Here is a 56,906-nt window from a genome sequence, read left to right as displayed (position 1 = left end):
GGGTGCTCGCGCCTGCAACACCACTGCTCGATGCCGGCCCCCACGCCGACCGCCACCCGTTGTACGTACCGCTCGAACCCGAGTCCGACGGTTGCGTCGACCAGCATTTGTTCTGTCATCGAACCTCACTCCTCGCCATCGTGTTTGGAATGTGCCCACCGCTGACCACGTCGAAACCCGGTTCAGATCACGGACTCCGGGTATCCCCAGACGAACCGATCAAGTGGAGAGGGGACCCGATGAAGTACTCGCCCGCTATGGCTCCCGGACGAATGCTGAAGATCTCCATGGTGTCGGTGAACGCCGATCCACTCGCACCGGTGGGCTGCTCGGCAGCCGGTGCACAGAACCTGCACGTCGACGAACTGTCCGCGGCCCTGGTGCGAGCCGGACACGACGTCACCGTCTTCACCAGACGGGCACACGTCGGAGGGCCGGACCGCGTTCGCGCCCGCGCCGGGTACTCGGTCGACTACCTCGAGGCCGGCCCGACGCAGGCGCTCCCGGACGCCGACATCCTCCCCCACCTGGGAACCTTCGCCAGCATTCTGCGCGCTCAGTGGAGTACCGACCGGCCCGATGTAGTGCACTCGCACTTCTGGATGTCAGGTGTGGCAACGGAACTCGCGACGCGCTCGCTCGGCATCCCCGTACTGCAGACTTTCCATTCCCTGGGGTCTGCGGCGCATCGCCATCTCGGCGCAGCCGACGACAGCCCCTCGGAACGGACTCACCTGGAACCGTTGATCGCCAGGGGCGCAACCCATGTCATCGCGACGAGTTCCGACGAAATCTTCGATCTGGTCCGGCAGGGCTCACCGCGATCGCGGACCACGATGGTGCCGTCGGGCGTCGACACCGACGCGTTCACCCCGGAGGGCCCCGCCGCGAAGAAGAACGCACCGCATCGATTGATCTGCGTCGGAAGGCTGGTGGAGCAGAAGGGCTTCGATGTTGCCGTCGCCGCGCTGGCTTCGCTGCCGGATACGGAGTTGGTGGTGATCGGCGGGCCACCCGTCGCACAACTGAGCACCGACGAGGTGGCGATCCGCTTGGTCAAGCTCGCCGAGCGACTCGGCGTCGCAGATCGAGTCCAATTACTGGGACGGGTGCCGCACCGCCAATTACCCAAACTGATGCGATCGGCCGACGCCCTCGTGTGCACCCCCCGATACGAACCGTTCGGAATCGCGGCTCTGGAAGCGATGGCATGTGGCGTTCCGGTTGTCGCGACTCCTGTTGGCGGACTGCGGGATACCGTGATCGACGGACTCACGGGGCGCCGGGTCCCGGTCAACAATCCGGTGGAAACCGCGCGTGCAGTCCGTCATCTTCTCGACGACGAGGACGAAGGCGCAGCGTTTGCGCGGCAGAGCCGGGCTCGCGCCTGCGAATCGTATTCGTGGGATCACGTCGCCACCGAAGTGGTCCGCACCTACGGCCGTTGCGTCACAGCACCGCCGAGAGCCCGCCAGCACAAGGGCACTCACCGAAGTGAAGTGCACTGACACTGACGGGCTCTACGAAACCGAATTCACGAAGCTGATTTCACGAAGCTGTGGGTGAACCGCGGGTTCAAGCCGGGAAACGTCGAGTCTCTTCCAGACCGATCGCGTGATCCAAAGACTCGTAGCAGGCAAACATCGACTCCTGACCAGCTGCTTTGAGCAACCTTTGCACCGGGCGGGCGCAGACGAGCGCCAGTGTGCCGCCAACGTCGCGCGATCGCGTCGACAGGACCGACAGCACGGACAAGCCGCATGTCCCCATGAATTCGAGTTCGGAGAGATCGACCACCAGCGTCCGGTCCGCGGCCACGTGGTACGTCAAGAAGTCACGAAAAGCATTGGCGCTCATCAGATCGATCTCGCCACGAACTTGGATCACAGCGGTGTGTGCACTGATACGGTGCGCGTGAAACGATGCGGTCGCTGTCCCGGTCGCGGGAGGTCCGTAATCTACCGATCCCTTCGCCGCGTTCGTAAAGCCTGAAATTGATGATCCTGGAACAACAGTCATGGTTCTCCCATCCCGCAACGGTTTACACTCTGCAAAAGAGAAGGGACCTCCGAAGGAGACGCACGATGAACGGGTCTCCAGAAATACGGATAAATCCCTCATCGGCTGTGTGCTCAACCTCGGTTTGAAACAGTACGCCAGCATGACGGACGTCACAAGTGCGTTGCGACCATTCGTTTCGGTGTTCCGAACAAAAATGTGGTTTGGTCTGCGGTTCCGCGAGGTAATCCGATGTTGCGATCGCCAACGGTCGTGAGCAGAACTGTGTCGTTTACCCCGGCACCACCATCGACGAAATTTCGTGTTCGGGGGTCACTGTGAAGGTCGGGATGGGTATCGTTCTCGGCACCAGACTTCACGGGGACCCCTGGTACGACGATCCGGAGAACTTATGGCACACCTCAGCGCACTCGAGCCCGATCAAGATCAGACTCAGCCCGTCGTGGAGTTGAGGATTCAAGCGACTCTCGATCAGCTGTCGATTTTGCGTGCACTGGCCGCCACCGTTGCCATTCAGGAAAACTTCGACCTCGACGCCATCGCCGACATCAAACTGGCCATGGACGAAATCTGTACGCATCTGATCGTTCGTGCTGCGCCTGATTCGGTTCTGGTGTGTCGGTTCGTCTTCACTCCCCCGCAATTGCACGTGTCCGTGTCGACGACCACCACGGAGTACGAGGACAGCAGTCAGCGTTCGTTCGGGTGGCACATCCTCACCGAACTCACCGATTCGATTTCGCTCGATCAGGAAGAGAACCTCGGCGGCGTCGGCTACATCACGACCATGAAGTTCACCAAGGCCCTCAGCGGGCGCCTGTGACCGCTTCCGCAGACGGCCCGTCACGCCCGCGTCGGCGGTCCACCGACGAATATCGGGACGTCATACCAGTTTTCGAGGAAATGCGGACCCTCGAGCCACACAGCCCCGAGTACGAACGAGTGCGCACCGCACTCATCACCAGGTGCCTACCGTTGGCCGAACACATCGCCAGACGATTCGACGGGCGCGGCGAGGCGCACGACGATCTGGTTCAAGTGGCGCGGCTCGGTCTGGTCAATGCCGTCGACCGTTTCGATTCCACCCGCGGATCCGATTTCGTCTCGTTCGCGGTGCCCACCGTGATGGGCGAGGTTCGACGACACTTCCGCGACACCGGTTGGGCATTGCGGGTTCCGCGTCGGATGAAGGAATTGCACTTCCAACTCGGGCAAGCCATCAGCGAGCTGTCACAACAACTCGGTCACGCGCCGACCGTCGACGAGTTGGCCGAGACCTTGGGGATCGAACTCGAAGAAGTTGCCCAGGCGCTGATCGCCGGCAACGCGTACCAGACCGTCTCGGTCGACGGCGCCGCGTCCAATCACACCGACGATCTGCCGCTGGTGGAAACACTCGGTGACTACGACGCAGCCCTCGAGAACGTCGAGAATCACGAGGCTTTGCGTCCGCTTCTCGACAAGCTGCCCGAACGAGAGCGGACGGTGTTGATGCTCAGATTCTTCGGAAATCTGACGCAAACACAGATTGCCGAGAAAGTCGGTGTGTCCCAGATGCACGTGTCGAGGTTGCTCGCGAAGACACTGAATAATCTTCGCGAGCAACTCGACTGAGCTCCGCGAACAATTCGACTGAGCTCCGCGAACAATTCGACTGAGCTCCGCGAACAATTCGACTGAGCAGGACCGAGCGGGTCAGATTGTTGCGGTGTCGATCACGAATCGGTAGCGAACGTCGCTCTTGATCACGCGCTCGTAAGCGTCGTTGATGTCGCTCGCCGGGATCAGTTCGATTTCTGCACCGATACCGTGCTCGGCGCAGAAGTCGAGCATCTCCTGTGTCTGCGGAATACCGCCCACCATGGAGCCGGCGAGGCTACGACGGTTTGCGGCGAGGGAGAATGCGCGAACTTCGATCGGCTTCTCCGGCAGGCCCAGTTCGACGAGCGTGCCGTTGATGGCGAGCAAGGACATGTAGGCGTCGATGTCGAGATTGACCGAGACCGTGTTGAGGATCAGGTCGAACTCGCCTCGAAGTGCCTTGAACGTCTCGCGGTCGTTGGTCGCGTAGTAGTGGTCGGCACCGAGACGAAGCCCGTCTTCCTTCTTGCCGAGTGTCTGGCTCAGGACGGTGACTTCCGCGCCGAGTGCCTTGGCGATCTTCACGCCGACGTGACCGAGGCCGCCGAAACCGATGATGGCGACCTTCTTGCCGGGTCCGGCGTTCCAGTGCCGCAACGGTGAGTACAAGGTGATGCCTGCGCACAGCAGCGGCGCGGCGACGTCGAGCTCGATGCCTTCGGGGATCGAGAGAACGAAGTGCTCGGTGACGACGATGTGCGTCGAGTAGCCACCCTGAGTGCGTTCGCCGTCGCGTCCGGTGGCGTTGTACGTACCGGTCACACCCTTGCGGCAGTACTGCTCTTCGCCGGCCAGGCAGGCGTCGCACTCCCCACACGAGTCGACGAAGCAGCCGACGCCGACGCGGTCGCCGACCTTGTGCTTGGTGACGTCCGAACCCACGGCGGCGACGACGCCGGCGATTTCGTGTCCGGGAACGATCGGGTACTTGGCTCCGCCCCACTCGTTGCGAGCGGTGTGGATGTCGGAATGGCAGATGCCGGCAAATTTGATGTCGATGAGAATGTCCAGTGGACCGAGCTCGCGGCGTTCGACGGTGGTCTTCTCGAGGGGACCGTCAGCGGACGTCGCGGCATAAGCAGCAGCAGTAACCATGCACACATGCCTACCCGTGCATGGAGGGACCTGCAAATCGCAGGCCCCTCCATGACTTGTTCTTTACGCGACTTACCCGGCGTCGCGCTCGGCTTGCTCGGCCCGACGACGCAGGCGCCTCGCAGCCGCGACCATGTTGCGCAGCGAAGGCTCGAGCTGCCAGGGATGGCGGGTTTTGAGGCCGCCGTCCGGGTTGGCCCACAAACGATCGAGTGAGATCGATTCGCTTGCCTCCGTGAGCAATTCGTCGAGCTCGTCGATGTCGGGGATCCGAGCCGAACGAGATTCGTAGACACCGGGGCCGACGCCGTGTGTGAGCGCGCCTTCCTTGAGCGCTTCGAGAACCCACGTGATGGAGCGGGTCGCGACGATAGCCGTCACATCGGCGTCCAACCGTTCGATGGCGTCGACCACCGACGACCGAGCGGAGTACGTCAGATGTGTGTGGATCTGTGTTTCCGGCTTCGCTCCACCTGTTGCCAGACGGAACGCGTCGACGGCCCACTCCAGGTAGGCCTCCCGGCCGTCCTCACGCAGTGGCAGCAGTTCACGAATTGCCGGCTCGTCCACCTGGATGATGGCGATTCCGGCGGCTTCGAGATCCGCGATTTCGTCTCGAATGACAAGTGCCAGTTGCTCTGCCGTTTCGTAAAGCGGCTGATCCTGACGAACGAACGAACGAGCGATCATGGTGACCGGACCCGTCAGCATGCCCTTGACCGGCTTGTCGGTCAGCGACTGCGCGTACGCGATCCACTCGACCGTCATCGGCTTCGGACGTGCGATGTCGCCGTAGAGAATCGGCGGACGCGTGCAACGAGATCCGTAGGCCTGAACCCAACCGTTGTGCGTGAAGGCATAGCCCTCGAGCAGTTCGGCGAAGTACTGGACCATGTCGTTGCGCTCGTGCTCGCCGTGCACGAAAACATCGAGACCGATGTCCTCTTGCAGACGGATTGTGCGCTCGATCTCTTCCTGGATGCGCTTGTAGTAGTCGTCCCACTCCAAACGGCCCTGGCCGAGTTCGTAACGAGCCTGGCGAATCGCGTCGGTCTGCGGGAACGAACCCAGTGTCTGGGCCGGAACCAAAGGCAGGTTCAACCGTTCCTGCTGAGCTTTACGCCGCTCCTCGTACGGTGCGCGCACACGATCTTCGGGCTTGATCGCGTTGACCCGAGCACGGACAGCGTGCTTGAGCTTGAAGTGCACCTTCGTCGGACGCTTACGCCACTTGTCCGAAGGACCTTCGGTGAGCGCCTTCGCCAGTGAGACGACCTCGCCGACCTTCTGCTTCGCAAAAGCCAGACGGTCTGCAACGTCTCCCGGAATGTCGTACTCGGAGAGCACGTCGTACGGCACGTGTAGCAGCGACGACGACGTGGAGACGACGAGGTCGGGTACAACGTCCTTGAGTTCGTTCAGGTACGTCAAGGTGTTGAACCGGTCGACGCGCCAAACATTGCGACCGTCGACGACGCCCGCGTAGATGCGCTTGCGCTTGATATTCGGCACCGCGGCCAGTTCCTCGGCCGTGATCTTGCCGTGCACCAGGTCCAGACCGAAGGCCTCGATCTTGGTGGGCGCCAAGATATTGAGGGCTTCGCCGAACTTGCCGTACGGACCGGTCACCAACAGACGCGGGCGCAGCGGAGCCGTCGACAGCTTCTCGTATGCACGTCCCAGAGCGGCGAGCTCCTCGGCGGTGCGGTCCTCGGTCACCGAAGGCTCGTCCAACTGAACACAGGTGGCACCGGCCTTGGCGAGCTGCTCGAAGAGCTTCTCGTACTCGGGCAGAAGCGAGTCCAACAGGTCGAGTGGGGTGAAGTTCGGATCGGACTTCTCGGTGGCCGGCCCGACCTTCGAGAGCAGGAGCAGCGAAACCGGTCCCATGATGACGGGGCGCAATTCGATGCCGCGCGCCTTCGCACGATCGAACTCGTCGAGAAGTGCCTCCGAGTTGAGCGAGAACACGGTGTTCGCGTCGATCTCGGGCTGACGGTAGTAGTAGTTCGTGCCGAAGAAGCGCACCAGCTCGAGAGGCGGGAAGTCCGGACGACCGCGTGCCATCGTGAAGTAGAAATCGAGCGGATCGAGGGCGCCCTCGAGCGGCTTGAACCGCTCCGGCACGGCGCCGAAGAGCAGCGCGTTGTCGAGCACGTGATCGTAGAAGGAGAAAGTGTTGCCCGGAACCTGGCTCAATCCCGTCGCAGCCAATTCACTCCAGGTCGATTCCTGGAGTTCCTTGGCGACCGCGAGAAGTGCGTCCTTGTCCGAAGTGCCGTGCCAGTAGGACTCGAGGGCGCGCTTGAGCTCACGGCGCGGCCCGATGCGCGGATACCCCAGGACGCTGGAGCCGAATGCTGCAGTGCTGCTGGACATGCGGTCGACCTTTCTAACCGAGGGGCGCGAGCGCCCTGTGCGCGCTTATGGAGTCTCTACACTCCACAAACGCGCACAGGGGGCTGTGGGCCTTAGCTTGCCTGCTTGGTGGAGCGACCGTTGTCGGCGTATTCGTAGAAGCCCGCGCCGGACTTCTTGCCGGTCAATCCGGCTTCGACCATACGCAGGAGCAGCGGCGGAGCGGAGTACAGCGGCTCCTTGAACTCTTCGTACATTGAGTCGGCGATGGACTTGACGGTGTCGAGTCCGACCAGGTCGGTCAGAGCCAGCGGGCCCATGGGGTGCGCGAGGCCGAGAACGGTTGCCTTGTCGATGTCTTCCTTGGTCGCGAATCCCGACTCGACCATGCGGATCGCCGAGAGCAGGTACGGCACCAGGAGTGCATTGACGACGAAGCCGGAGCGGTCGGCACTGCGGACGACCTGCTTGCCGAGGATGTCGCTGGCGAAAGCCTCGGCGCGCTGCGAGACGGAGGCACTGGTCTTGAGCGTCGTCACCAATTCGACGAGCGGCAGAACCGGAACCGGGTTGAAGAAGTGCATACCGATGACTCGCTCGGGACGCTTGGTCGAGATGCCGAGCTTCATGATCGGGATCGACGACGTGTTGGACGCGAGAACCGCATCCGGGTCCGTCACGACCGCGTCGAGCTCGGCGAAGATTTCGCTCTTGATCTTCTCGTCTTCGACGACGGCCTCCACGACGAGCTGGCGGTCCGCGAAATCTCCCAGATCGGAGGTGAAACGCAGACGCCATGCGGCCTGCTCACGCTCACGTTCTGTGATCTTTCCGCTGCTCACGCCGCGGTCGAGCGAACGCAGGATGCGTGAACGCCCGGCTGCTGCAAGCTCGCGAGTCTGCTCGAAGACCAGAACATCGACATGTGCGCGGGCGCACACCTCGGCGATTCCGGCACCCATGATTCCGGCGCCGATAACGCCGACGCGCTGAATTTTTTCGCTGGTCACGTCAGCTCCTTGTTTGTCTCGTGGAGTTTGTCTGGTGAAGGTGTTGCAAGAGAAGCACTTCGAACTGCGTCGACGCTGGTGGCCGACGCAATCGGAACTGCCCTGAAGACGAGAGAAGTAGTGCGGTGATACAAGCAGGGGAGAGACCCGAAGCCGAGCCTCTCCCCCACCCGAAGTCAGTTCTTAGTGGAACTGTCCCTCTTCGGTGGAGCCCTTGAGAGCTGCCGTCGAGGTGTTGGGGTCAACGGTGGTGGCGATGGTGTCGAAGTAGCCGGCGCCAACCTCACGCTGGTGCTTGATGGCGGTGAAGCCACGCTCTTCGGCAGCCTTGAACTCGCGCTCCTGCAGGTCGACGAATGCCGTCATGCCTTCGCGGGCGTAGCCGTAGGCCAGGTCGAACATGCCGTAGTTGAGCGAGTGGAAGCCGGCCAGCGTGATGAACTGGAACTTGAAGCCCATTGCGCCGAGCTCCTTCTGGAACTTCGCGATGGTCGCGTCGTCCAGGTGCGCCTTCCAGTTGAAGGAAGGGGAGCAGTTGTAGGCCAGGAGCTGGTCCGGGAATTCGCTGCGAACGGACTCGGCGAACTTCTTTGCAACCTCGAGATCCGGCACGCCGGTCTCCATCCAGATGAGGTCTGCGTACGGTGCGTAAGCCTTGGCGCGAGCGATGCAGGGCTCGATGCCGTTCTTGACGCCGTAGAAGCCTTCAGCCGTGCGGGTGCCGTCGAGGAACGGGCGGTCACGCTCGTCCACGTCGGAGGTGATGAGGGTTGCAGCCTCAGCGTCGGTGCGGGCGATGATGACGGACGGAACGTCCGCAACGTCGGAAGCCAGGCGAGCCGAGGTCAGGGTGCGGATGTGCTGCTGCGTGGGGATGAGCACCTTGCCGCCGAGGTGGCCGCACTTCTTCTCCGAAGCGAGCTGATCCTCCCAGTGGACACCGGCAGCGCCGGCGCCGATCATGGCCTTCTGGAGCTCGTAAGCGTTGAGAGCGCCACCGAAGCCGGCTTCGGCGTCGGCAACGATCGGAGCGAGCCAGTTGCTGACGGAGGTGTCACCCTCGGTCTTGGCGATCTCGTCGGCGCGCAGCAGTGCGTTGTTGATGCGACGAACGACGGTCGGAACCGAGTTGGCCGGGTAGAGGCTCTGGTCCGGGTACGTGTGGCCCGAGAGGTTAGCGTCGCCGGCAACCTGCCAACCGGAGAGGTAGATGGCCTTCAGGCCGGCGCGAACCTGCTGCACAGCCATGTTGCCGGTAAGTGCACCGAGGGAGTTGATGTAGTCCTCGTTGTTCACGAGATCCCACAGGATCTCGGATCCGCGACGAGCGAGGGTCTGCTCCTCGACGACGGTGCCCTGGAGCTTGACGACCTGATCGGCCGTGTAGTTACGAGTAACGCCCTTCCAGCGAGGGTTGGTGTCCCAATCCTGCTGGAGCTCAGCTGCGGTCTTCGGGGTGCCGGTGGTCGACATCAAGACTCCATCTCTTTGATCTGCTGGTCCGGCCTGTTGTGAGCAGTACGTGCGTACTACTTCACATACTTGCCAGGCCCTTCTTGTGTACTTACCGAGAATGGCACATCGAAAAAGTGCCGTCTACCTGTTGCTAATGCCAATCTTCGCTACCTTTTCAACACACTTTGCTAAGTCTGTGAAGATTCCTACACCGTCGACACTGCCCAATCGGACAGGTTCCGTACTCGCGAGTAGCAAAGAAACCGCAGGCTGTGAACGAAATGCACACAACTCCGCCGCTTGCGAATTCCGGCAGTTCACGCGGCACTCGGAACAGGCCCGTCCGCTACTTCGGAGCCCACTTCACTACCTGCAAGTGACCGCAATCACTCCGCGTCACGAGCCCTCACTCGGACAATTCCGGGAACTACCCCTCGGAAAGCCACAGACAACCCGTTCGCCAGCCATATGCTGTCGAACCATGACTTGTCGTTCGACGCCCTCGACACCACCGACCGGGCGATAAAGCTGTGTCGAACAACTACCAGCAGCCATCGAACAACCAGGCATGGTCGCAATCCGGTCCGCAACCGCCGCAGTTGGGATATCGAGCCGCCCCACAGTCCTATCCCCCACCGCAAGGGTTCCCACCAGGCCCACCGCGTGGGAACCCTCCGCCACGGCGACCCGGCTGGGTGATTCCGCTAGCTGTCATCGGTGTCGTCACAGTGTTGGTGCTCTTCGGCGGGCTTGCATGGGTTCTCTGGCCGAAGGACGTTCCCAGCTCTGCCGCCGGTGGCGCCGCCCACACCACCGCCGCGAACACACCCGGCACCACGACAACCGCTCCCAGCACGACATCCCCGACGACCACACGCGCCGCGAACTTCCCGGCAGGTGCGTCCGCCTGCCCCGGTGGGCAGGCGGCCGGAAGTTACAAGGAGTCCGCGACCAGTGGTGGCAAAACTTCGTGCGAGTTCGCCGAGGCCGTTCGGATGGCCTACGGAAACTCCGGTGCCGCGGGTACATCCAGGACCGTGTCCGCACGTAGTCCGGTGACCGGCAAGGAGTACACGATGGCGTGCAAGGCGGCCTCCGGCATCGTCACCTGCACCGGCGGTGACAACGCGGTTGTGTACTTGCGCTGACGTACGCACTTGCGGCATCGGCAACCCGGTGCGTGTCGTTCCAGTGTCGCACTGACGGATCCTCCGATAGCGTGACCGCATGCCTCTGTACGAGTTTCGCTGTACCGGCTGCGGCCCGCTCGAGCGGTCGTTCGCGATGGCCGAAGTGCCCCAGTCGATTACTTGCCCCCAGTGCAGTCTCGAGTCCAAGCGGGTGGTCTCGTCTCCCCGGTTGAGTCACGCGTCGTCGGCCGCGATGGGTCTACTGGACAGCACTGCCCGATCAGCGCACGAGCCTGCCGTGGTCAGTGGGTCACTACCGGGCCGCGGCCAGCGATCTGCCCCGACGACGTCCAATCCGTTGCACCGCAAGCTACCTCGCCCCTGAGCGAAATCTTCGCGAGCCCCGATCCGACACGAAAATCCTGCCGCCACGAGTTTTCCGTTTCGTCGAGAATGAGGAGTGCATATGCCTGAACTGCTGTTTCCACTCGATTCCGCCAAGAAATTCACCGACCAGGAAATCGTCGGCCACAATCGGTGGCACCCGGACATCCCCGCGGCGGTGACGGTGAAACCCGGCGACTCGTTTCGTGTCCATTGCCGCGAATGGTTCGACGGCGCCATCCACAACGACGACTCGGCCGACGACATTCTCAATGCACCGCTGACGACTGTCCACACGCTGTCCGGCCCCTTTGCCGTCGAAGGCGCAAAGCCCGGCGACCTCTTGATCGTCGACATCTTGGACATCGGGCCTATCCCCCAAGAGGATTCGGGTCCGTTGGCCGGTCAAGGCTGGGGTTACACCGGCATCTTCCCACGGAACAACGGCGGCGGCTTCCTCACCGAACAGTTCCCCGACGCGTACAAGGCCGTCTGGGACTTCTCCGGGCAAACGGCGACGTCGCGCCACATTCCGCACGTCTCGTTCACGGGCATCGTCCACCCAGGACTCATGGGCACGGCCCCGTCGGCAGCGTTGCTCGCCAAGTGGAATGCCCGCGAGGGAGCCCTCATTGCCACCGATCCCAATCGGGTTCCCCCGCTTGCACTTCCGCCCGAGCCCCGTGATGCAGTACTGGGTACCTTGACCGGCGACGAGTACACACGCGTGGCCGGCGAGGCGGCCCGCACCGCTCCCCCGCGCGAGAACGGCGGAAACCAGGACATCAAGAATCTCACCAAGGGCAGCCGAATCTTCTATCCGGTATTCGTGGACGGCGCGAATCTGTCGGTGGGCGATCTCCACTTCTCCCAGGGCGACGGTGAGATCACATTCTGCGGCGCCATCGAAATGGGCGGCTTCATCGATCTTCGTGTGGACATCATCAAAGGCGGCATGGATACCTACGGCGTTTCCGAGAACGCCATCTTCATGCCGGGAAACACGGATCCGCAGTATTCCGAGTGGCTTGCGTTCTCGGGCACTTCCGTCACACTCGACGGCGAGCAGAAGTACCTGGATTCACATCTGTCGTACCAGCGTGCGTGCCTGCATGCGATCGAGTACCTGACCAAGTTCGGGTACGCGCCCGAACAGGCGTACCTGCTGCTGGGTGCGGCGCCGATCGAGGGCCGTCTGTCGGGCGTCGTGGATATCCCGAACTCGTGTTCGACGGTGTATCTCCCGACTGCGATCTTCGACTTCCCCCTCGCTCCGTCTTCGAGCGGACCGTTCCAGATCGATCCCGGAATCGGCGCCCCGCGTTCGGAGAACAAGGTCTAGGCCTCCGGCCCGTGCGTGGTTAAGGAGTGCCAGGACTCCTTAACCACTCACGGGGGCGGAGCCCTTGTGCGAAGTCTGCGAACCCACCTTTGCGAAGCCGGGCCGTCACTCGTATCCTGGGGAAATGTCGAAAACCTTTGTCGGTGTCCGGCTCCGCCAACTGCGGACCGAGCGCGGGTTGAGCCAGGCTTCGCTGGCCAAGACGCTGGAGATCTCGGCAAGCTATCTCAATCAGATCGAGCACGACGTACGGCCACTCACAGTGCCGGTCCTCCTGCGAATCAGTGAAGTGTTCGGTGTCGACACCACCTTCTTCTCCCCGCAGGACGACACACGTTTGATCGCAGAAATGCGCGAGGTCGCTCTCGATCAGGAGATGGGCATCGACGCCGACGCCCACGAAATCGCGGAGATGGTCTCCACCCACCCCGGCCTCGCCAAGGCGATGGTGAACATGCATCGCCGCTTCCGCAACACGACGGCACAGCTCGCCGCAGCGACGGAGGACCGATTCTCGGACGGCAGCGGCAGCGGTTCGATCACCATGCCGCACGAGGAAGTGCGCGACTACTTCTATCAGCGGCAGAACTACATTCACGATCTCGACACCGCGGCCGAAGAACTCACTGCCCGGATGCGCTTTCACCGCGGCGACGTCGCCGGCGAGATCGCGAGACGCCTCGAGACCGTCCACGGCGTGCAGATCGTTCGACGAGTCGACCTGGGCGAGAACATACTTCATCGATACGACCCGGACACCAGAGTCCTGGAAATCTCCGCGAGGCTCTCCGGCGGGCAACAGGTCTTCAAGTTTGCGACCGAACTCGCCTACCTCGAGCACGGCGACCTGCTCGACTCGTTGGTGGCCGAGGGCAACTTCACCAGCGAAGCGTCGGTCTCCCTGGCGCGACTTGGATTGGCCAACTACTTCGCGGCGGCCACCGTGCTCCCCTACAGCCAGTTCCACGACGTCGCCGAGGACTTCCGGTACGACATCGAGCGCATGTCCGCCTTCTATTCCGCGAGCTACGAGACGATCTGCCACCGCCTCTCGACCCTGCAGCGCCCCAAACTTCGCGGGGTTCCGTTCATGTTCGTACGTGTCGACCGGGCCGGAAACATGTCGAAGCGTCAGTCCGCCACCGGCTTCCACTTCTCCACCAGCGGCGGTACGTGCCCGCTGTGGAACGTCTACGAGACGTTCTCCTATCCGGGCAAGATCATGCCCCAGATCGCACAGATGCCCGACGGCCGCCGATACCTCTGGGTTGCGCGCACGGTCGAACGTCGAGCGGCTCGATACGGACAGCCCGCAAAGATCTTCGCCATCGGATTGGGATGCGAGATTCGACACGCGCACCGGCTCGTCTACAGCGACGGTCTGGATCTGGACGAGTCGAATCCGGGAACGCCGATCGGCTCGGGCTGCCGCGTCTGCGAACGCCTCAACTGTCCGCAGCGTGCCTTCCCTCCGTTGGGCAAGGACCTCGACATCAGCGAGCACCGGAGTTCGATTTCGCCTTACGTGATTCGCTGAGCGCACTAACGCACGTGGTTGCGAAAGAACGCGACTGTGCGATCGAACGCGATCATCCCGTCCACGGTATCGAGGTCGAACTGATATTCGTGGTCCAGCGCAGGCTCGTGATCGTCGGGGTAGAACAGTGCGTCGACTTCGACGCCGAGATCGGCGAGCCGTTGCGCCATGGGTTTCGACTGACTGGCGGTCAGCGGGTCGATGTTTCCGCCGGTGATGAACGTCGCTGGAAAGGTCGAGGTCACATGCCCGAGTGTCGACATCTGACCCACTGCAGTCGACCCGTCGAAGTCCCTCGTTCCGAGGTATCCCCACAACGATTGCTTGTCGACGCCCCAACCGAGGTACTTCCCCTGTGACAGCAGCGGTTTCAGATCGAACACCCCGCAGTCGAGGACGACTCCACGTATCTGTTCGGGGCGTAGTGCCGGTTCAATCCCCATCTGCGACGCGTAGTCAGGGCTGGTCATGACGGTAGCCAACTGACTGGACAATTGCGCGCCTGCCGAATCTCCCGCAAGAAAGAGATTGTTCGAATCGACATGCAACCTGTCCGCATTGCTCACGATAAATCGATACGCGTCGTTCAGCTGATTCACTGCGGTGGGGTAATACGCATCTGGTCCCAGTGAGTAGTCCACCGAAATCACAGTGAAGCCTTGATTTGCCAACAGTTTGTAGTAACCGGACGCATCGGTTCTCGATCCTGATATCCAGCCACCGCCGTGCACCCAGATCACCGTCGGCAGCGGAGAAGTGGACTCCGACGGGTAGTACACGTCGAGTTGCGCATCGTCGTCGCCGTCGCGATACGACTGATCGAGGACCGAGACGATTCCTGATGGCGCGTGCCTGTCGAGTTGTGCGTGAGTCGCTTCGGAGCCACCCGCCGACATCCACCGTACGAGGAGAACTCCCGGCCACGGACTGACGAGCGCCGCGGCCACACCGGACAGCAGAATGACGACGAATACCGCAGCGATTCCGACAATGCGCCTTCGCCGTCTGTCGGGGGAAGACGCGCGCACAACAACTCCTGGGGTCGGATCGGATTCACCCAGGCTAGACCAAAAGGACTAGTCGAGAATTACCCGGCAACACACCCGCGGCGCTTTGTCTGAAATGACCATTTCTTTAGCGTCTCAGCATCATCCGACAACTAGCGGGTATGTGCGTCGAGAAACTGAACCGTGCGATCGAGTGCAGTGAGACCGTCGGCATTGTCCAGATCGAACTGATACTCGTGACCGAGCGCCGGAACGTGATCGGCCGGATAGAACAGTGTGTCGACCCCAACTCCCAACCCCGTCAATTTGTCAGCCAACGGTTTCGACTGAGAATCTGTCAAAGGATCCGCGTTGCCGCCGCTGACGTAGACCGGCGGAAATCGATCGGTGACGTAGTTCAAGGTCGACATCTGATCCGCCGCTTCGGTACTCATGAAGTCGCGCACCCCGGTATACGCCCAGAGGGACCGATCAACTCCCCAGCCGATGATGCCTGGCCCGCCGACCATGTTCCCGACGTCGTAGATGCCACAGTTGAGGACTACTCCGCGCAACTGATCCGGCCGCAGCGACGGGTTCACGCCCACTCGGTCCGCATATGCGGGATCAGTGATGAGAGCGGCGAGCTGACTCGTGAGTTGCGCTCCCGCAGAATCACCGGCGAGAACAATCTTCGTCGGGTCAACATGCAGTCGTTCCGCATTCGCGACGACGTACGCGTGCGCGTCGTTGAGCTGCCGCACCGCGGTCGGATAGTTGTGCTCGGGTCCGAGTGAGTAGTCCAGGGACACAACGGTGTAGCCACGAGAGGCCAGCAACTCGTAGTACGGCGCGTAGTTGGACTTGCTTCCCGAGATCCAGGCACCGCCATGAGTCCAGATCACCGTAGGCAATGCGGTCGTCGTCGCCGCGGGAAAGTAGACATCCAGGTATGCGTCGTCGTCATCGGCGCGGTACTGCTGGTCCTTGATCGAGTCGACACCATCCGGAGCGTGCTTCTCCAGCGCCTCGGTGACTTTCACGGCGTCACGATCGAAGACCCAGCGCACGGTGAGCGCGCCGGGTCTCGGGCTGAGCACAAAGGCCAGAACCACGGCGCCGACAAGGAGGATCAGGATCCCGAGCGTTAACAGTGCTCGCTTGCGCCATCGGTGCGGTGAAGGGTTCGTCATCGGGTTTCCTTCACTCTCGGCACAATGTCCGGATCAGCGTAACGCGAAGCCGGTACTGCCAGGCGCGATCAGCCGAGTTCAGCGATCCGCCGCTGCGCGAGTGCCTTGACTTCGCCCTTGGCTACTTTGCCGCCTGCCGCCATCGGCAATTCGGCGACCGTCATCACGTACTCGGGTATGTACTCGCGGGTCACTCCTCGGCTCTGCAGCCAGGCGGTCAGGTCCTCCGAACTCAGATCGTCATCGGCGGATACGACGACCGCACAGACCTTCTCACCGAACAGCGGATCGTCGACCCCGACCACGGCGACCAGTTCTACCGAAGGATGCGCGCGCACGTACTCCTCGACTTCGACCGCGGAGATGTTCTTGCCGCCTCGAATGATGATGTCGGCCTTGCGCCCCACCACCCGCACCCGCCCGGTCTCGTCGATCTCGACGATGTCGCCGAGAAGCATCCAACCGTCGTCGGTGTACAACTCGTCGTTTGCATGGACGTCGCCCCAATAGCCCTGACACATCAGCGGTCCGTTGACCCCAGGCTGACCACGACGGACCGAGCCCGTCACTTCCTTTGCAGCGTCGTCGAATACACGAACTTGCATACGATCGATGACGTGGCCACACGTCTTCAGTCGGGTATCGGAATCGTCCGCAACCGTCGTCACCGAGACCGCGCCGGTTTCGTTCGAGCCGTAGAACTGCAGAACCGCAGCTCCGGTGCGTTGTTCGAAGGCCAGTGCCTCCGAATACGGCACGGCTTCACCACCGGTGAACATGAAACGAAGTGACGAGAGATCGGCGGATTCCGCGGCCTCCGAACGCAACAGCATCTTGAATTGTGTACTCACACAATTCAAAGCGGTAACCCGTTCGCGCTCGATCAACTCGATCATCACCGAAACGTCGAAGCGTTCCATGACGACATTACGAGCACCGAGTAGCGCCGGCAGGAAATGCGAAGTCCAGAGGCCGAATCCAAAAGGCGCCGGAACCCCGCCGAGGAACACCTCATCCGGACCGATCGCCGCCGCCTCGGCGGCAATCTCGGAGAAACCAACCCAACGATCCTCGGTTTGTGTGACCAGTTTGGGCAGGCCCGTCGTGCCGGAGGTCGAGTTCAGCATCGAAACGGCTGACGTGACAAAACACGGACTGGTTGCGGGGAACTGCTTTAGCTCGACCGGCAACGAGGTGAGTTCGCCGTGTGCGCTCACGCGTTCGAAACTCACGTCGGCGCGTTCGTCGGCGAAGACGACGTCCAGTCCGGGATGCTCTGCCCGCAGACTCGCGACGAGTTCGGCGGTATCGACGCCTCGCAGCGTGCGAGTGGTGACGAGTACGGAGGCTTCCGAGCGGGCGATCAGATGAGAGATCTCGCGAATGCCCGAGCGCGAACCGATTCCGACGGCGACGCGGCCGGTACGAAATGCTGCGCAGAGAGCCGCATGGAATACAGCGGTGTCGGGAAGCAACACGGCAACATGTCCGTACCCCTCACCAGCTAGATCCAGCGCCGACGCGATCGCATCGGCAGCCGCGTCGTACTGTTTCCACGACACCCTCGATTCCGGAGTGACAAAGGCGGTTTCGTCCGGGATGGTCTCAGACCAATGCCTGACCATTTCGCTGATGCTGACGCCGGCGAACCGGTCCGGATTCGTGGCGAATTCACCGACGGTGAAGTCGAGTGTCTTCGTTTCAAGCATGATCGTCGATCATCTCCCGTCGGCGCTGAGGACGCCCATCGATTGTTTGTACGCGTTGTCCAGTGTCGCTGCGGAATCGCATTCGCGGACGAGTTCGCCGCGCTGCATGACATATCCGCGGTCGACAACCGATTTCAGTGCAGTAAGTGCCGGTTCCGTCACGATGACGGTCACCCCCTCGGCGGCCAGACCCCCGACCAGCGCTCGCAGCTCCGCGACGATTTTCGGCGCCAGTCCTGTCATCATCTCGTCGAGGAGCAGCACTTTCGGGGTTTCCAGAAGGGCCCGCCCCAGAACCAACATCTGCTGCTCACCACCGCTGAGGACCCCGGCATAACTCTCCGAGCGTTCACGCAGGATCGGGAACCTCTCGAAAGCTGTTTCCACGGCTTCGGCTTTCAATCCCAGCAGGTCTGCGCCGACGCGTAGGTTCTCGCGAACGGACATTCGCATGAACAGTTGTCTGCCTTGCGGAACGTAGGCAAATCCGCTGCGGACACGATCCAGTGCCGATAATTTCTGGATCTCTCGACCATCGAATTTGATTGTCCCGGTGGCGGGAACCGAGCCGTAGATGGATCCCGCCAAGCTGGTCTTGCCTGCACCGTTCGGTCCGACGATCGCCGTCACTTCTCCGGCGGGGGCGACAAGGGAGACGTCCCTGACGGCGACAGCAGATCCGTATCGAACTGTGACTCTGTCGAGTTCGAGCATGTCAGGCGCCTTCCTCGTATTCGGAACCGAAATAGACTTCTCGCATCGCGTCGCTGGCCAAGCACTCCTGCGGTGGTCCGTAGAACGCCACTGATCCGAAATTGAGCAGCACGATCTTGGTGGCGAGCGCCGCGATGAGATCGACGTTGTGATCGACCAGGACTACTCCTTTGCCCTGCGCGGCAATCGATCGCACGGCACCGGAGATGGCAGCGATGCCGTCGTGATCCGCGCCGGCAAACGGTTCGTCCAACAGGAGAACATCGGGTTCGGTCGCCATCGCCCGCGCCACCTCGACCAGACGCTGCGCGCCCAAACTGAGATCCCCGCAAGCACTCTCGACGTCGGTGACCGAGTATCGCGCAGCGATCTCCCGGGCCCGCTGCGCTGTCCGGTCCCAGTTCTCGAAAGGTCCTTTGATCGCCCACCACAGCGAGTGCAGCGGTGAGGTGATCTTGTGCCCGTACAGTCCCGGGATGATGTTGTCGACGGCGTCGAGTTCCGCCGCGAGCTGCGGATGTTGAAACGTGCGCGAGAGCCCTTGCCGTGCACGGCGCTCCGACGGCCCGGTCAAGGGAGCACCGGCGAGCGCGACGGTTCCGGAGTCTGCTTGCTGTGTGCCGAAGATGCAGTCCACCAGTGTGGTCTTGCCTGCCCCGTTCGGGCCGACAAGGCCGATCACCTCTCCCGGTCCGACGCTGAACGAGACATCGTCGACAGCGCGGACGCCGCCGTAGGACTTGTGGAGCCCGCTCACTTCGAGTAGCCGAGTCATCGATTGCCACGCTCCTTGTACAGACGGTTCATTCGACCCAGAACGTTCTGACTCCACCCGATCACCCCACCAGGCGCGACGATGAGGATCACCAGGACGGCTCCGGCAAGCAGGAGTTCGCCACTTCCCTGGTACCCGGGCATGTTCAGCGTCACGATCACCACGATCAATGCACCGAGCGGAGCACCCCACGCCGAACTGCGACCGCCGATGATCGGCATGAAGATCGCAAGGAAAACAATACTGAGAGTGAAGGTTTCAGGAGTGACAGCTTGCACCGACACGGTGAACAGCGATCCGCCGGTCGACGCGATCGCGGCACCGATCGCCAGCGCCACAACGGTCAGGTGCGCAGGATTGACGCCGGAAGACCGTGCGACATTACGATTGTCGCGGGCAGCTTGCAACATCAGCCCCCACACCGATTTCCGAAGTCGATCGACAGTGACCGCGATCAGACACACGAACAAGATCGCGAACACGACCAATGCGTAGCGCGGTGGCTCCCAGCCGAACATCGTCACAGTCTCGACGCCCGAGATCCCGGCCGACCCGCCGGTGAAACTCGGCCCGTCGATCAACCAGTGCTCGAAAGCGATACCGAACAACAAGGTCACCGCGGCAAGGTAGAAGCCGGAGAGTTTCTGTGTTGCCAAGCTGAGGAGTACTGCAACCGCTGCAGCGGCGAGGGCGCCGAGAATCCATCCCCACCACATCGACAACCCGGTCCGAACCGAGATCAGCGCAACGGCATACGCGCCGATCGCCGCATACGCGCTGTACGCCATCGACAGTGATCCCGCGAGCACGAATGGCACGTACATGCCGAGGGCGATCAGCGAATACGTCGCAGCGAGGAACACCAGATCCTGCCGGTACAGACTCGGCCCCATCCACAGCAGCACGGCAGCAACCACGGCCACGGTGATCAGCGCTTCTCGTGACACGGCGAGCATCCTCGTCCGGGAACTGCCGGCCGGAGTGGGCGGACTTGACGTCGGCGGACTGGTAGAAAGCGAGGCCATCAGACGCGAACCTTCCTCGAGAGCAAGCCTTCCGGACGGAAAGCGAAGAACACCAGGGCAATCAAGAGAATCGCGGTTTGAGCAGCACTCGCACCGAAGTAGTACGGGGCGAATACCTGGACGACGCCCAACACCATTCCGCCGATCAGCGGAGCCCAACTCCTGCCGGTACCACCGATGACGAGTGCGATGAATGCCGTCAGCGTCCATGACAGACCGCTCGTGAACTGAACACCGGCCTTGGGAGCGAACAGAAGTCCGGCGACCGCGGCGATCACACCCGCGAGGGTGAACGCGATGAGGCGTACCCGATCCACCGGCAAGCCCAGGACGCGGGCGGCATCCGGACTGTCGCCGACGGCGCGGAGCCGACGGCCCGACGTGGACCGGTTCAGCCACAGTCCGATACCGACGAAGATCAGAGCAGTTCCGACGACGAGCACAACGGTCGAACTGTCGACGGTCGCACCGAGTACCGATATCGGATCGAAGTCGAAGATCTTCTGCCCGGGAAGTGGTGTGCGGCCGAAGACAGTGCCGGCGAGCTGCTGGATCCCGAACAGTACTGCGGTCACCGCCACCAACGCCGGTAGTTCCCCACGACCCGAACGCTTCTGAACCTGTTTGACCACAAGCTTTTCCGTCAAGATCGACAGCGCCACCGCTACCGCGATCCCCAGCGGCATGGCAATCCAGAGAGCGAGCCCGTAATTGATCGCGACCCAACTCGACGCCATTGCCGCAGCCATAGCGTACGGGCCCATCGCAAAGTTGAAGAAGTCGGCGCCGACCACCACGAGATACATTCCGAGGGCTATCAGAGAGAAGAAGGCACCGATCTCGATGGCTGCGAGCCACAGTTGTGCGTCTGTCATGTCAAAGCTCCTCGGTTATCCGCACGGGGGTTGGTAGGAATCCCACGGATGGGCCGGTTTGTTGTCCTCACCGAATTCGACGAGCACCAGTCCGCAGAGGCTGTCCGGAGCAAGGTGATCCTGCGAGGAGAACGACAGTGTCAGTCCGTCCTGGCCGAAGCTGGCGGGAAGTGCCGAAACCTGTTGAAGAGCATCACGAACGGCCGTCCGATCTCGGTGATCGCCGGCAATCTCGATGGCCTCGGCCAACATCATGACGGCGTCGTACGCCTGTGCGTCGTAGGCGGTCAGTTGATAATCGGGCCCCTTGACCGCCTGCACCTTGCGACGCAGTTCGGCGGTTCTCGGGTTGTTCTCACTGAGCGAGCCCATGTACACCATGCCGCTCAACGCCTTCGGGTCCGCCAAAGCCCAAGATGCGGGCTGGTTTCCGATGGAAGCGAGTGAGAAGCGTTGCGTCTGCGGGGTGACCTTCGACAAGGTGTTGTGCGCGAGGATTTCGAAGTGCCCGCCGATACTGGCGACCAGAATCGCGTCCGGTTCGGTTTCCGCGAGACGTGAGACCTGTGCGGTGATGTCCGCGGCATCGACCGGCGCCTTTTCGACGCCCGTCACTCTCGCGCACTTCTCGAGCGCCGGCCGCAGGGTCTTGATGATTCCGTCGATGGACGCACTCGCGTCACCGAGAATTCCCAGGGACTTGTACCCCATCTTCTCGAAAGCCCCGCAGTACACCTGGGCGTACTGCTTCAACGAGTTCGGAATCATGAACGAGAAGTCGTTGTCGGGCGCCGAGGCAAAGGCGTCGCTGAGAACGACCGGAGCTATCGCAGGAATCTTCGACTGCTGGAGAATCGACTTGGCCTGCAGCACCGACCCGCTGCCCGTGGCGAGGATGACCGCCCTTGATCCGTGATCGACCAACTTCCGAATGATCGACGGGGTCTTGGTGGGACTGCTCTCGTCGTTCTCGACAACCAATTCGACTTGCTTACCGTTGATTCCGCCCGCCTGGTTGATCAGGTCGACGGTCATCCGCACGGTCTTGCCGGCGATCGTGCTGTATGACGCACCGGGCCCGGTGGAGTCCTCGTCCAAACCGATGACGATGGTGTCTTCGGGAATGACACCGGCAGATGCGCACGCGCTCGCCCCGAGGACCACTGCCGCGCAGACGGCGATCGCCTTTCCGAGTCTCACATCGAACTCCCGTCCAAACTATGCTTGGTAAATCAAACAAGCGCTTGATTTACGAGTGTGGACAGAAGTATGCACTGGGTCACACTGATAGTCAAAATCCGAACTACACGCGCAGGAACTGCGGTGTTACGGCTTCTGCAGCTGCCGGATCGAGGAGCTGAGTTCGCGAATGACGGACTTCAATTCGTCGACATCAGAGCGGAGTTCGGCAAGGTCCGAGTCGGGAGATTCGGCCTGCGCTTCCTTCTTCGCCGTGCGCCGCGCAATGCGCGCCACCGGCTCGCCGTCGACGGAACGTGCGGCAAAGCCGTCCAGGAAAACGGAAATCAGATTGCGCTGCAAATCTTCGGCCAATTCGGAAAGCTGCGGGCGATACTGCGCGACGGTGGACCAGACGGATTCACGCAAGAGACGGTGAAACTGTTCGGGATCGATGTCATCCCGAAACTCCGCGTCGGCAATTCCGCGAGCGATAGCCGATCGCCAGTAGCTGTGTGCCTTCTGAACCAGGATGGTGATGGGCGCGTCCGCCGGTTGCGACGAAAGTATGGCTTCTCCCTGATAGACCTCCGTGGCATACGGGTGATCCACCGCCGAGGCAAAAGACACCGACACCATCGTGGCCAGCCGATTTCGAGCCGAACCTTCCGGTTCGATCGAGTCCTCGTACCGGACGTTGAGATCTTCGAGGAACCGGACGACGATCTCGTTGGCTATCGCATCCTTGGAGTCGAAGTAGTGATAGAGGCTGCCGGAGAGGATCCCGACTTCGTCGGCGATGTCTCGCACCGTCGTCGCGGCGATTCCCCGCTCACTGAACAGCTTGGCCGCATGAGCGAGTATTTCGTCCCGTCGGGTCGAGCGCACGAGAAGATCCTTCCGACGTTCCGATCGTCAAGCGAGTGCTTGATCAATTTCTCGTCGATGCTAACACCGCACCCTCGCTGACCTGCGGTGTGAGGTCCTGGACACCCAATCGAAACACCGGACACACACTTGTCACCGACAGTCATTCCACCGCAACAACTTCCACCTACTCTGTGCACTCGACGAATACAGCGTTGTATACGCACTCCGGATACAGATCTGTCAGAGCCATTGTCTGCCAGAGCCATCGACACGAAAGGCCCGTACATGCGAACCTTCTCGAAGCGCACCCTTGCCGCGCCGGCCGCTCTCGCCGCGCTGGGCTTGGTTCTCACCGGCTGCGGAAGCAAGGCAACAGACACCGCATCGGGAGATTCGACGGCTACGTCGTGCGTCGACACCTCGGGGGACACGATCAAGGTCGGTTCCCTGAATTCACTCTCGGGCACCATGGCCATCAGTGAAGTGACGGTCCGCGACTCCATCTCGTTGGCGGTGCAGGAGATCAACGATTCCGGCGGTGTGCTGGGCAAGAAGATTCAGATCGTGGCAGAGGACGGCGCGTCGGAGCCGACAGTGTTCGCCGAGAAGGCCGAGAAACTGATCAGCAGCGATTGCGTCGCAGCAGTTTTCGGTGGCTGGACCTCCTCGAGCCGCAAGGCCATGCTGCCCGTGTTCGAGGACAACAACTCTTTGCTCTACTACCCGGTCCAGTACGAGGGACTGGAAGATTCGAAGAACATCTTCTACACGGGTGCAACGACCAACCAGCAGATCATCCCGGCTCTGGATTACCTGAAGGAGAAGGGTGTCAAGTCGCTGTATCTGGTCGGCAGCGACTACGTGTTCCCGCAGACCGCCAACCGCATCATCAAGGCGTACGCGGCAGCGAACGGCATCGAGATCAAGGGCGAGGATTACACGCCTCTGGGTTCGACCGACTTCTCCACCATCGTGAACAAGGTCCGCACAGCCGACGCCGATGCCGTGTTCAACACACTCAACGGCGATTCCAACGTCGCATTCTTCCGTGAATACTCGAATGTCGGCCTGAAGCCCGCCGACATGCCCGTCGTCTCCGTCTCTATTGCGGAGGAAGAGGTCGGTGGTATCGGAGTCCAGAACGTCGAAGGCCAGCTGACGGCGTGGAACTACTACCAGACCATCGACTCCCCCGAGAACAAGAAGTTCGTCGCGGCGTACAAGGCAAAGTTCGGCCAGGACAAGCCCACGTCCGATCCGATGGAAGCGGCATACACCTCCGTCTACCTCTGGAAGAACACCGTCGAGAAGGCCAACTCGTTTGCGGTCAAGGATATTCAGGACAACGCCGACGGTGTGACCTTCCAAGCGCCCGAAGGACTCGTCACCATCGACGGCGACAACCACCACATCACCAAGACTGCCCGGATCGGCGAAATCCGTTCCGACGGACTGATCTACACGGTCTGGGATTCGGGACAGCCGATCGAGCCGGATCCGTACCTGAAGAACTACCCCTGGGCTGAGGGGCTCGGTAGCTGATCGACAAAAGGCGGAATTGACGGAATCGGCGAGTAGAGAGGTGGAGCGTCTGTCATGGATGTTGTGATCGGGCAGTTGTTCACGGGTTTGAGTATCGGATCGATTCTCCTGTTGGCAGCGTTGGGGTTGTCTCTCACGTTCGGGCAGATGGGTGTCATCAACATGGCACACGGCGAGTTCATCATGGCCGGCTCGTACACCGCATACGTAGTGCAGCAGGTGATCTCGAATGCAACGGGATCGTTGATCATTTCTCTGCTCGTCGGTTTCGTCGTCGGCGGACTGATGGGTGTTGTGCTCGAAGTGGTCCTGGTATCGCGGATGTACCACCGACCCCTCGACACCCTGTTGGTGACATTCGGCGTCGGATTGATCCTTCAGCAGTTGGCGCGTGACATCTTCGGCGCGCCGGCAGTCAATGTTTCGGCGCCGAGCTGGCTTTCGGGCGGGGTCGATATTTTCGGCGCCGTGGTGCCGAAAACCCGCATCTTCATTCTGGTGTTGGCGATCGCAGCAGTGATCGCACTTTCGGTCGCACTGAAGCAGTCGTCGATGGGTAGACGCATCCGGGCCGTCGTCCAGAATCGCGATCTGGCCGAGGCGAGCGGAATCTCCTCTCGTCGTACGGACATCACGACCTTCTTCCTCGGTTCCGGGCTCGCCGGCGTCGCGGGTGTCGCGTTGACGCTCATCGGTTCCACCAGCCCGACCATCGGCCAGTCCTATCTGATCGACGCCTTCCTGGTTGTTGTCGTCGGCGGTCTCGGTCAGATGAAGGGAGCCGTGATCGCAGCCTTCGCCCTCGGCATCTTGAACTCGTTCATCGAGTACTCGACGACGGCGTCGATCGCGAAGGTGATCGTGTTCGTCATCATCGTCGTCTTCCTTCAAGTTCGGCCGCAGGGCCTGTTCGCAGTCAAGACGAGGAGCCTCGTATGAGCATCCTGAACAATTCCCGAATTCGGGTGTGGGGCGGTTTTGCACTTGCCGCGATCGTGCTGTTCGCCGTCGCTCCGGCTGTGCTCTCGGACTTCAGGCTGTCACTGTTGGCCAAATTCCTGTGCTTCGCCATAGTCGCTGTCGGCATCGGTTTGGCTTGGGGCAGAGGCGGAATGCTCACGCTCGGCCAGGGCGTCTTCTTCGGAATCGGCGCATACGTGATGGCGATGCACCTCAAGATCGCCGATGCCGAACTCAAGGGCGACGCGGTCCCGGACTTCATGTCCATCGCCGGCAAGACCGAACTGCCGGGATACTGGCAACCGTTCGCCTCGCCATTCGTGGCGATCTTCGCCATCCTTTTCCTGCCGGCCGCTGTTGCCTTTCTCCTCGGACTCGGTGTGTTCAAGCGGAGAGTCAAGGGCGCGTACTTCGCGATCCTCTCGCAAGCACTCGCCGCGGCTTTCGCGATCCTCTTGATCGGCCAGCAGTCGATCGGTGGCAGCAACGGCCTCAACCGCTTTCGCACGTTCTTCGGTTTCAACCTCAACGATCCGGCGAACAAGCAGATGTTGTTCTTCATCGCCGCCGGAGTTCTTCTCGCATCGGTCGCTCTGATTCGCCAGCTGATGAACTCCCGATACGGCGAACTCCTCGTCGCCGTCCGCGATCAAGAGGAGCGCGTACGTTTCCTCGGATACGATCCGGCGAACATCAAACTGGTCGCCTACGTGACCGCGGCGTTCCTCGCCGGTATCGCCGGCGCGCTGTTCGTTCCGATCGTGGGCATCATCTCCCCCGCCGACGTCGGGATCGTCCCGTCAATCGCCTTCCTCATCGGGGTAGCGATCGGCGGCCGCGCAACGCTTCTCGGTCCTGTACTGGGTGCGATCGGCGTCGCGTGGGCACAGTCGACGTTCTCGGAGAAACTCCCTTCGGGATGGATCTACGCACAAGGGTTGATGTTCATCGTCGTTGTCGGGTTCTTCCCGGCAGGTGTGGCCGGACTGTTCGCCCTGATGCGCCACCGCAAGAAGCGTGAGACCCCGGCCGACCCACCGGTCAAGGTCTCCCAACCCGAACCAGTGGAGGTGTCGTCATGACCAACACAACCGCCACCAGCGAACCCACACCGGCACTGGGCGGCAACGCCGGAATGTCGTCCGAGTACCTCGAAGTACGGAATCTTTCGGTCAGCTTCGACGGTTTCAAGGCCGTCGACGGCGTCGACTTGACCCTCATGCAGGGCGACCTCAGGTTTCTCATCGGCCCGAACGGGGCTGGAAAGACAACGCTGGTCGACGCCATCACCGGACTCGTTCCCGCGACGGGTTCGATCACGAAGTCCGGCGAGCAGCTGCTCGGCAAGAAGGTTCACAAGATCGCCCGTCTCGGCGTCGGACGAACCTTCCAGACGGCAAGCGTCTTCGAAGAGCTCTCGGTACTGCAGAATCTCGATATCGCGGCCGGAGCCGGCCGATCAGCGTGGAACCTGCTCAGAAAACGCAAAGGTGTGCTTCCCGAGATCGAAGAGGCTCTGGAGACAACTGGGTTGGAGCACCTCAGGAACACTGCCGCGGGCATCCTGGCGCACGGGCAGAAGCAGTGGCTCGAAATCGGAATGTTGTTGGTACAGAACTGTTCCGTGCTACTGCTCGACGAGCCCGTCGCAGGCATGAGCCTCGAGGAGCGCGAGGAGACCGGGAACCTTCTGCGGCGCATCGGCGGTGCGCGAACCGTCGTCGTGGTCGAGCACGACATGGACTTCATGCGATCGTTCGCCACGTCCGTCACGGTGCTCGCCGCTGGGAAAGTACTCGCCGAAGGAACTGTGGCGGAGGTCCAAGCCGACCCCAAGGTGCAAGAGGTCTACCTCGGCACAGCCGCTGCCGGAACAGATCTCGGCGCCGACACCGAACCGACCCTGGAGGACTGAATCATGCTCGAACTCGTCGACATCCGCGCCGGCTACGGACGTACCGAAGTGATCCACGGCGTTTCCCTGCTGGTTCCCAGCGACGGGGTTGCGGCAGTCATGGGCCACAACGGTGCGGGCAAAACCACCTTGCTACGCGCCGCCGTCGGACTGATCAAACCCACACGGGGAAAGGTACTTCTGAACGGTGAGGACATCACCGGATTACGGCCGAGCGCCCGCGTCGCTCGCGGACTCGCCTACGTACCCCAGGGGCAGCAGTCGTTCGGACAACTGACGACTGCCGAGAATCTTCGGGTGGTCGCCGACGGGCGCAAACGCGGAAAGGCACTCATCGCAGAGGCATTGGATCTGTTTCCCGCGCTCACCACACTCCTCGACCGGCGCGCGGGACTTCTCTCCGGCGGGCAGCGACAACAGCTTGCCATCGCTCGCGCCCTGATCACGGAGCCCAAGATCCTCATCCTGGACGAGCCGACCGAGGGCATTCAGCCCAACGTGGTCGCCGAAATCGAAAGGACCGTCATGGAACTCACCGAGCGCGGCGATCTCGGTGTCCTCCTCGTCGAGCAGCACATCGGTTTCGCACTCCAATCTGCGCAGCATTACAGCATTCTCGCGGCCGGACACGTGACCTCGACCGGTGAGGGCGGCACCACGTCCACCGACGCGGTTCGTCGAGCGATGGCAATCTGACATGAGTGTGCGCCCGCCGCTGCGCGAGCAGGTCTATCGGTCGATCCGAAGCGATCTGATGTCGGGCCAGATCGCCCCATCCGAACGGCTCGGCGAAGAACGGTTGGCTCATCTGTACGGTGTCTCGCGAACACCGGTCCGCGAGGCGCTCGCGAAGTTGGAATCCGACGGGCTGGTCGAGCGGGACGAACACGGACTCTTTCCGTACCGACCGCACCTCGACGAATTGGGTGGCCTCTACGAGCTGCGCCTACTCCTCGAGGTGCACGGGCTTCGTCGGGTACTCGAGGGTGAGGCCCCCGCCCATGATCGAGACGCGCTCGGTTCCGAGCTCGACAGGTGGTACGCGTTTCGCACACAGATGCCGGTACCGGACGCCGGTTTCGTGACGCTCGACGAGGAGTTCCACATCGCGCTCCTCGCCTCGTCCGGAAACCACGCGTTGGTCGACGCTCTTCAGGCCGTCAACTCGAAACTGCGCCCCGTGCGGATGTTCGACTACCTGACTCCCGACCGTATGAAGGCCACCGTGGACGAACATATCTCCGTCGTCGAACTAGTGCTCGACGGCAAGATTCCGCAAGCCCACGAGGCACTGGTATCGCACATCGACATCTCTCGAACGGTCGTCCTCGACCGCGCTCGGCAGGCCCTCTCGTTGGCCGCAATGGCCAACGCTGTGCGGAACTGATCAGCGTCGTGTCGCTGACTTCAGGGTGACTACTTCGGTGACGTGGTCTCTCGTCAGGGGGACCAGCAGGTACTCCCCCGCTACGGTTGGCTGCGGGCCGAGTTCAGAACCGGGGACCGTACCCGTTGTGCCGTCCGAGCATTCGACTGCAACTTCGCGCGAGTAGTCCGCATCAGGAGCAACCTCGCAGGTGAGTCCGTCATCCGTGGTGAAGGCGGAGATACTCGAACCGACCGGCCCCTGGATTACTGTCCCGATCGGGTCCGCCGGAGCCGGTGTACTCGTGGTTGGTGTAGCCGTCGTTGTCGGGGTTGCCGTCGTTGTCGGGGTTGCCGTCGTTGTCGGGGTTGCTGTCGATGTCGGGGTTGCTGTCGGTGTCGGCACAGACGCGGTGGTCGTCATCCCTGCAGTGTTCTCAGCTGCCGTGTTCTCAGCTGCTGTGGTCGAAGAAGTCGTCGATGACGGGGGTTCGCTCACCGAAGTAGGCGTCGGGCTGACCGCACGCGCAGCAAATCCGGTTGGGAGGCTCAGCGGCGTGACCGGGTATGTCGCGCTGCCAATTCCGCATTGGGCCGTTACAAGATTGAACGCGACGTTTGTGGTGCCCAGTATCTGCGCCCCCAGAATCGCAAAAGCTGCCATCGAAAGACTCACGCTCAGCGTCGATTGCGCCGTTGTTGCCGTGGACGTTCGCGTGCTCACGAGCTTGATGTTCGTGTATTGAATCGTCGCCAATCCAGCGGCATTCACAGTGGCGTCCGCCCCTGTCACCGTCACCGATGCGTTCTCGGCAGGCTGTGGAATCGTGAGGACGCGAGATCCCACCGTCACCTGATTCGTAGGGCTACTCGCCGATACCGATGCCCTGTTCGAGATATCGCACGCGGCCCCGGCCGTAATCGGCGATGCCACAGTGACTATCGGCGCACTTACCAGATCAATCCCCAGTAGAGACAGCAAGTTCACTGTCACGGTCATCGATGTGAGTGTCGACGTCGAATCGGTATCCGAAACAATTGCCGACTGGCAGCGGCCGCTCGCAGGCTGCCCGACCGAGTAGGCAGCGCACGACGAGATCGATCCGGTCCGGGACAACGAGTTGACACCCAGCAGCTTTGCAACCACCAGATTGGTTGTGTCCAGGTCCTTTCCAATCGTGTTCTGTTGTGAAACACCTTCGAACATCGAACTGCCGAAAAGATCGATCACGATTCCGCCACTGGACAACCCGAGCCCGCCGGCGCCTCTGCCGTACCCACTCGTCGTCCATGAGCCGGTGGAAATCGGGCCGGTAACGTACTCGGAGTCTGTCCACGCCGCGTCTGTCTCACCGAGTAGTGGGTGAGACGAGAAACCAGAGCCCAGAACAACCGCAACTGCCAATACGATGATTGAGAACAGGTGGCGACGCTTCATTGTCTACCGCCGTCTGGCGGTAGAAGAACCTGAATGGGTTCGGTTTTCGGGTCGGCCGAGTCGGCATCGTCGTCATCGGTATTGCGCGGCCAGAATACGGCGACCACCAAAGCGGCCATGGTCAGCGTGATCGCACCCAGAACAAGAGGATTCGAGAAGTAGACGATCACCCGCGCCAATCCCGGAACGTGCCAGAGCACCTTTCGGACCGTGGTGACCTCGTATACCGCGGGATCAGCCGAGGCGTTGGCATCACCCTTGAGATCGAGAATCGTGATGCCGTTGTCCTGGGTACGAGCGGAGACGACCCGGTGGGTCACCGGCAGTTCGGACACTCCCCGATCGACGGTGACGACGTCGCCAACCTCGACGGAATCCGCAGGTACTTCACGCACAACGGCGAGCGAACCCGTCGGAATGGTCGGCGACATCGAACCCGTCTTGAACATGATCAGTGTGATGTCGAAGGCGAAGGCACAGATCACCAAAGCGATACAGATGACCCCACCGACTGCAAGAACCTGAAGGATGCAGTCCCCGATGAGCGTGGGGACCGAGCGCTTCTTCGTCCGGGCATGTGTTGTCCGGGCACGTGTTGGCATTGCAGCTCCTTCAGGGTGTTGCACTGAACTGCCAAGTGGGAGTTGACGTCTTACTGATCAACGCCGGATTACTCCAATTCGCCGAGGTTCCGGGCAGTGAAATCTCGAAGCACAGCGCCACCGGAGCTCCCGGGGACACTCCACCGGTGGGTAGCGCGATGGCCCCGGCTGAGGAACCAGTTGAGAGCGACGGAAACACCGTCGCACTTCCCACCACGAATTGTGGTGTTCCCGTGGAGAAGGCTGACGCATCACAGGTCGTCGACTTGACCACCCGATACCGCAGCGCCGACGCCAGAGTGGGGTCGCCGGCAACCGTGGCCGCCTGCAGAGTGACGGATGCGGCCGGCGAGACCGGCACTGTTCGAAGCGATATCGGGCCGTACGAGAACGCGCCGGGGCGAATCAGGAGCGCCGAGGGTGTGTACGTGAAAACGCCAGGGCCACTGGATGAATGCGACGACCATCCACCGCCGACGTTCGACTCGATTCCGAATGTTCCAGTGCGAAACGATGCATCGCCCATCGTGCTGTCCACCCAACTGGCAGCCACGGTGGTTGCACCGATACCCAGGACGAGTCCCGAAGCCGCTAGTGCGTACACCTGACGCATTCGCCTTGTGACCACGCAGGCGTCAGGGGGTGGACTGGCCGGTGAACTGCCAGAGCAAGCGCCCGGTGTTCTTGCCCGACACGATCGAAGGGTCGACTCCGGCAGGCAGCGTGACCGCGAAGCACAGTTCCACCGGCACACCCGTGCCCAGCAAGGCGACGTCCGAACCCGAACCTGCCGTCAAGGCCACCGGACTGGCTGTGGTGCCTACCCATGCTGTGCCTGCTCCAATTCCCGCCGCCGTGCAGGTCGTGGAGGGGACACCTCGATACACCGAGTACCGCAGAGCAGGTTTGAGGTCGGCATCACCGCCTGTCGCACCGAGTAGTTGTACCGTCGCGCCGGAAGTGCTGGCCGTGGGACCGATCCGAAGCGCTACCGGCGCGTATACCGTCGTTCCGGGTGAGAGTGCGTCGAATCCCGTGCTGAATTGGAAGTGGCCGGCGGAAGCGTCCACTTGATACTCACCCCAGGTCGTCAGTCCGTCGAAGCTACCCTGGAGATTCCAACTTCCCGTCTTGAACTGCGCGTCGCCGAAAACATTGTCTGTCCACGCCGCCAAGGTGACAGCGGCGCCGATACCGAGGACAAGTCCTCCGGCAAGCAATGCACGTACTTTGCGCTTGTTTACAGCCTTCCGATCAGTGGTCATGCTGGTCTCGATTCACTTGGAATGCGAAAGAACCTCCGATTCGGGAAATCTAGCCCCCACTTTCACCCGAAATATCCGAAATGACCGAAATTGAGACAAAGACTTGATGCCTTCTCCTCCCGCCGCCATCCGTGGGCGTTGACCAGGGGGAAATAGGAAAGCCGGCCAGATCGTTGCACCTTCCAACGACACTTGCGTTCTATTCGCTGAGAAAGGCACCACATTCATGGCCGTCCCACTTTCCATCCTCGACCTCGCCCATATCGGCGACAACGAAACCGCCAAAGACAGCTTCGACGCCAGCGTGACCTTGGCGCAGCGAGCCGAGGAGTGGGGCTACAAGCGAATCTGGTATGCCGAGCACCACAACATGGGTTCCATCGCGTCTTCGGCAACCAGCGTTCTGATCAGCCACGTCGCCGCGCACACCAGCAAAATCCGCCTCGGCGCCGGTGGCATCATGCTTCCCAACCACGCACCGCTGACGATCGCCGAGCAGTTCGGCACGCTCGAGACTCTGCACCCGGGTCGCATCGACCTCGGCCTCGGCCGCGCGCCCGGTAGTGATCAGAAGACGATGCAGGCTTTGCGACGCGACCCGAGTTCTTCCGACAGCTTCCCGCAGGACGTACTCGAGCTTCAGGGCTACCTCGGCGACACCTCGCGCGTCCCCGGAATCAATGCCGTTCCCGGTAAGGGCACTCACGTTCCGCTCTACATTCTCGGATCGTCACTGTTCGGAGCCAAGCTCGCCGCGATGCTCGGTCTCCCGTATGCATTTGCCTCGCACTTCGCCCCCAACGCCCTGCGCGACGCCGTCGCAATCTACCGACGCGAGTTCAAGCCGTCGGAGCAATTGGCGGAGCCCTACGTCATCGCCGGCGTCAACGTCATCGCCGCCGACACCCATGAGCAGGCTCAGCAGGACTTCCTCGCGGCCAAGCGTTCGCGCGTCAGTCTTCTTCTCGGACGCGGGCGCAAGTTCACGGACGACGAAGCGGACATGCTGCTCGACTCCCCCGCCGGTCAGCAGGTTCTGCAGATGACCAAGTACAGCGCCATCGGCACGCCCGCCGAGGTGCGTGCGTACCTCGACGAGTTCACCGAGCATGCGCAGGCCGACGAGCTGATCACGGTGTCGACCGGCACCAACCGCGAGGCGTGGTTGCGCACGTTCGAACTCCTCGCCGACGTGAGCGATCTGGTGCCCGCCTAAGCTGCCGGTATGGGCGATCCATCCCGTCGCGGGTTCATCTCGGTACTGGCCGTACTACTTTCGACGGGTTGGGCCGCCAACCACTTTGCTTCGCTCATCCCGGTTCTCCGGGTGGACGAGGGCCTCTCTCATACCGTGCTCGACGGTGTCTTCGGTATCTATGCGCTCGGACTCCTACCCGGCCTGTTGACCGGTGGAGCAGTGTCGGACCGCGTCGGCCGAGCTGTAGTCGTCCTTCCCGGAGCACTCATAGCCTCGCTCGGAACCGTGATTCTTCTTCTCTGGCACGACGCGCCCGGGCTCATGGTCGGGCGCCTCGTAGTCGGTATCGGTGCCGGTCTGGCAATCGGCGCCGGTACCGCGTGGGCAGCTGACCTTCGCGGCAAGTCCGGAACCGTGATGGCGGGCGTCGTACTCACCTCGGGCTTTGCACTGGGACCACTGTTTTCGGGTCTGTTGGCACAATTTGCCGCCTTCCCACTCGCTACGCCCTTTGTCGTCTCGGCCGTCTTGTCGGTGGGTTCGGTTGCCGCGGCGGCTGTGTGGAGTCGTACTCCTGCTCCCACCAAAGCTGCGACGTTCACACAGGTTCCCGACCGTGCAGAGCGGTCGGGAACCAATGTGAAGGGCGCACTGCTCTGGGCACTTCCGTTGGCGCCATGGGTGTTCGCCAGCGCAACAGTGTCTTTCGTGACCATGACGGCCAGGCTCGGGGACCGCTACTCCGGTCCTCTCCTTCCGGGTTTCGCTGCGGCGCTGACCTTGGGTGCTGGAATCCTGGTTCAAACTGCTGCCCGCCATCGCAATTGGGGTCCTCAGGCCGGCACGGTCGGCGCCGCGCTGGCGGCGCTCGGATACCTTCTGGTCGCGGTCGGCGGCGCACGCCCCGCGCTCGGGTTGTTCATCGTCTGCGCGCTCGTCCTCGGTACGGCCTACGGACTGTGCCTGCGTGAGGGACTGCTCGACCTCGAGTCGCTGGCTCCCCCGGCCTCGCGGGGCGCCCTGACCGGGATCTTCTACGTCGGCACCTATCTCGGATTCGGACTGCCGGTGCTACTGGTTGTCATCGAACCCACGATGGGTCCGTCACTGCCGTTGGTGATCCTCGCCGCTGTTGCCGCCGTTGTTGCCGTGGTCCGATTCCGTCGATTGCGGTCGCCCCAGGCTTCCACGTCACATCCGCGTCTCGAAGCCGCATCGGTCTGAACACCCGTTCGGACGGAGTTGGCGGTACTTGCAGTCGCAGCTACCCGGCGGTGTTAGCGTCGGAGGACCAGAAGGTAACTGCGTAGGGACACAGCACATGGGCAAGAGCGAGGCGGGCAAGGCCGAATCAGGCAAGAGCAGTGCCGACGATCTGACGGGTCGGCGCATCCTGATCACCGGTGCCGCCCGCAACATCGGTTCTTCGCTGGCCAGACGCCTCTACGACCGCGGTGCGTCCGTGGGACTGCTCGGCCTCGAGCCTGAACTTCTCGAACAAGTCGCCACTTCCTGCGGCCGCGCACCGTGGCAGTTGTGCGATGTCGCCGACCCCGAGCAGGTATCTCGCGGCGTCGACTACATTGCCGAGAAGCTGGGAGGCATCGACGTCGTCGTGGCCAATGCCGGTGTCGAGGCGAACTCGTCGATCCTCGGCGGCGACGTCGAAGACATGCGCCGCGCCGTCGAAGTCAACCTCATGGGCACGTACTTCACCCTGCGCGCAGCGGGTCCCCACATCAGTCATGAGAACGGTTACGCCCTGGTGGTCGCATCCGCCCACGGCGCGGCGAAGCACCCGTTTCGCGGACCGTTCGGTGCTTCGCGCGCCGGCGTCGAAGCGTTGGGTGACGCGTTGCGCTTGGAAATGAAACACCTCGGCACCAAGGTCGGCGTCGCGTATATCGGAGACATCGACACCGATACCACCGCACTCTCTTTCGACGGCGCTCGCGGAACCCTCGCCAGCGCCGGCACCACGACCGTCGCCGACGCCGTCGACGCGTTCGAGCGCGGTATCGTCGGCCGGAAGTCACGCGTACACGCGCCCCGCCGCAGCGCTGCGGTTCGCCACATCGCGCAACGAGCTATCGACCTCCGTCCCTCTCACATCCGTGGAGTCGCATGAACCCCCGCATCCCGCCCGGCCGATTCAAGGACCTCGGTCCGATCAACTGGGGAATCTGGCGTGTCCTGTCGAAGGCTGCCGGAGCACCCGATGCGCATCTGTTCAGCACCTTGGGGCGCACGGGCGGACTCTTCCGCGGTTGGCTCCACTACTCCGGCTCACTCATGCCCGGCGGCAAGATCTCTCGGCACGACACCGAACTGATCATCCTGCGGGTCGCACATCTGCGGGACTGCGGTTACGAGATCGATCACCACATCAGGCTCGGCCGCAAAGCCGGAATCGACGCAGAAGAACTGGCCCGGATCATCGAGGGGCCTGGCGCTTCCGAGTTGAGTCCGCGTCACCGTGCGATCTTGACTGCGGTAGACGAGTTGGTCACCACCAAGGACATCACCGACAACACGTGGGGAACGCTCTCGCAGCATCTCGACGATCGTCGGTTGATCGAATTCACCTTGCTGGTCACTCAGTACGACGGCCTGGCCACCACGATCGGAACCTTGCGGGTTCAGCGCGACTTCTCCTGAAGTTCCGCGGCGGCCGTAACTCAGCTCTAACCCGAAGACATCTGGACGAAACACCTGATCAATAGCGTATACAGGTATGTCGACAGGGATGAATACGGCTCCGGAGCCACTGCGTGAGGTGGTCTACCGGGAACTACGCACCGAACTGGTCAACGGGACCATCGGGTTCGATCAGCGCCTGACGGAACCGAAACTCTCCACGCGTTTCGGCATTTCTCGCACGCCCATACGGGAAGCGTTGACGATGCTGTGCGCCGATGGACTCCTGCGCCGGGAAGAGTACGGATTCTCCGCCGTGCGCCCGAGCATCCCGCTGATCCGAGATCTGTACGAACTCCGAATCACCCTGGAATTACAAGGAATTACCCGGGCGATCGCAGATCCGACGATCCGGCACGATCGAACGATCCTCGACGACGAGCTGGTGCGGTGGCGTGCCCTGGCTCTCGATCCGCCCGCTCAGGAACCGGGGTTCGTCGAACGGGACGAGGAGTTTCACGTCGCCGTACTCAGGGCGTCGGGCAACAATGAACTGGTCGCGTCGCTGCTGTCGGTGAATTCCCGTATCCGGCACGTTCGGATGTACGACTTCATGGTCAACGGCCGCATCGACACCTCGATCGCGGAGCACATTCGAATCCTCGAAGAACTACGTGCCGGCAATCTGCCCGAGGCCCGCACGCTTTTGCACCAGCACATCGGCGAGTCTCTCGACGTCGTCCTCGACCGGGTGACCCGCGCGATCACCGCGCTCTCACTCGCCAACATCACGGACTGATCGGAGCAGTACACACCATGACCGTCGCAGCAGAAGTTTTCACCCCGACAGCCCGGGTCGAGCAGGCTTTCCAGCGGATCGAGGAAGTAGACCGCCCCGAAGTCTGGATCACGTTGCGTTGCAAGGAAGATGTGCTCGCCGACGCCGCCTCGGTTGAGGCCAGACTCGCCGCGGGCGAGCACCTTCCCCTGGCGGGGCGTCTGGTCGCCGTCAAGGACAACGTCGATGTCGCCGGTCTGCCGACCACTGCGGCGTGCCCCGAATTCGCGTATGTGCCGGATGAAACGGCCAGTGCCGTTGAACGGTTGATCGAGCACGGCGCTGTTGTTCTGGGGAAGACCAATCTCGACCAGTTCGCCACCGGGCTGGTCGGAACTCGGAGCCCGTACGGAGCCGTTCGCTGCGCTTGGAACGAAGAGCTGATCTCGGGAGGTAGTAGCTCCGGATCCGCCGTCGCCGTCGCCCTGGGAATTGTGGATATCGGAATCGGTACCGACACCGCCGGTTCCGGCCGAGTGCCGGCAGCGTTCCACGGGCTATACGGACTCAAGCTCTCGCTCGGCGTCATCCCCGTCCACGGAGTAGTGCCCGCCTGCGTCGACTACGACGCTGTGACGGTATTTGCCGACGACCTCGAATCGGCAACCGCGGCAGCGGCAATCATGGTCGGCCACGAACCTCGAGATCCCCGCAGCCGAATCTGGCCTTCCGACGTCCGTCTCGCGGCGGCGCCGAATCCCCGCGTCGCCGTGCCCCGAATCGAGGATCTGACGCAACTGAGCCCGTCGTATCTGGCAGCGTTTCAGGACACCGTGGCAGCTCTGGTAGCCGGCGGCGCCGAGACCGAGACCGTCGACATCTCCGGGCTGCTCGACGCGGCCCGATTGCTCTACGACGGCGCCGTGGTGGCGCAGCGGTACGCCGCGGCCGGCGAGTTCCTCGAAACTCGTCCTGCCGGAGCCGATCCCGCGGTGTCCGACATCGTGCTCGGCGCGAAGCACCCCACCGGATACCAGCTGGTCGACGATCTCGACGCGCTCACCCGCGCCAAGGCCGCTGCCAGGGCACTCCTCGCCGGGTTCGACGCCCTGCTGCTTCCCACCACCACCGAACATCCGACGATCGCCGCCGTGACCGAGGATCCGTTCGGAATCAACCGCCGAATGGGAACTTTCACCAACTTCTGCAACCTGCTCGACATGGCGGCCGTCGCGGTGCCTGGACACCGCACCGTCGAAGATCACCCGTTCGGCGTCATGTTCGTCGTACCCGCTTTCGACGACCAGATCGCCATCGACCTCGCTGCGCGACTCGGTGGTGTGCCATCACCCACCCTCGTCAATACCGGAATCGACCTCGCAGTATTCGGCGCTCACCTGCGCGGTCAACCCCTCAACACACAGCTGGTCGACCTCGGCGCGCGGTACGTCGAAACCGTCACGACCTCGGATGCCTACCGGCTCTTCGCTCTCGACACGACGCCCCCGAAGCCCGGCCTGGTCCGCCGTGGACCCGGACTCGGGGCACCAGTCGTCGGCGAGATCTTCCGGATCTCACCGGCCGGCCTGGGAGCATTCCTCGCTGCCTTGCCGTCACCGATGGCGCTCACGAGCGTCGAGTTATCCGACGGTAGAACAACTGTCGGTTTCAGCTGCACTCATGACGCAGTAAACGGCGCAGCTGACATCACCGGCTACGGCGGTTGGGCCGCGTACCTCTCTCGCTGACAGTCAGGGCTTGCAGATTCGAGTGACGGCCTCGCGCACCACTTCACGGCGGCGCGCGATCTCGTCGGCGTCGACGTTCTGGTTGTCGGCTACGCCGGGGGCAACCACCCAGCCGAACACGAGGCCGAACAGCATCGTGATCAGGTCCTGGGGGTCCCAGTGCTTGGAGATGAGGCCGTCTTCTTGAGCCTTGCGGATCGTGGCCATTCGCGGAACCCAACTGGAATGTTCCTCGGCCAGCTTCTTCATCCGTGGCGCCTCACCTTGCAATTGACCCCAGATCATCATCCGTTGAATCTGCGGTTTGCCGAGCATTGCGTCGAACAGTTCGACGGCATGCGCGGGCATGTCTTCACCGGTGAACTCGACGGACTCCATCGCCTGCTCGAAGTCGACGTCGAGCACCGCGTGGAACAACGCGACCTTGTCACCGAAATAGGCGTAGAGGCGCTCCTTACTGGCGTTTCCGTTCTTCGCGATCCGATCGATGCGCGCACCGGCAAGCCCGTAGGTACCGAATTCTTCTTGCGCAGCGTCGAGGATTCGCTGTTTCGTCGCGGTCACGTCAGTGGGAGCCATAGTGATGATGGTAACCGAACGAACTATTTCGTTTGACTCACCCGAGAAGGCTGGAATACCTTTTTCCAATGACCACCACGTCCCACGTCGACGGCGGCACTCTGCCACCGATCCCGGCTGCCTCCGAGAATCCGAATCATCAACGTCGCTGGCTGGTGCTCTGCATCGTCGCGTTCGCTCAACTCATGGTGGTGCTCGACGGCACCATCGTCTCCATCGCACTACCGGCGGCCCAGGAGGAACTGGGCATCAGCGACCTTGACCGTGCGTGGGTGGTCACGTCGTACGCCTTGGCGTTCGGTGCGCTGCTGCTCCTCGGCGGACGTATCGCCGACTACTGGGGCCGCAAGCGATCCTTCATCGTCGGCATGGCCGGCTTCGCGGTCGCCTCCGGCATCGGCGGCATCGCGCAGAGCGGTATCGAACTGTTCATCGCCCGCGCCGGCCAGGGCGTATTCGCAGCATTGCTCGCGCCCGCTGCGCTGTCGATGCTCACCACCACCTTCATCGGAGAGAAGGAGCGCGCCAAGGCTTTTGCCGTCTACGGCGCGATCTCCGGCGGTGGCGCTGCCATCGGCCTGCTCCTCGGTGGAGTGCTGACGCAGTACGTCGACTGGCGCTGGTGCCTGCTCGTCAACATCCCGATCGCTCTGATCGCCATCGCTGCAGCCGTCCCGATCGTCAAGGAGACCAAAGCGCACGGTGACACGAGCTACGACCTTCCCGGCGCTGTCCTCATCGCCCTGGGGCTCGGCTCACTGGTCTACGGATTCACACGCGCCGAGCACGGCTGGGGTCAGGCTGACACTTTGCTGTTCATCGCACTGGGCCTGGTCTTCCTCGCGATCTTCGTGGTCGTCGAGAGCCGCAGCAAGAATCCGCTTCTACCGCTGAGCGTTCCGTGGCATCGCGATCGCGGCGCTGCTCTGATCGGCTCCATGCTGGTGGGCGCCGCCCTGCTCGGCGGCACGTTGTACCTGACGTTCTACCTGCAGATCGTGCTCGGATTCAGCCCGGTCATGGCCGGCGTCGGATCGCTGCCGATGGCGTTCTTCATCGTCTTGGCGTCGACCATCGCAGCGCAGTTGTCCACCAAGATCGGCCCCAAGCCGCTCATGGTCGCGGGCCCGCTGGTGGCTGCGGTAGGACTGCTCATGCTGACCCAGATCGAGGTACACAGCTCCTACTGGACGCACGTGTTCCCCGGCCTCGCGATCTTCGGCTTCGGACTCGGTCTGCTGATGGTGCCGATGCAGAACCTCGCACTGATCGGCGTTCCCGACCACGACGCCGGCGCTGCCAGTGCCCTGGTCAACGCCACCCTGCAGATCGGCGGTGCACTCGGCACCGCACTGTTCACCACGATCTACGCTTCGGCCAAGTCGGCCTTCACCGCCGACAACGCGGCGCCGATCCCGCCGGAAGGCATTCCTGTCGACATGTCGAATGCGACCATCCCGACCGGCGATCAATTGGCACTACTCCCCCAGCCGGTGCAGGACTTCGTCGCCTCGATGACGGACTACTTCTTCGGCGCCGAGGTATCCGGATACTCGGCCGCATTCGGTTGGGCGGCAATCCTGTTGGCGATCATCGCACCGGTAGTGCTGGTGCTGGTCCGCGCCAAGAAGGGTGATCTGCCCGCCGAGGGTGCAGTCCACATGGGGTAACCGCTGTGCGCCTTTATTAACCGCCCGCGGTTAATAAAGGCGCACAGCAGGTCAGGCCTGCTTCAACACCTCAGCCACCGGAGTGCTGCTGCGGCCGATCAACTTCTGCAGGTCACCCGACTCGGTGTCCAACGCCCCCTTGGCAATTGCGGCATCGGAATCGGCGAGGATCTGCGCAACCGGTGCAGGTAGTCCGACACCTTCGAGAATGCCTTCGTATGCCTGCTCGTCCACGAACTGGTACACGACGGGCTTGCCCGCGAATTCGCTGATCTTCTCGGCCAATTCGGCGTAGGTGAGCCTCTCGTCACCGCCCAACTCGTACACTGCCCCTTCGTGGCCATCGGTGGTCGCGACCACTGCTGCGGCGTCGGCGTAATCCGCACGCGCCGCAGCCGCGATCTTGCCTTCCGCCCCCGCACCGACCAGTGCGCCACGTTCGATCACACCGGCCAGGTCGTTGGTGAAGTTCTCCCAGTACCAACCGTTGCGCAACAGCGCGAACGGAATACCGCTCCGAGTGAGCACGTCCTCGGTCGCCTTGTGCTCGGCAGCAAGCTTCATCGGCGTGTCCTCAGCATTCAAGATGCTCGTGTAGGCGATGAATCCGACGCCGGCAGCCTTCGCCGCGTCGATGATGTTGGTGTGTTGCGCGAGCCGTGACCCCACTTCACTTCCCGAGATCAGCACCAGCTTGTCGACGCCCGCCAATGCGGTTTCCAACGCCGAGGCATCCGCATAGTCCGCTTGACGTACAACTACTCCGCGGGCGGCGAGGCTTTCCGCCTTCTGTGGATTGCGGACGACTGCGACGATGTCGGACGCGGCGGTTCCCCGCCCGATCAACGACTCGACTACCAGTTGTCCGAGGTTTCCGGTTGCGCCGGTGACTGCAATGCTCATGCGAACTCCCGATCCAGGTTGAAGCGTAAATGCGTTCTGCAACCATCATGCACTTATTTTTCGTAAGTGCAACACGTCGAGTTAGCGCTATGGGATCGTGCAGTAGTAGCCTGGGTTCATGACCAGCACCGACTTACCTTCACGTGCTGCCCAGACCCCTGATCCGAATGCCGACGGCGTGGACCCAACCCTCGAGGCTGACGTCTTCGCTCGCGGGTGCAACTCTCGGGCGGCATTGCAGAATGCAACCGGACGCTGGGGCGCACTCGCGCTGGCGGCATTGAACGAGGGCCCGTACCGGTTCAGTGCCCTGCGCCGACGCGTCGACGGAGTCAGCGAGCGCATGCTCTCGCAGACCCTGCAAACACTCGAGCGGGATGGCCTCGTGCACCGTGAGGTACTCGAAACCATCCCGCCCAAAGTGGAATACAGCCTGACCGAACTCGGCGCCGACGTCGCCGCAAAGATCACGGCCCTGATCGAACTACTCGAGTCGCAGGTGCCGAAAATCGTTGCGTCACAAGCGTCGTACGACGCTCGGAATCAGCTCAGCTTGTCCGAAAGCTGAGCGATGAACTCGTCGAATGCGTAGGGAACGCTCAGCACCGTCGGAGCGGACGTAGCCATCGCGTAGTCCATTCCGACCAGGCGAACCAGGCGGCCGTTCGACACCGAGGTCATGTTCGCGAACGGACCGAAGGACATGAGCTTGTCCAGGTTGGTGCCGTCGGCGTCGACGAGAATGAAGACGTCGGAGTCGAGTGTGTCGATGGATTCCATGCCCACGGACACCGAACTGTCGCCGGAAGTGCACACCGCGTCGACACCGGGCGAGGTCTTCAGCCCGAGCTGGCCGAGAAGACGGATCCGCGGGTCGGTGCCGCAGAATACGATCAAACCCTCGTCGGTGCGCATTGCATACGTGGCGGTTTTGCCCTGGAACTGGGGGTGATCTGCGGCTTGCTTCTCGAAGTACGCCCCGGTCTCGTCGATCAGCGTCTGCGCCTGCGCCGGCTGTCCGAGTGCCGCGCCGATCATGCTCATCTGCTTGTCCCACGCCGTATCCCACGGCTGGTCGGGGAACGCGACAGTCGGCGCGATGTCGCTGAGGCGCTTGTACTCGCCCTCGTCGATGCCGGAGTAGACGGCGAGGATCACGTCGGGATCGAGCCCGAGGATCTGCTCGAACGGGATATCGGGATTGGTCGTCATGAGAACGGGCTTGGCACCGTTCAGACGCGAAGCGTCCCAGGGCAGGATGTTGTTCTCGATGCCGTCACCGGAGAAGCTCTCCATGGCGACCGGAACCTTGTTCAGCGCGATCACCGAATCCTGGCCACTCCATCCGATGGTCACGATGCGCATCGGCTCCGCGTCGATCGTCGTCGAGCCGTAGGCGTGGTCGACGGTCACGGGGAACGCCCCCGCCTCGGCGGCACCCGAAGCTTCGGTGTCCGATCCGGAGTCACCTGAGGTTCCACAGGCGGAGAGCGTCAGCGCGACGCAAGCCGCGAGCAGTACGGAACGAGTTTTCATGAGTGGTCCTTCGAAAGCCGGATGGTCGACTCGGGACGCTAATGCGTTGCGCGCCTACACCCCGACTCGAAGGCCTCAGATGGCGGTTTCGCAACACAACTCGACACAAAAGACGAAAAACCCCGTGCGCCTTTCCGGTAGAGCGAACTACCGAAAAAGGCGCACGGGGCCGAAGGCCCTGCCGTCAGAAGTTGATCATGTGGCCGGCGAGGCCGTGGATCGCTTCCTGCAGAGCCTCACTGAGTGTGGGGTGGGTGTGGACGTTGCGTGCCAACTCGTTGACCGTGAGGTCCCACTTCTGGGCCAAGGTCAGCTCGGGCAGCAGTTCCGAAACGTCCGGTCCGATGAGGTGCCCGCCGAGCAGTTCGCCGTACTTCTTGTCGGCGATCAGCTTGACGAAACCGGTCGGGTCACCGAGACCGTGTGCCTTGCCGTTGGCAGCGAACGGGAAGTTCGCGACCTTGACGTCGTAGCCCTCGGCCTTGGCCTGTTCCTCGGTCAAACCGAACGAGGCGACCTGCGGCTGGCAGAACGTCGCACGCGGCATCATCCGGTAGTCACCGAGTGTCTGTGTCTCCGCGCCGCCGATGGTCTCGGCAGCGACGACAGCCTGAGCTTCTGCGACGTGCGCGAGCTGCAGCTTGGCGGTGACGTCACCGATGGCGAAGATGTGCGGGACGTTGGTGCGCATGTAGTCGTCGATCGCGATGGCGCCGCGATCGGTCAACGCGACGCCGGTGTTCTCGAGACCGAAGCCCTCCACGCGCGGTGCGAAGCCGACGGACTGCAGAACCTTGTCGACGACCACGGTCTCGATCTCGCCGGACTTGTTGTCCTTGATCGAGACGGTGACCTTGCTGCCGTCGTCGCTGATGGACTGCACAGCGGCACCGGTCTTGATGGTGACGCCGAGCTTCTTGTACTGCTTGGCGATTTCCTTCGAGACGTCGGCGTCCTCGTTGGGCAGTGCCCGATCGAGGAACTCGACGATCGTGACGTCGACGCCGTAGTTCTTGAGGACGTAACCGAACTCCATGCCGATCGCGCCGGCACCGACGATGAGGATCGAACCTGGAAGGTCACGGGTGAGGATCTGCTCTTCGTAGGTCACGACGTTCTCGCTCAGCGAGGTGCCGGGCAGCAGCTTGGTGTACGAACCCGTCGCGATGATCGCGTTGTCGAACGTGATCGTCTCGGTGCCACCCTTGCTCAGCTCCACGCTGATGGTGTTGGCGTCGACGAACGTGCCCTTGCCGTCGTACTCCGGGATCTTGTTCTTCTTCATCAAGAAGTGAATGCCCTTGACTCGCCCGTCCGCGACCTTGCGGCTGCGATCGAAAGCGGAGCCGAAATCGAAGGACACGTCTCCGGACATGCCGAACGTCTTCGCTTCTTTCGTGAAGATGTGCGCGAGTTCGGCGTTACGGAGAAGCGCCTTGGACGGAATGCAGCCGACATTCAGGCATACACCGCCCCAGTACTTCTGCTCGATGATGGCGGTGCTCAGGCCCAGTTGTGCCGCGCGGATAGCAGCGACGTACCCACCGGGGCCGGCTCCGAGGACAACGACGTCATAGTGTGAGGTCACGATTCACCAGGGTAGTCCTGCATCGTTTCGCTGTCCCCAGATGGTCGCATTACCCGTCGGTAGCCCACACTTCTCGGGCAACTCGGGCGAAATTTCCGCCGTACACGGCCTCGATCGACGGCTCGTCGAAGCCCCGCTCACGCAATACCTGATCAAGTGTCAGCACGTCCTCCGGGGGAGTCCACTGCAGTGGTCCCCACGCCGTGTACGCCTCGGAGAACGACGACGGGTTCTGCTCGATCTCTTCGCGGAAGTCGTCGGCGTCGAAGGAGAAGTCGGAGCCGATCCCGACGTGATCGATGCCGACGAGTCCGACAGCCTCTTCGATGTGGTCGGCCATCGCGGACAGCCGAGCCTGGTCGTCATCCGGTCCGTTGACGCCGAGGAATATGCCCACGCCGTTGATCCCGATGACGCCGCCGGTCTCCGCACACGCTCTCGCCTGATCGTCGGTGATGTTGCGCGGATGCTCCCACAACCTTCGGAGGTTGGAGTGGCTGTAGATCATTGCTCGCTGGGTGATAGCTGAGATGTCCAACCCCGTCTGTACCGAACAATGTGAGCCGTCGACCGTCATTCCGACGCGATTCATCTCGGCAACCAGGTCACGGCCGTATCCACTCAACCCCGTGTCCGCCAGGTCCAAGCATCCGCAGCCGGCAGCGTTCATGTAGTTGTACGTCGGCAACATCGAGCGGACTCCGAGGTCGTGGAAGTACGAGACGTTGGCTAGCTCTCCCTCCAGCGGATTCGAGTCCTCCAGGTCGAAGGCCAGGGCGATTCCGCCGGACTCCTGAATCTCGACGACGCCGTCGACGGTGAAGACAGGGGTTATCTCCGGGAACTCGACCCGCGCCTGCCACGCGAAACTCTCGGCGATTGCCGTCGAGTCCGCGCGAGTCTGCGGCGAGTAACCGACGTTCACCGAAACGTAACTCCCCGCTGGGCGCTGATATCGGAGAAGATCTTCGACAGACGCGTTCGACTGCAGAGGTAGGCAACAATGTTGTTCCCATAGTGGATATGTCCGGTTCACTCACTAATCCCGTCGATGATCAGGGAAATTCACCTGAAACTGGTCGTACGTTCAGCAAATCTCTGGTTCACTGGCGGATAACGCACCGATGCGGTAGAACTTACAAGACTCACACGCCCTGTACCTATCGACAGAGCATGTACCCAGCATGAATTCCCGTACGGGAACAGCAACAAAGGACCGTTCACTCCTGGGCGGATTCGAAGGAATTTTAGGTGGAGGTTTCTGAACGTATGCGTGCTCGCACTTTCAAGCGTGGCCGTCTGGTCGCCGCTGTAGCCGCAGTATCCGTGCTGCCGATGCTGATCAGCCCTGCAGTGTCGTCCGCAGGCGGAGATCCGTCGACCACCACGGCAACTGTCGCCAAGGCAAACACGACGGGTTCCAAGCTCTCGAGCCGCACGGACAACGGGCGCATCGCCACCATCAAGGTGTACTCACCTTCCATGGGACGCGACATTCCGCTCGAGGTCATCCTCCCGGCAGACGGCAGCGAACCCCGCCCTACGCTCTACCTGCTCAACGGTGCAGGCGGCGGCGAAGACCGGGCGACGTGGCAGCGTCAGACCGACGTCAACGAGTTCTTCGCTGACAAGAACGTCAACGTCGTCACTCCGCTCGAAGGTGCATTCAGCTACTACACCGACTGGGTGAACGACGACCCGTCCCTCGGCCGTCAGAAGTGGCAGACGTTCCTGACCCAGGAACTCCCGCCCGTCATCGACGCCGAGTTCAACACCAACGGCGTCCAGTCGATCTCCGCGATCTCGATGACCGCGACCTCGGTCCTCAACCTCGCCATCGCAGCTCCGGGCCTCTACAAGGGCGTCGGTGCATACAGCGGATGCGCCGAGACCAGCACACCGGTCGGCCAGTCCTCCATCGAACTGGTTGTGGGCATGCGCGGCGACGCTGACGTGACCAACATGTGGGGCCCCCTCGACGGCCAGGGCTGGATCGACAACGACCCCGTCGTCAACGCCGAGAAGCTCCGCGGCACCGAACTCTTCATCTCCACCGGCTCCGGACTCCCCGGCCCGCACGACACCCTCAACAACGAGGCGATCAACGGACAGGTCGGCACACTCGCCAACCAGGTGATCGTCGGCGGTGTCATCGAGGCAGCAGTCAACTACTGCACCCACAACCTCGCCTACCGCCTCAACGATCTGAAGATCCCGGCCACCTTCGACTTCAAGCCGACCGGCACCCACTCGTGGGGCTACTGGGAAGACGATCTCCACAACTCCTGGCCGATGCTCGCTCGCTCGATGGGCATCTGACCGAAATCGTTTCAGCTCGACCCCGCTCCCTGCACTTCTGGGAGCGGGGTCGAGTTCTTTTCAGAACTAATTCGAGGGTTAATTCCGGGGCCAATTCAATTGTCAGGCAAGAAAATCGCGTCACTTTCTGCTGCTGCTCTGCTTTACTGACACATAACAAAAAGTGAACCTGTTCCAGTCAGGGCTCACAGGCACTTCGATCCGTTCCGGATCCGAAGACATTCAGGTGGAGGATCCGAACGTATGCGTGCTCGAATTTTCAAGCGTGGCAGTGTGATCGCAGCTCTCGCAGTGGCCACGGTGCTGCCGATGCTGATCAGTCCGGCGACAGCTTCTGCGGGCGGTGACACGTCCGGATCGCACGTCGTGAGCAACACCAAGACCGGCGACCGCAAGGTCACCATCTCGGTCTTCTCCCCGGCGATGGATCGCAACATCCCGCTCGAGGTCATCCTCCCCGCAGACAACAGCGAACCCCGCCCGACGCTCTACCTACTCAACGGTGCAGGCGGCGGCGAAGACTCGGCGACCTGGCAACGCAAGACCGACGTCATGAACTTCTTCCAGGACAAGAACGTCAACGTCGTCACTCCACTCGAAGGCGCATTCAGCTATTACACCGACTGGGTGAACGACGATCCGGTTCTCGGTCGCCAGAAGTGGCAGACGTTCCTGACCAAGGAACTCCCGCCCGTCATCGACGCCGAGTTCAACACCAACAAGGTCCAGTCCATCTCCGCGATCTCCATGACCGCGACCTCGGTCCTCAACCTCGCCATCGCGGCTCCCGGCCTCTACAAGGGCGTCGGCGCGTACAGCGGATGTGCCGAGACCAGTACTCCCGTCGGTCAGAGTGCGATCGAACTTGTCACAGGTACCCGCGGCGGAGCTGACATCACCAACATGTGGGGCCCGCTCGACGGTCAGGGCTGGAAGGACAACGATCCGGTCCTCAACGCCGAGAAGCTCCGCGGCACCGAGCTCTACGTCTCCACCGGCTCCGGACTCCCCGGCCCACACGACACTCTCGCCAATCCCGCGATCAACGGTCAGATCGGTGCGCTCGCCAACCAGGCGATCGTCGGCGGCATCATCGAGGCAGCGGTCAACTACTGCACCCACAACCTCGCCTACCGCCTGAGCGACCTGAAGATCCCGGCCACCTTCGACTTCAAGCCGACCGGCACCCACTCGTGGGGCTACTGGCAGGACGATCTCCACAACTCCTGGCCGATGCTCGCTCACTCCCTGGGCGTCTGACCCGATTCGTTCTCACTCGACCCCGCTCCAGTGTTTCGGGAGCGGGGTCGAGTGCTGTCGGGAGCGAGCAGTAAGAATGGACGTATGACTTCCGATCAGCAGCCCACCACCGGCCACGACCCCTACCTCTGGCTCGAAGACGTGACCGGTGAGTCTGCACTCGATTGGGTCCGTCAGCACAATGCCGTGACCGAGGAGCAGCTCACCGACAACGAGCGCTTCGATCGACTGCAGAGCGACGTGCGCGAGATCCTCGATACCGACGCGCGAATCCCCTACGTCCGCCGTCGAGGTGAGTTCCTCTACAACTTCTGGCGCGACAGCACCCACGTTCGCGGATTGTGGCGACGCACGACGTTCGATCAGTACGTCACCGACGACCCGGAATGGGACGTCCTGGTCGACCTCGACGCCCTGGCCGAGGCCGAGGGCGAGAACTGGGTCTGGAAGGGCACGCAACTTCTACGGCCACACCGCAACCGTGCATTGATCAGCCTCTCCCGCGGCGGGGCAGACGCGGCGGTCGTTCGCGAGTTCGACATCGACAAGCGTGAGTTCCTCGCTCCCGAGGGCGAGAATCCCGGCTTCTACCTTCCCGAGGCCAAGACCGACATCGACTGGATCGACATCGATACCGTCTACGTCGGAACGGATATCGGACCAGGGTCGCTCACCGATTCCGGATATCCCCGTCTGGCCCAGCGGTGGAAGCGCGGCACTCCCCTCTCCAGCGCCGAGACCGTCTACGAGGGCCAGTCCACGGACGTGGCCATCTCGGCTTCGCACGATCCGACGCCCGGGTTCGAACGAGACTTCGTCACTCGCTCGGTCGATTTCTACAACTCTCAGCATTTCGAAGTTCGCCCCGACGGTGAACTGGTGCTCGTGGACGTCCCCGAGGACGCCGGGATCTCGATTCACCACGAGTGGTTGTTGATCCGCACCAAGTCCGTGTGGGCCGTCGAGGACACCGAATATCCGACCGGCGCACTGCTTGCCATCCGTTACGACGATTTCCTAGCCGGCTCACGCGCACTGACATCGATCTTCGAACCCGACGCACATTCGTCGCTCGAGCATTACACCTGGACACGCGATCATCTGATTCTGGTGGTCCTGACCGACGTGCGCACGACGCTGCGCATCCTGACGCCGGGCGAAAACGGCTGGGAGGATCGACCTTTCGAAGGGCTTCCAGAACTGACCAGTATCGAAATTCTCGACACCGACCCTGATGTCAGCAACGAGTACTTCGTCAATTCGAGTGGATACACCTCCCCTGCAACTCTTTTGCACGGCGTGATCGGCGAAACCGAACCCACTGCCCTCAAGCAGGCTCCCTCGTTCTTCGACGCCGAGGGCATCACCACGGAGCAGTTCTTCGCCACCTCTGCCGACGGCACCCAGGTTCCGTACTTCGTGGTGCGCAGTCCGCGTAGCGAGCCCGGCCCCACCCTGCTCTACGGGTACGGCGGATTCGAGATCTCGCTGACACCGTCGTACAGCGGTTCCCTGGGCCGTGCCTGGCTGACGCAGGGCGGAACCTATGTGGTTGCGAACATTCGTGGTGGCGGCGAGTACGGACCCGGTTGGCACACACAGGTTCTCAAGGCCGGGCGCCACAAGGTGCACGAAGACTTCGCTGCCGTCGCGAGAGACCTCGTCGATCGCGGAATCACGACCCCGGATCTTCTGGCAGCTCAGGGCGGAAGCAACGGCGGCCTGTTGATGGGCATCATGCTGACCAAGTACCCCGAACTCTTCGGCGCCATCGTCTGCCAGGTTCCGCTGTTGGACATGCGTCGATTCCATCTCCTACTGGCCGGCGCTTCGTGGATGGCCGAATACGGTGACCCCGATGTCCCGGAGGAGTGGGCATTCATCTCGGAGTACTCGCCGTATCAGAACATCGACGCCGCCGCGTCGTACCCACCGATCCTGATCGCGACGTCCACCCGCGACGACCGCGTCCATCCCGCGCATGCCCGCAAGATGGCCGCACGGCTGGAAGAGCTTGGCAAGCCGGTGCTGTATTTCGAGAACATCGAGGGTGGCCACGGCGGCGCCGCGGACAATGCTCAGCTGGCCTTCAAGACTGCGCTGACCTACGAGTTCCTCTGGCAGAAACTCGGCTGATCTCTCAGCGGTCGCGCAACCACGCGACGACGCGCTCGCTCACAGCGGTGGGATTGCGTATCCAACCGTTGTGACCGAGTGGTTCGTCGATGTGCGTCATCGTCACTTGGGTCCCGGAGAGCTTGTCCACCAGGTTCTTTGCGGACCGGCGCGGAGCGAGATCGTCCCCTTCGATCGTGATCGACAGGACCGGCAAGGTCAGGCGAGCGATCCGCTCCTCGTAGTCGATATCCGCACCGACGGGTTCCATGCGACCGGTCCTGGCGAACCGGGCCCAATCGGTGATCAGTACCTTCGACTGTCGACCGAAGCCGCCGACGTTGACCCGGTCTCCCGGCCAGAAGCCGGCGATGTTGGCTGTCACCGACATCGCGGACGAACCCAGATAGAGTCCGGGCGCACGGATTCCGGGGAATCCGCGGTGATACGGCGATCCGGAGGCAACCAGGATCAGTCCGCCGAGCCGGCCCCGAATCCTGGACGCGTACATGACCCCGATCTGGCCGCCCATGCTGTGCCCCATCAGAAATGGTGTGCTGGCCGGAAACCGTTCACGCACCACCTCGAACGTCGCCGGACAATCGATCGAGACCAGTTCCTGATATCCGAAAACACTCGACGCGCTCGGGCGCGGTTTGCTGTCACCTTGGCCGCGCAGTTCACCGATGGCCGCATTGAAGCCGGCGTCGACCAGGGCCTGCGCCACCGGATCGTAGAACCCGGCGGGAACTCCGAGCCCGGGCAACATCACCACCACGGGTGCGTCGTCATTCGGTCCGGGAAACAGACGGATCGGGGTCACGGTGCCGTCGGGGAGTTGGATCGGTACGGTCTCCATTCAACTCACACTAACCACCCACGCCGCGGATGGGCAGAGCACACGCGCCGACTATTCGAGGCTTCCCACGATCAGCGGATCCGGAGTACCCACGATCTCGTAATCCTTGTTGTCGTAATCGAACTGACTGAGCACGTGACGCATCGCGTTTATCCGCGCGCGCTTCTTGTCATTGCTCTTGATGACGGTCCACGGAGCGGTGTCGGTATCGGTGAACCGGATCATCTCTTCCTTCGCCGCCGTGTACGCATCCCACTTGTCCAGAGAAGCGATGTCCATCGGCGAAAGCTTCCACTGCCGAACGGGATCGACCTGTCTGATCGCGAACCGCGTGCGCTGCTCCAGCGGGGAAACCGAGAACCAGAACTTGATCAAGCTGATGCCGTCGTCGACGAGCATCTGCTCGAACAACGGCACCTGGCGCAGAAAACGCTCGTGCTCCTCGTCGGTGCAGAAGCCCATGACCCGCTCGACCCCGGCCCGGTTGTACCAAGATCGATCGAACATCACCAGTTCCCCGGCAGCCGGAAGGTGCTGGACATATCGCTGGAAGTACCACTGCGTCGACTCGCGGGCCGACGGCTTCTCCAGCGCCACGACGCGAGCGCCTCGAGGATTGAGGTGCTCCATGAATCGTTTGATCGTTCCGCCCTTGCCGGCAGCGTCGCGTCCTTCGAACACGATGGCGTGCCGTGCGCCGGTTTCCTTCGACCAGTTCTGCAGCTTGAGGAGTTCGATCTGCAGCAGACGCTTGGACATTTCGTACTCGTCCCGAGGCATCCGTGCGTCGTACGGGTAGCCCTCCCGCCAAGTGTCGACCTCGAAACCGTCCGGCGACGTCAGCAGCACCGGATCGTCGTCGTCATTGTCGTCGACGGTGAAGGCGGCGGTGTCGGCCAGATCGACGGCGGTCGAGAGATCCGCGAAGGCGCTGAGGAACGGTCGGCGTTCTGCTAAATCGGTCACCGCCGACAAGTTAGTCTCCCGCAGCAACTGTTCGGTGAAGCTGGGATGAACTACCGGGGTATGACACGGCGGCCTCAAAAGATCAGGGTGCAGATGGGGGTCGTCCCCGATGGTGCGCGGCGCCATCTCGCTTCAGAATTGAAGCATGACATTCGAAAGCAACACACCTCGCCCCTTCACCCGTTCCAACGACAAGAAAATGTTCGCCGGAGTGTGCGGCGGAATTGCAGATTACTTCGGCGCCGACGTAAATCTTGTCCGTCTACTCGCGGTTATCGCCGCTATTTGCACGGGTGGAACCGCGGCTTTGGTATATCTCGCCGCCTGGATGCTCATGCCGTTAGGTTGAGAATTCCGGCAATTGACATGGCGAGAATTACGCGCCGACAAAAAGGTATTTCGGGGCCTACGCGCCAACACGAGCAGGCCCCGAAATCGACAATCTACTTGGCGGCCTTCAACTCTCCACCGCTGAGCGCAGCGAGGGCCTCGAGACCCTTGACGGCCAGGCCACTGACGCTGCCCAACCCCTGACCGATGATCGCACCGACTGAGCCGGCAGCGTCCATGACAGATCCTTCAAGCATGACGTTCTCCTTTAGATGTTCAGTGGTTCACTTGGGACGAGCAAATGACGCCGATCAGAAAACTCAGGGAACGACAGGCGGCGTAAAGCTGAGGGTGTCGAGAGATCCGAAGATTCCACCGGCGGTGTCAGCCAGTGAACCGAAGAGGTTTGCACCGACATTGTCCAAGCCCAGCAGCATTGTCAGCAAAGCCTGCATCGGTGCACCGTCCCCATTCGGACCACCGAGAATATCCATCAACGAACCCATGTTCAGCTCCTCGCGTAGGTGATTCTTTTTACCGTCGGTGACGATTATCGAACCAGTCCGGCGGTAGACACTCGACGTGTCGACAGTCACATTAATCCGCGAGATAACGACTCGATACCACTACGGACAATTACCTTAATTAGGACGAATTCGACAGAAATTTCCCGAACACAAATCGTCGATTCACCACAAGTTCCGACGCAAGTTACTCTTTATCGTTCGACTACCTCACGATTTTGGTCAGAAACTGCCTGCAGAAGCGTCGTGAACCCCACCCGCAACAGTTCGACATAGTGCTCGATATCCGGCATCGTCTCTCGCGAGACGATGACATTGAGCGTCAGAGAACCTCCACGCGCGGCAATGAGGAAGTGGCGCAGAATGTCTCCGTCGACCGGCGCCTGCCCGCCGAGAACTGCCACCGCCGGCGTACCTTCGAAAACATTGCCGTCGACCGATACCGGGACATTGCTGATCGTCGTGTTCTGAATGACCTTGTGCGAAGGGTCCAGCTTGTTGAGCCGACGCGAGAGACCGGTGAGTCTGAGCAGAGCCGCAGGCGAGGTTTCGATGCGTGTGCCGTAACGACGGACGGCTGGGTGCGAACTCCGCCCCTTTGCCATCAGCGCCGAATCCCTGATCAGTGTCAGCCGCTCGACCGGATCTTCGACGTCCGTGTGCAGATCGACCGTCAACAGCGCCAGTTGGTTGGCCGATTCCCATTCGGCTATCTGCCGCATCGATCGGGGAACCATCGCCGCCAACCCACTGGCCGACTTCTCGCCCTTTTCCGACAGGTATGCGTCGAGAGCACCGGCGACCACGGTCAGGAAGATGTCGTTGACCGTCACGTCCGGAACGGCCGCTCGGATCGCTTTGATGTCTGCGCCGTCCAGCGTCAGGAAATCGATCGTGATGTCTCCGCCCAACACGCCGTTGAATCGGGTCGGTAGGCGGTCGGCCGAGTACGTAGGCAGCTCTCCGGCCTCTTCCGCCTCCCGAACCGTCTCGGCCGCAACCTTTGTCACGGACAGACCCCGGCCGAAACGGATCGCCTGGCCGGGCAGACCCACGACCGTGCGCCCGATCAAATCCAGCGACGAAAGCCCCGAACCGGCACGCTTCGTCTCCGGTTTCGGCGGACCGGAGAACAGAAGGTTGGTCAGATCGCGGATCGCCAGACCGTCACCGGCCCCGTGGTGGGTCTTGAGCATGATCAGCGTCAGATTGCCCGGCAGCTCGTCGATCCCGTGCACGCCGGTCATGACGTGCAACTCCCAAGGCGGCCGGGACAGGTCCATCGGCTCCCCGAGCGAGCGCCCGAGCAATTCACGAACCGGCGCCCACCCGGCAACAGGGGCACGATGGACGTGCACGTGATCATCGACGTCGAAATCGGCCGGGACCCAATAGGGATAGTCCAGATCCAGCGGAACTCGCTGGAGTCGACTCGTGAACAGTGGCCAGTACCCGAATCTTTCGGTGATCCACCGAACCGCGTCGTCGTGCGTCATCTCTGCGAGCGGATGGCCTGTCGTGTCGAAGAAGTAGGCGCAGACCATGTGGCTCAGATGTCCGCCGGACTCGTTGTAGACGAACTCCGCGTCTCGCGGTCCCATCTGAGATACCGCGGCTGGCAACGAGTTCCGAAAGATCATGCATGCCCCTCAATTCCGACGCTGAACGAATGTCCGAATTGTAGCGAGCTGACATGCAGATCCTCGGGGTTCTGCCCGGAATCGTTGGGTATCACCGGATCCAGCAATCGGAAAAGGTGCCTGCGATTCCGATCGATCAGGAGGCAACCTCTTGGTCAGGTGAATCCGCAGTCTGCATCGCGGCTGCCGCCGCCAAATCATCGAAACTTGCTCGCAGTAGTTCGATGTAATGGTGGAGATCGGGCATGGTCGCGGTATCCGCGATGACGTTGAGGGTCAGTCCCCCACCTGCTGCGGCGACCATGAAATGCCGCAGCCCATCCCCGTCGATGGGCGCTTGCACTGCAAGCACAGCCGCGCCCGGAGCGCCGGCAAGCGTCAACCCTTCGACCGAGAGTGGAATGTTACTCACCATCGTGTGCTGGTAACGCGGTCGATCGAGGCTGTGATCGTTCTGCTTGCGCGCATACGCCATCAATCTCATCAAAGGCGCCGGCGTGGTCTCGACTGCGGCCCCGGCACGCCTGACCGCGGGATGGGACGTACGCGCCTTCTCCGACCGTGCCGAACTCGAAATGAGCGCCAACCTCTCCAACGGGGACTTGACCTGGGTGTGCATATCCACCAGCAGAGCCACCAACTGATTCGCCGATTCCCACGCTTCGACCTTGCGTACCGAGCGAGGAACCATCGCAATCAAAGAACCGCTTGGCGTTTCATCTTTTTCCGTGAGGTAACGCGTCAGAGCGCCTCCGACAACGGCGAGTAGAACGTCGTTGACAGTGGCACCAGGCACCGAATCCTTGATCTCACGGACCTGCTCCCCGGACATTGTCATCGGTTCCAGTGAGGCAGCTCCACTCACCTTGCCGTTGAATCGAATTGCAGGCCTCTCGTTGAGGCTCTCCACCCATTCTCCGGCCTTCTTCGCAGCGTCAGCATCTCGCTGAGCGCGTCGGTTGCCTGGTACCTGCCTTGCGAAGCGATATATTCGGCCGGGAAACCCCAGTAGCGACTTGGTGAATATCCTCGCTCGCACAAACGGCACAGACGGTTCGGACCCAGCCTGCTGCACCTTGCCCGAAAAGATAGTTTCGCCCAACGTCCTGATGGCGATACCGTCAGCTGCACTGTGGTGAGACTTGAGCACCACCGCCGTCAGTCGGCCCGGCAATTCTTCAAGTCCCTCCAAACCTACGAAGAAGTGCAGTTCCCACGGCGGACGGCGCAGGTCCATCTTGGTGGTCAACAACGCGCTCAACGGCTTTTGCAGTGCTGCCCATCCTGTGTCACTGATCTTGTTGACGTACACGTGCTTTCGGACGTCGAAGTCAGGGTCCGTCACCCAGTAGGGATGGTCCAGTCCCAACGGAGTCCGTTGGACTCGTTGAGTGAACATACGATCACATCCAAGGCGTGCGGTAACCCAGTCCACTGCCTGTTCTGCCGTGAATTCCGCGCTTGGGTGCAACGATGTCTCGAAGAAGTACACAGCGATCAAATGATTCAGGTGACCAGCGCCCTCGTGATAGATGAATTCGGCATCGCGTGGGTTCAGCTGCGCCATCCTTGCGCCTGACGTATTGGACGCGCCCATTGAACTCCTTGTATCGCGGCTGGTTGCCCGCACATTCGCCTGAGTGCAAAGCTTGTGACTATAAATCCGGTGATTGCAAAACCAATGGTCCCCGAAGCCACAAGGCTACGGGGACCAAAGTTTCAAGCAAGTGGAGGTTGTGCAGGTTCGCCTGACTGCTCCGCTACGATGATGTCCTCGACAACCGAACAATATGGTGCAGTCGCTGGAGTGATCACGGCTTCTGTGGAGGATCCTTGATGATCTTGCTTCCAGTGGAAGTGAGACCAAGCATG

At 61.9% G+C, this 56,906-nt stretch carries 55 protein-coding genes (1 of these 55 running past the window's edge); 26 read left to right on the top strand and 29 right to left on the bottom strand.

Annotated features, from left to right (window positions below; genetic code table 11):
• Positions 1 to 119: the 5' end (the start) of a DUF6292 family protein gene (locus ABWI03_RS09515; RefSeq protein WP_296553690.1), read on the bottom strand. The gene continues 295 nt to the left of window position 1, outside the view; the window shows 119 of its 414 coding nt (coding positions 1-119); it begins with the start codon at positions 117 to 119; its stop codon lies beyond the left edge, outside the window.
• Between the two features lie 120 nt (positions 120 to 239).
• Here ABWI03_RS09515 and ABWI03_RS09510 point away from each other — a divergent pair, with 120 nt between their 5' ends.
• A complete protein-coding gene (locus tag ABWI03_RS09510) occupies positions 240 to 1,508 on the top strand; it encodes a glycosyltransferase (protein WP_095970490.1) in 1,269 nt (422 codons plus the stop codon).
• A gap of 67 nt (positions 1,509 to 1,575) precedes the next feature.
• Here ABWI03_RS09510 and ABWI03_RS09505 read toward each other — a convergent pair whose 3' ends face one another.
• Complete coding sequence (locus tag ABWI03_RS09505; RefSeq protein WP_256278388.1) at positions 1,576 to 2,019, bottom strand: STAS domain-containing protein; 444 nt, start codon at positions 2,017 to 2,019, stop codon at positions 1,576 to 1,578.
• Positions 2,020 to 2,410: 391 nt separating this feature from the next.
• On the opposite strand from ABWI03_RS09505, the gene ABWI03_RS09500 reads away from it, so the two are divergent.
• Positions 2,411 to 2,842: an ATP-binding protein gene (locus tag ABWI03_RS09500; RefSeq protein WP_003941553.1), complete on the top strand. Its 432-nt coding sequence runs from the start codon at positions 2,411 to 2,413 to the stop codon at positions 2,840 to 2,842.
• On the top strand, positions 2,839 to 3,633 hold the full coding sequence (locus ABWI03_RS09495; RefSeq protein WP_298774085.1) for an RNA polymerase sigma factor SigF: 795 nt from the start codon (positions 2,839 to 2,841) through the stop codon (positions 3,631 to 3,633). The genes ABWI03_RS09500 and ABWI03_RS09495 overlap by 4 nt, the downstream gene beginning before the upstream one ends.
• An 81-nt stretch (positions 3,634 to 3,714) precedes the next feature.
• On the opposite strand, the gene ABWI03_RS09490 is transcribed toward ABWI03_RS09495, so the two are convergent.
• From ABWI03_RS09490 to aceA, 4 genes are all read right to left on the bottom strand, one after another.
• Positions 3,715 to 4,755, bottom strand: coding sequence for an NAD(P)-dependent alcohol dehydrogenase (locus tag ABWI03_RS09490; protein WP_019744429.1), 1,041 nt, complete (start codon positions 4,753 to 4,755; stop codon positions 3,715 to 3,717).
• 72 nt (positions 4,756 to 4,827) lie between these two features.
• A complete protein-coding gene (metE, locus tag ABWI03_RS09485) occupies positions 4,828 to 7,134 on the bottom strand; it encodes a 5-methyltetrahydropteroyltriglutamate--homocysteine S-methyltransferase (RefSeq protein ID WP_070384580.1) in 2,307 nt (768 codons plus the stop codon).
• 92 nt (positions 7,135 to 7,226) lie between these two features.
• Positions 7,227 to 8,123, bottom strand: coding sequence for a 3-hydroxybutyryl-CoA dehydrogenase (locus ABWI03_RS09480; RefSeq protein ID WP_003941541.1), 897 nt, complete (start codon positions 8,121 to 8,123; stop codon positions 7,227 to 7,229).
• A gap of 183 nt (positions 8,124 to 8,306) precedes the next feature.
• The gene (gene aceA, locus ABWI03_RS09475; protein ID WP_003941533.1) at positions 8,307 to 9,596 is read right to left on the bottom strand and encodes an isocitrate lyase; all 1,290 of its coding nucleotides are present in this window, start codon (positions 9,594 to 9,596) and stop codon (positions 8,307 to 8,309) included.
• A gap of 677 nt (positions 9,597 to 10,273) precedes the next feature.
• On the opposite strand from aceA, the gene ABWI03_RS09470 reads away from it, so the two are divergent.
• From ABWI03_RS09470 to ramB, 4 genes are all read left to right on the top strand, one after another.
• A complete protein-coding gene (locus ABWI03_RS09470; protein ID WP_298774081.1) occupies positions 10,274 to 10,726 on the top strand; it encodes a hypothetical protein in 453 nt (150 codons plus the stop codon).
• Positions 10,727 to 10,805: 79 nt separating this feature from the next.
• Positions 10,806 to 11,093: an FmdB family zinc ribbon protein gene (locus ABWI03_RS09465; protein WP_124567903.1), complete on the top strand. Its 288-nt coding sequence runs from the start codon at positions 10,806 to 10,808 to the stop codon at positions 11,091 to 11,093.
• Between the two features lie 81 nt (positions 11,094 to 11,174).
• On the top strand, positions 11,175 to 12,434 hold the full coding sequence (fmdA, locus tag ABWI03_RS09460) for a formamidase (protein WP_070384579.1): 1,260 nt from the start codon (positions 11,175 to 11,177) through the stop codon (positions 12,432 to 12,434).
• 124 nt (positions 12,435 to 12,558) lie between these two features.
• The gene (gene ramB / locus ABWI03_RS09455; RefSeq protein WP_019744436.1) at positions 12,559 to 13,971 is read left to right on the top strand and encodes an acetate metabolism transcriptional regulator RamB; all 1,413 of its coding nucleotides are present in this window, start codon (positions 12,559 to 12,561) and stop codon (positions 13,969 to 13,971) included.
• A 5-nt stretch (positions 13,972 to 13,976) separates the two neighbouring features.
• On the opposite strand, the gene ABWI03_RS09450 is transcribed toward ramB, so the two are convergent.
• The 9 genes from ABWI03_RS09450 to ABWI03_RS09410 all read right to left on the bottom strand — a co-directional run bounded on the left by ABWI03_RS09450 (position 13,977) and on the right by ABWI03_RS09410 (position 23,315).
• Entirely contained in the window at positions 13,977 to 14,999 is a 1,023-nt protein-coding gene (locus tag ABWI03_RS09450) for an alpha/beta hydrolase (RefSeq protein WP_296553691.1), read from the bottom strand.
• A 131-nt stretch (positions 15,000 to 15,130) separates the two neighbouring features.
• Entirely contained in the window at positions 15,131 to 16,150 is a 1,020-nt protein-coding gene (locus ABWI03_RS09445) for an alpha/beta hydrolase (RefSeq protein WP_283376769.1), read from the bottom strand.
• Between the two features lie 68 nt (positions 16,151 to 16,218).
• Positions 16,219 to 17,859, bottom strand: a complete 1,641-nt coding sequence (locus ABWI03_RS09440) for a class I adenylate-forming enzyme family protein (RefSeq protein WP_283376770.1) — start codon at positions 17,857 to 17,859, stop codon at positions 16,219 to 16,221.
• Between the two features lie 9 nt (positions 17,860 to 17,868).
• A complete protein-coding gene (locus ABWI03_RS09435) occupies positions 17,869 to 18,573 on the bottom strand; it encodes an ABC transporter ATP-binding protein (protein WP_235171619.1) in 705 nt (234 codons plus the stop codon).
• Position 18,574: 1 nt separating this feature from the next.
• Positions 18,575 to 19,348 carry an ABC transporter ATP-binding protein gene (locus ABWI03_RS09430; protein WP_029254813.1) on the bottom strand — a complete coding sequence of 258 codons (774 nt, stop codon included), beginning with the start codon at positions 19,346 to 19,348 and terminating at the stop codon, positions 18,575 to 18,577.
• On the bottom strand, positions 19,345 to 20,304 hold the full coding sequence (locus ABWI03_RS09425; RefSeq protein ID WP_228232622.1) for a branched-chain amino acid ABC transporter permease: 960 nt from the start codon (positions 20,302 to 20,304) through the stop codon (positions 19,345 to 19,347). Before ABWI03_RS09425 ends, ABWI03_RS09430 begins: the two co-directional genes overlap by 4 nt.
• Before the next feature lie 68 nt (positions 20,305 to 20,372).
• Positions 20,373 to 21,248 (bottom strand): branched-chain amino acid ABC transporter permease, encoded by an 876-nt coding sequence (locus tag ABWI03_RS09420; protein ID WP_298774074.1) that lies wholly within the window; start codon positions 21,246 to 21,248, stop codon positions 20,373 to 20,375.
• 15 nt (positions 21,249 to 21,263) lie between these two features.
• Positions 21,264 to 22,448 (bottom strand): ABC transporter substrate-binding protein, encoded by a 1,185-nt coding sequence (locus ABWI03_RS09415; protein ID WP_298774072.1) that lies wholly within the window; start codon positions 22,446 to 22,448, stop codon positions 21,264 to 21,266.
• 126 nt (positions 22,449 to 22,574) lie between these two features.
• Positions 22,575 to 23,315, bottom strand: a complete 741-nt coding sequence (locus ABWI03_RS09410) for a TetR/AcrR family transcriptional regulator (RefSeq protein ID WP_208689761.1) — start codon at positions 23,313 to 23,315, stop codon at positions 22,575 to 22,577.
• Between the two features lie 267 nt (positions 23,316 to 23,582).
• On the opposite strand from ABWI03_RS09410, the gene urtA reads away from it, so the two are divergent.
• The 7 genes from urtA to ABWI03_RS09375 all read left to right on the top strand — a co-directional run bounded on the left by urtA (position 23,583) and on the right by ABWI03_RS09375 (position 29,825).
• On the top strand, positions 23,583 to 24,839 hold the full coding sequence (urtA, locus tag ABWI03_RS09405; RefSeq protein WP_007735391.1) for an urea ABC transporter substrate-binding protein: 1,257 nt from the start codon (positions 23,583 to 23,585) through the stop codon (positions 24,837 to 24,839).
• Between the two features lie 54 nt (positions 24,840 to 24,893).
• Positions 24,894 to 25,778, top strand: a complete 885-nt coding sequence (urtB, locus tag ABWI03_RS09400; protein WP_298774066.1) for an urea ABC transporter permease subunit UrtB — start codon at positions 24,894 to 24,896, stop codon at positions 25,776 to 25,778.
• Complete coding sequence (gene urtC, locus ABWI03_RS09395; protein WP_007735392.1) at positions 25,775 to 26,881, top strand: urea ABC transporter permease subunit UrtC; 1,107 nt, start codon at positions 25,775 to 25,777, stop codon at positions 26,879 to 26,881. Before urtB ends, urtC begins: the two co-directional genes overlap by 4 nt.
• Positions 26,878 to 27,714 (top strand): urea ABC transporter ATP-binding protein UrtD, encoded by an 837-nt coding sequence (gene urtD, locus ABWI03_RS09390; RefSeq protein WP_298774060.1) that lies wholly within the window; start codon positions 26,878 to 26,880, stop codon positions 27,712 to 27,714. The genes urtC and urtD overlap by 4 nt, the downstream gene beginning before the upstream one ends.
• A 3-nt stretch (positions 27,715 to 27,717) precedes the next feature.
• Positions 27,718 to 28,410: an urea ABC transporter ATP-binding subunit UrtE gene (gene urtE / locus ABWI03_RS09385; RefSeq protein WP_050656708.1), complete on the top strand. Its 693-nt coding sequence runs from the start codon at positions 27,718 to 27,720 to the stop codon at positions 28,408 to 28,410.
• A gap of 1 nt (position 28,411) precedes the next feature.
• Complete coding sequence (locus ABWI03_RS09380) at positions 28,412 to 29,101, top strand: GntR family transcriptional regulator (RefSeq protein WP_095970424.1); 690 nt, start codon at positions 28,412 to 28,414, stop codon at positions 29,099 to 29,101.
• A 190-nt stretch (positions 29,102 to 29,291) separates the two neighbouring features.
• Complete coding sequence (locus tag ABWI03_RS09375; protein WP_166810574.1) at positions 29,292 to 29,825, top strand: hypothetical protein; 534 nt, start codon at positions 29,292 to 29,294, stop codon at positions 29,823 to 29,825.
• Positions 29,826 to 30,513: 688 nt separating this feature from the next.
• On the opposite strand, the gene ABWI03_RS09370 is transcribed toward ABWI03_RS09375, so the two are convergent.
• From ABWI03_RS09370 to ABWI03_RS09360, 3 genes are read right to left on the bottom strand one after another with little or no spacing between them, the layout of a single operon-like run.
• A complete protein-coding gene (locus ABWI03_RS09370) occupies positions 30,514 to 31,119 on the bottom strand; it encodes a signal peptidase I (RefSeq protein ID WP_166810657.1) in 606 nt (201 codons plus the stop codon).
• A 10-nt stretch (positions 31,120 to 31,129) separates the two neighbouring features.
• Positions 31,130 to 31,732, bottom strand: coding sequence for a hypothetical protein (locus tag ABWI03_RS09365; RefSeq protein WP_298774038.1), 603 nt, complete (start codon positions 31,730 to 31,732; stop codon positions 31,130 to 31,132).
• A gap of 22 nt (positions 31,733 to 31,754) precedes the next feature.
• The gene (locus ABWI03_RS09360; protein ID WP_166810656.1) at positions 31,755 to 32,384 is read right to left on the bottom strand and encodes a SipW-dependent-type signal peptide-containing protein; all 630 of its coding nucleotides are present in this window, start codon (positions 32,382 to 32,384) and stop codon (positions 31,755 to 31,757) included.
• A gap of 226 nt (positions 32,385 to 32,610) precedes the next feature.
• On the opposite strand from ABWI03_RS09360, the gene ABWI03_RS09355 reads away from it, so the two are divergent.
• From ABWI03_RS09355 to atzF, 6 genes are all read left to right on the top strand, one after another.
• Positions 32,611 to 33,600 carry an LLM class flavin-dependent oxidoreductase gene (locus ABWI03_RS09355; RefSeq protein WP_283376776.1) on the top strand — a complete coding sequence of 330 codons (990 nt, stop codon included), beginning with the start codon at positions 32,611 to 32,613 and terminating at the stop codon, positions 33,598 to 33,600.
• A 9-nt stretch (positions 33,601 to 33,609) separates the two neighbouring features.
• Positions 33,610 to 34,806, top strand: a complete 1,197-nt coding sequence (locus ABWI03_RS09350; RefSeq protein ID WP_095970425.1) for an MFS transporter — start codon at positions 33,610 to 33,612, stop codon at positions 34,804 to 34,806.
• Positions 34,807 to 34,903: 97 nt separating this feature from the next.
• Positions 34,904 to 35,710 (top strand): SDR family NAD(P)-dependent oxidoreductase, encoded by an 807-nt coding sequence (locus ABWI03_RS09345; RefSeq protein ID WP_095970426.1) that lies wholly within the window; start codon positions 34,904 to 34,906, stop codon positions 35,708 to 35,710.
• A complete protein-coding gene (locus ABWI03_RS09340; protein ID WP_298774033.1) occupies positions 35,707 to 36,240 on the top strand; it encodes a carboxymuconolactone decarboxylase family protein in 534 nt (177 codons plus the stop codon). The genes ABWI03_RS09345 and ABWI03_RS09340 overlap by 4 nt, the downstream gene beginning before the upstream one ends.
• Positions 36,241 to 36,316: 76 nt before the next feature.
• On the top strand, positions 36,317 to 37,018 hold the full coding sequence (locus ABWI03_RS09335) for a GntR family transcriptional regulator (RefSeq protein WP_234036809.1): 702 nt from the start codon (positions 36,317 to 36,319) through the stop codon (positions 37,016 to 37,018).
• A 17-nt stretch (positions 37,019 to 37,035) separates the two neighbouring features.
• On the top strand, positions 37,036 to 38,745 hold the full coding sequence (gene atzF, locus ABWI03_RS09330) for an allophanate hydrolase (protein ID WP_298774030.1): 1,710 nt from the start codon (positions 37,036 to 37,038) through the stop codon (positions 38,743 to 38,745).
• 3 nt (positions 38,746 to 38,748) lie between these two features.
• Here the strand turns inward: atzF and ABWI03_RS09325 are convergent, their stop codons facing one another.
• Positions 38,749 to 39,324 carry a TetR family transcriptional regulator gene (locus ABWI03_RS09325; RefSeq protein WP_003941498.1) on the bottom strand — a complete coding sequence of 192 codons (576 nt, stop codon included), beginning with the start codon at positions 39,322 to 39,324 and terminating at the stop codon, positions 38,749 to 38,751.
• Between the two features lie 68 nt (positions 39,325 to 39,392).
• Between ABWI03_RS09325 and ABWI03_RS09320 the strand changes: the two genes are divergently transcribed.
• Entirely contained in the window at positions 39,393 to 40,994 is a 1,602-nt protein-coding gene (locus ABWI03_RS09320; protein ID WP_095970430.1) for an MFS transporter, read from the top strand.
• A 51-nt stretch (positions 40,995 to 41,045) separates the two neighbouring features.
• Here the strand turns inward: ABWI03_RS09320 and ABWI03_RS09315 are convergent, their stop codons facing one another.
• Positions 41,046 to 41,897, bottom strand: coding sequence for an SDR family oxidoreductase (locus ABWI03_RS09315; protein WP_283376781.1), 852 nt, complete (start codon positions 41,895 to 41,897; stop codon positions 41,046 to 41,048).
• A gap of 118 nt (positions 41,898 to 42,015) precedes the next feature.
• Here ABWI03_RS09315 and ABWI03_RS09310 point away from each other — a divergent pair, with 118 nt between their 5' ends.
• Positions 42,016 to 42,465 carry a winged helix-turn-helix transcriptional regulator gene (locus ABWI03_RS09310; RefSeq protein ID WP_298774025.1) on the top strand — a complete coding sequence of 150 codons (450 nt, stop codon included), beginning with the start codon at positions 42,016 to 42,018 and terminating at the stop codon, positions 42,463 to 42,465.
• Here ABWI03_RS09310 and ABWI03_RS09305 read toward each other — a convergent pair.
• The 3 genes from ABWI03_RS09305 to ABWI03_RS09295 form a co-directional block, all read right to left on the bottom strand.
• On the bottom strand, positions 42,441 to 43,433 hold the full coding sequence (locus ABWI03_RS09305) for an iron-siderophore ABC transporter substrate-binding protein (protein ID WP_298774023.1): 993 nt from the start codon (positions 43,431 to 43,433) through the stop codon (positions 42,441 to 42,443). The two genes, ABWI03_RS09310 and ABWI03_RS09305, sit on opposite strands and share 25 nt — an antisense overlap.
• A gap of 184 nt (positions 43,434 to 43,617) precedes the next feature.
• Complete coding sequence (lpdA, locus tag ABWI03_RS09300; protein ID WP_003941477.1) at positions 43,618 to 45,021, bottom strand: dihydrolipoyl dehydrogenase; 1,404 nt, start codon at positions 45,019 to 45,021, stop codon at positions 43,618 to 43,620.
• 49 nt (positions 45,022 to 45,070) lie between these two features.
• The gene (locus ABWI03_RS09295; RefSeq protein WP_492226386.1) at positions 45,071 to 45,946 is read right to left on the bottom strand and encodes a dipeptidase; all 876 of its coding nucleotides are present in this window, start codon (positions 45,944 to 45,946) and stop codon (positions 45,071 to 45,073) included.
• A gap of 344 nt (positions 45,947 to 46,290) precedes the next feature.
• Between ABWI03_RS09295 and ABWI03_RS09290 the strand changes: the two genes are divergently transcribed.
• From ABWI03_RS09290 to ABWI03_RS09280, 3 genes are all read left to right on the top strand, one after another.
• Positions 46,291 to 47,340 (top strand): alpha/beta hydrolase, encoded by a 1,050-nt coding sequence (locus tag ABWI03_RS09290; protein ID WP_021343370.1) that lies wholly within the window; start codon positions 46,291 to 46,293, stop codon positions 47,338 to 47,340.
• Between the two features lie 243 nt (positions 47,341 to 47,583).
• Positions 47,584 to 48,600 carry an alpha/beta hydrolase gene (locus tag ABWI03_RS09285; protein WP_124567883.1) on the top strand — a complete coding sequence of 339 codons (1,017 nt, stop codon included), beginning with the start codon at positions 47,584 to 47,586 and terminating at the stop codon, positions 48,598 to 48,600.
• An 84-nt stretch (positions 48,601 to 48,684) separates the two neighbouring features.
• Positions 48,685 to 50,736, top strand: coding sequence for a prolyl oligopeptidase family serine peptidase (locus ABWI03_RS09280; protein ID WP_166810648.1), 2,052 nt, complete (start codon positions 48,685 to 48,687; stop codon positions 50,734 to 50,736).
• A 4-nt stretch (positions 50,737 to 50,740) separates the two neighbouring features.
• Here ABWI03_RS09280 and ABWI03_RS09275 read toward each other — a convergent pair whose 3' ends face one another.
• Positions 50,741 to 51,574: an alpha/beta hydrolase family protein gene (locus ABWI03_RS09275; RefSeq protein ID WP_298774014.1), complete on the bottom strand. Its 834-nt coding sequence runs from the start codon at positions 51,572 to 51,574 to the stop codon at positions 50,741 to 50,743.
• Between the two features lie 51 nt (positions 51,575 to 51,625).
• Positions 51,626 to 52,540, bottom strand: a complete 915-nt coding sequence (ppk2, locus tag ABWI03_RS09270) for a polyphosphate kinase 2 (protein ID WP_024487730.1) — start codon at positions 52,538 to 52,540, stop codon at positions 51,626 to 51,628.
• Between the two features lie 145 nt (positions 52,541 to 52,685).
• Here ppk2 and ABWI03_RS09265 point away from each other — a divergent pair, with 145 nt between their 5' ends.
• A complete protein-coding gene (locus ABWI03_RS09265; RefSeq protein ID WP_003941534.1) occupies positions 52,686 to 52,889 on the top strand; it encodes a PspC domain-containing protein in 204 nt (67 codons plus the stop codon).
• A 94-nt stretch (positions 52,890 to 52,983) separates the two neighbouring features.
• Here ABWI03_RS09265 and ABWI03_RS09260 read toward each other — a convergent pair whose 3' ends face one another.
• From ABWI03_RS09260 to ABWI03_RS09245, 4 genes are all read right to left on the bottom strand, one after another.
• Entirely contained in the window at positions 52,984 to 53,127 is a 144-nt protein-coding gene (locus ABWI03_RS09260; RefSeq protein ID WP_003941503.1) for a hypothetical protein, read from the bottom strand.
• Positions 53,128 to 53,190: 63 nt separating this feature from the next.
• On the bottom strand, positions 53,191 to 53,376 hold the full coding sequence (locus ABWI03_RS09255) for a hypothetical protein (protein ID WP_223304379.1): 186 nt from the start codon (positions 53,374 to 53,376) through the stop codon (positions 53,191 to 53,193).
• A 212-nt stretch (positions 53,377 to 53,588) separates the two neighbouring features.
• Entirely contained in the window at positions 53,589 to 55,034 is a 1,446-nt protein-coding gene (locus ABWI03_RS09250) for a wax ester/triacylglycerol synthase domain-containing protein (protein ID WP_298774006.1), read from the bottom strand.
• Between the two features lie 136 nt (positions 55,035 to 55,170).
• Positions 55,171 to 56,631, bottom strand: a complete 1,461-nt coding sequence (locus tag ABWI03_RS09245) for a wax ester/triacylglycerol synthase domain-containing protein (RefSeq protein ID WP_235171602.1) — start codon at positions 56,629 to 56,631, stop codon at positions 55,171 to 55,173.
• Positions 56,632 to 56,906: the final 275 nt, after the last annotated feature.

Origin of the sequence: Rhodococcus baikonurensis (assembly GCF_040489275.1) — a bacterium.
Taxonomy (GTDB): Bacteria; Actinomycetota; Actinomycetes; order Mycobacteriales; family Mycobacteriaceae; genus Rhodococcus_F; species Rhodococcus_F baikonurensis.
This window is presented reverse-complemented; position numbering and strand designations above follow the sequence as displayed.

Bases quoted from the DNA above. Each gene is read 5' to 3' on its own strand.
- ABWI03_RS09510 (WP_095970490.1), top strand. From the start codon at position 240: ATGAAGTACTCGCCCGCTATGGCTCCCGGACGAATGCTGAAGATCTCC.
- ABWI03_RS09505 (WP_256278388.1), bottom strand. From the start codon at position 2,019: ATGACTGTTGTTCCAGGATCATCAATTTCAGGCTTTACGAACGCGGCG.
- ABWI03_RS09500 (WP_003941553.1), top strand. From the start codon at position 2,411: ATGGCACACCTCAGCGCACTCGAGCCCGATCAAGATCAGACTCAGCCC.
- ABWI03_RS09490 (WP_019744429.1), bottom strand. From the start codon at position 4,755: ATGGTTACTGCTGCTGCTTATGCCGCGACGTCCGCTGACGGTCCCCTC.
- metE (WP_070384580.1), bottom strand. From the start codon at position 7,134: ATGTCCAGCAGCACTGCAGCATTCGGCTCCAGCGTCCTGGGGTATCCG.
- aceA (WP_003941533.1), bottom strand. From the start codon at position 9,596: ATGTCGACCACCGGCACCCCGAAGACCGCAGCTGAGCTCCAGCAGGAT.
- ABWI03_RS09465 (WP_124567903.1), top strand. From the start codon at position 10,806: ATGCCTCTGTACGAGTTTCGCTGTACCGGCTGCGGCCCGCTCGAGCGG.
- fmdA (WP_070384579.1), top strand. From the start codon at position 11,175: ATGCCTGAACTGCTGTTTCCACTCGATTCCGCCAAGAAATTCACCGAC.
- ramB (WP_019744436.1), top strand. From the start codon at position 12,559: ATGTCGAAAACCTTTGTCGGTGTCCGGCTCCGCCAACTGCGGACCGAG.
- ABWI03_RS09445 (WP_283376769.1), bottom strand. From the start codon at position 16,150: ATGACGAACCCTTCACCGCACCGATGGCGCAAGCGAGCACTGTTAACG.
- ABWI03_RS09440 (WP_283376770.1), bottom strand. From the start codon at position 17,859: ATGCTTGAAACGAAGACACTCGACTTCACCGTCGGTGAATTCGCCACG.
- ABWI03_RS09435 (WP_235171619.1), bottom strand. From the start codon at position 18,573: ATGCTCGAACTCGACAGAGTCACAGTTCGATACGGATCTGCTGTCGCC.
- ABWI03_RS09430 (WP_029254813.1), bottom strand. From the start codon at position 19,348: ATGACTCGGCTACTCGAAGTGAGCGGGCTCCACAAGTCCTACGGCGGC.
- ABWI03_RS09425 (WP_228232622.1), bottom strand. From the start codon at position 20,304: ATGCTCGCCGTGTCACGAGAAGCGCTGATCACCGTGGCCGTGGTTGCT.
- ABWI03_RS09420 (WP_298774074.1), bottom strand. From the start codon at position 21,248: ATGACAGACGCACAACTGTGGCTCGCAGCCATCGAGATCGGTGCCTTC.
- urtA (WP_007735391.1), top strand. From the start codon at position 23,583: ATGCGAACCTTCTCGAAGCGCACCCTTGCCGCGCCGGCCGCTCTCGCC.
- urtB (WP_298774066.1), top strand. From the start codon at position 24,894: ATGGATGTTGTGATCGGGCAGTTGTTCACGGGTTTGAGTATCGGATCG.
- urtC (WP_007735392.1), top strand. From the start codon at position 25,775: ATGAGCATCCTGAACAATTCCCGAATTCGGGTGTGGGGCGGTTTTGCA.
- urtD (WP_298774060.1), top strand. From the start codon at position 26,878: ATGACCAACACAACCGCCACCAGCGAACCCACACCGGCACTGGGCGGC.
- urtE (WP_050656708.1), top strand. From the start codon at position 27,718: ATGCTCGAACTCGTCGACATCCGCGCCGGCTACGGACGTACCGAAGTG.
- ABWI03_RS09380 (WP_095970424.1), top strand. From the start codon at position 28,412: ATGAGTGTGCGCCCGCCGCTGCGCGAGCAGGTCTATCGGTCGATCCGA.
- ABWI03_RS09370 (WP_166810657.1), bottom strand. From the start codon at position 31,119: ATGCCAACACGTGCCCGGACAACACATGCCCGGACGAAGAAGCGCTCG.
- ABWI03_RS09365 (WP_298774038.1), bottom strand. From the start codon at position 31,732: ATGCGTCAGGTGTACGCACTAGCGGCTTCGGGACTCGTCCTGGGTATC.
- ABWI03_RS09360 (WP_166810656.1), bottom strand. From the start codon at position 32,384: ATGACCACTGATCGGAAGGCTGTAAACAAGCGCAAAGTACGTGCATTG.
- ABWI03_RS09355 (WP_283376776.1), top strand. From the start codon at position 32,611: ATGGCCGTCCCACTTTCCATCCTCGACCTCGCCCATATCGGCGACAAC.
- ABWI03_RS09350 (WP_095970425.1), top strand. From the start codon at position 33,610: ATGGGCGATCCATCCCGTCGCGGGTTCATCTCGGTACTGGCCGTACTA.
- ABWI03_RS09345 (WP_095970426.1), top strand. From the start codon at position 34,904: ATGGGCAAGAGCGAGGCGGGCAAGGCCGAATCAGGCAAGAGCAGTGCC.
- ABWI03_RS09340 (WP_298774033.1), top strand. From the start codon at position 35,707: ATGAACCCCCGCATCCCGCCCGGCCGATTCAAGGACCTCGGTCCGATC.
- ABWI03_RS09335 (WP_234036809.1), top strand. From the start codon at position 36,317: ATGTCGACAGGGATGAATACGGCTCCGGAGCCACTGCGTGAGGTGGTC.
- atzF (WP_298774030.1), top strand. From the start codon at position 37,036: ATGACCGTCGCAGCAGAAGTTTTCACCCCGACAGCCCGGGTCGAGCAG.
- ABWI03_RS09325 (WP_003941498.1), bottom strand. From the start codon at position 39,324: ATGGCTCCCACTGACGTGACCGCGACGAAACAGCGAATCCTCGACGCT.
- ABWI03_RS09320 (WP_095970430.1), top strand. From the start codon at position 39,393: ATGACCACCACGTCCCACGTCGACGGCGGCACTCTGCCACCGATCCCG.
- ABWI03_RS09315 (WP_283376781.1), bottom strand. From the start codon at position 41,897: ATGAGCATTGCAGTCACCGGCGCAACCGGAAACCTCGGACAACTGGTA.
- ABWI03_RS09310 (WP_298774025.1), top strand. From the start codon at position 42,016: ATGACCAGCACCGACTTACCTTCACGTGCTGCCCAGACCCCTGATCCG.
- ABWI03_RS09305 (WP_298774023.1), bottom strand. From the start codon at position 43,433: ATGAAAACTCGTTCCGTACTGCTCGCGGCTTGCGTCGCGCTGACGCTC.
- ABWI03_RS09290 (WP_021343370.1), top strand. From the start codon at position 46,291: ATGCGTGCTCGCACTTTCAAGCGTGGCCGTCTGGTCGCCGCTGTAGCC.
- ABWI03_RS09285 (WP_124567883.1), top strand. From the start codon at position 47,584: ATGCGTGCTCGAATTTTCAAGCGTGGCAGTGTGATCGCAGCTCTCGCA.
- ABWI03_RS09280 (WP_166810648.1), top strand. From the start codon at position 48,685: ATGACTTCCGATCAGCAGCCCACCACCGGCCACGACCCCTACCTCTGG.
- ABWI03_RS09275 (WP_298774014.1), bottom strand. From the start codon at position 51,574: ATGGAGACCGTACCGATCCAACTCCCCGACGGCACCGTGACCCCGATC.
- ABWI03_RS09265 (WP_003941534.1), top strand. From the start codon at position 52,686: ATGACATTCGAAAGCAACACACCTCGCCCCTTCACCCGTTCCAACGAC.
- ABWI03_RS09260 (WP_003941503.1), bottom strand. From the start codon at position 53,127: ATGCTTGAAGGATCTGTCATGGACGCTGCCGGCTCAGTCGGTGCGATC.
- ABWI03_RS09255 (WP_223304379.1), bottom strand. From the start codon at position 53,376: ATGGGTTCGTTGATGGATATTCTCGGTGGTCCGAATGGGGACGGTGCA.
- ABWI03_RS09250 (WP_298774006.1), bottom strand. From the start codon at position 55,034: ATGATCTTTCGGAACTCGTTGCCAGCCGCGGTATCTCAGATGGGACCG.
- ABWI03_RS09245 (WP_235171602.1), bottom strand. From the start codon at position 56,631: ATGGGCGCGTCCAATACGTCAGGCGCAAGGATGGCGCAGCTGAACCCA.